The sequence below is a fragment of the Limimaricola litoreus genome (assembly GCF_024159025.1).
In the GTDB taxonomy this organism is placed as follows: Bacteria; Pseudomonadota; Alphaproteobacteria; order Rhodobacterales; family Rhodobacteraceae; genus Limimaricola; species Limimaricola litoreus.
Genome location: NZ_JAMYXC010000197.1, coordinates 1 through 57,671, shown reverse-complemented (window position 1 = coordinate 57,671; position 57,671 = coordinate 1). Strand labels below are relative to the sequence as shown.

General features: G+C 62.8%; 40 protein-coding genes, 1 tRNA gene and 2 pseudogenes (1 of these 43 running past the window's edge). 23 read left to right on the top strand and 20 right to left on the bottom strand.

Annotated elements, in window-relative coordinates; translation table 11 throughout:
- Both ctaA and NHG85_RS12890 read right to left on the bottom strand, forming a co-directional pair.
- Window positions 1-568, bottom strand: partial view of a heme A synthase gene (gene ctaA, locus NHG85_RS12895; RefSeq protein WP_253332980.1) — the 5' end (the start) only. It extends 587 nt beyond the left edge of the window; the window shows 568 of its 1,155 coding nt (coding positions 1-568); it begins with the start codon at window positions 566-568; the stop codon falls past the left edge of the window.
- Between the two features lie 100 nt (window positions 569-668).
- Window positions 669-1,412, bottom strand: a complete 744-nt coding sequence (locus NHG85_RS12890; protein WP_253332978.1) for an RNA methyltransferase — start codon at window positions 1,410-1,412, stop codon at window positions 669-671.
- A gap of 173 nt (window positions 1,413-1,585) precedes the next feature.
- Between NHG85_RS12890 and NHG85_RS12885 the strand changes: the two genes are divergently transcribed.
- On the top strand, window positions 1,586-2,212 hold the full coding sequence (locus NHG85_RS12885) for a thiamine phosphate synthase (RefSeq protein ID WP_253332976.1): 627 nt from the start codon (window positions 1,586-1,588) through the stop codon (window positions 2,210-2,212).
- On the opposite strand, the gene olsA is transcribed toward NHG85_RS12885, so the two are convergent.
- The 3 genes from olsA to NHG85_RS12870 all read right to left on the bottom strand — a co-directional run bounded on the left by olsA (window position 2,188) and on the right by NHG85_RS12870 (window position 4,168).
- Window positions 2,188-3,066 carry a lyso-ornithine lipid O-acyltransferase gene (gene olsA / locus NHG85_RS12880; RefSeq protein ID WP_253332974.1) on the bottom strand — a complete coding sequence of 293 codons (879 nt, stop codon included), beginning with the start codon at window positions 3,064-3,066 and terminating at the stop codon, window positions 2,188-2,190. The two genes, NHG85_RS12885 and olsA, sit on opposite strands and share 25 nt — an antisense overlap.
- A complete protein-coding gene (locus tag NHG85_RS12875; protein WP_253332972.1) occupies window positions 3,063-3,824 on the bottom strand; it encodes a GNAT family N-acetyltransferase in 762 nt (253 codons plus the stop codon). Before NHG85_RS12875 ends, olsA begins: the two co-directional genes overlap by 4 nt.
- Window positions 3,825-3,982: 158 nt before the next feature.
- Entirely contained in the window at window positions 3,983-4,168 is a 186-nt protein-coding gene (locus NHG85_RS12870; protein WP_253332970.1) for a DUF3553 domain-containing protein, read from the bottom strand.
- Between the two features lie 30 nt (window positions 4,169-4,198).
- Between NHG85_RS12870 and NHG85_RS12865 the strand changes: the two genes are divergently transcribed.
- Window positions 4,199-4,789 (top strand): histidine phosphotransferase family protein, encoded by a 591-nt coding sequence (locus NHG85_RS12865; RefSeq protein ID WP_253332968.1) that lies wholly within the window; start codon window positions 4,199-4,201, stop codon window positions 4,787-4,789.
- Here the strand turns inward: NHG85_RS12865 and NHG85_RS12860 are convergent, their stop codons facing one another.
- The 7 genes from NHG85_RS12860 to NHG85_RS12830 form a co-directional block, all read right to left on the bottom strand.
- Window positions 4,790-6,055: a glutamate-5-semialdehyde dehydrogenase gene (locus NHG85_RS12860; protein ID WP_253332989.1), complete on the bottom strand. Its 1,266-nt coding sequence runs from the start codon at window positions 6,053-6,055 to the stop codon at window positions 4,790-4,792.
- A gap of 55 nt (window positions 6,056-6,110) precedes the next feature.
- Window positions 6,111-7,217, bottom strand: coding sequence for a glutamate 5-kinase (gene proB / locus NHG85_RS12855; protein WP_253332966.1), 1,107 nt, complete (start codon window positions 7,215-7,217; stop codon window positions 6,111-6,113).
- On the bottom strand, window positions 7,205-8,245 hold the full coding sequence (obgE, locus tag NHG85_RS12850; protein WP_253332964.1) for a GTPase ObgE: 1,041 nt from the start codon (window positions 8,243-8,245) through the stop codon (window positions 7,205-7,207). The genes proB and obgE overlap by 13 nt, the downstream gene beginning before the upstream one ends.
- A gap of 103 nt (window positions 8,246-8,348) precedes the next feature.
- Window positions 8,349-8,873 (bottom strand): GNAT family N-acetyltransferase, encoded by a 525-nt coding sequence (locus NHG85_RS12845; protein WP_253332962.1) that lies wholly within the window; start codon window positions 8,871-8,873, stop codon window positions 8,349-8,351.
- The gene (locus tag NHG85_RS12840; protein ID WP_253332961.1) at window positions 8,873-9,421 is read right to left on the bottom strand and encodes a GNAT family N-acetyltransferase; all 549 of its coding nucleotides are present in this window, start codon (window positions 9,419-9,421) and stop codon (window positions 8,873-8,875) included. Before NHG85_RS12840 ends, NHG85_RS12845 begins: the two co-directional genes overlap by 1 nt.
- A 155-nt stretch (window positions 9,422-9,576) precedes the next feature.
- On the bottom strand, window positions 9,577-9,846 hold the full coding sequence (gene rpmA / locus NHG85_RS12835; protein ID WP_017928738.1) for a 50S ribosomal protein L27: 270 nt from the start codon (window positions 9,844-9,846) through the stop codon (window positions 9,577-9,579).
- Window positions 9,847-9,858: 12 nt separating this feature from the next.
- Window positions 9,859-10,458, bottom strand: coding sequence for a 50S ribosomal protein L21 (locus NHG85_RS12830; RefSeq protein WP_253332960.1), 600 nt, complete (start codon window positions 10,456-10,458; stop codon window positions 9,859-9,861).
- A 215-nt stretch (window positions 10,459-10,673) separates the two neighbouring features.
- Between NHG85_RS12830 and NHG85_RS12825 the strand changes: the two genes are divergently transcribed.
- On the top strand, window positions 10,674-11,012 hold the full coding sequence (locus NHG85_RS12825; protein WP_253332958.1) for a hypothetical protein: 339 nt from the start codon (window positions 10,674-10,676) through the stop codon (window positions 11,010-11,012).
- Here NHG85_RS12825 and NHG85_RS12820 read toward each other — a convergent pair whose 3' ends face one another.
- Window positions 11,013-11,846: a hypothetical protein gene (locus NHG85_RS12820; RefSeq protein WP_253332956.1), complete on the bottom strand. Its 834-nt coding sequence runs from the start codon at window positions 11,844-11,846 to the stop codon at window positions 11,013-11,015.
- Window positions 11,847-12,007: 161 nt separating this feature from the next.
- Here NHG85_RS12820 and NHG85_RS12815 point away from each other — a divergent pair.
- Window positions 12,008-12,097, top strand: a tRNA-Ser gene (locus NHG85_RS12815).
- 466 nt (window positions 12,098-12,563) lie between these two features.
- Here NHG85_RS12815 and NHG85_RS12810 read toward each other — a convergent pair.
- A pseudogene (locus NHG85_RS12810) lies at window positions 12,564-12,671 on the bottom strand (transposase); the annotation flags it as partial.
- 549 nt (window positions 12,672-13,220) lie between these two features.
- Between NHG85_RS12810 and NHG85_RS12805 the strand changes: the two are divergent.
- The 3 genes from NHG85_RS12805 to NHG85_RS12795 are packed head-to-tail and all read left to right on the top strand — an operon-like array spanning window position 13,221 to window position 27,425.
- Window positions 13,221-16,355: a hypothetical protein gene (locus NHG85_RS12805; protein WP_253332954.1), complete on the top strand. Its 3,135-nt coding sequence runs from the start codon at window positions 13,221-13,223 to the stop codon at window positions 16,353-16,355.
- On the top strand, window positions 16,352-21,295 hold the full coding sequence (locus tag NHG85_RS12800) for a DEAD/DEAH box helicase (protein WP_253332952.1): 4,944 nt from the start codon (window positions 16,352-16,354) through the stop codon (window positions 21,293-21,295). Before NHG85_RS12805 ends, NHG85_RS12800 begins: the two co-directional genes overlap by 4 nt.
- Before the next feature lie 25 nt (window positions 21,296-21,320).
- A complete protein-coding gene (locus tag NHG85_RS12795) occupies window positions 21,321-27,425 on the top strand; it encodes a hypothetical protein (RefSeq protein ID WP_253332950.1) in 6,105 nt (2,034 codons plus the stop codon).
- A 159-nt stretch (window positions 27,426-27,584) separates the two neighbouring features.
- On the opposite strand, the gene NHG85_RS12790 is transcribed toward NHG85_RS12795, so the two are convergent.
- Window positions 27,585-28,259, bottom strand: a complete 675-nt coding sequence (locus NHG85_RS12790; protein ID WP_253332948.1) for a hypothetical protein — start codon at window positions 28,257-28,259, stop codon at window positions 27,585-27,587.
- A gap of 101 nt (window positions 28,260-28,360) precedes the next feature.
- A complete protein-coding gene (locus tag NHG85_RS12785) occupies window positions 28,361-29,461 on the bottom strand; it encodes an AAA family ATPase (RefSeq protein WP_253332946.1) in 1,101 nt (366 codons plus the stop codon).
- A 264-nt stretch (window positions 29,462-29,725) separates the two neighbouring features.
- Here NHG85_RS12785 and NHG85_RS12780 point away from each other — a divergent pair, with 264 nt between their 5' ends.
- From NHG85_RS12780 to NHG85_RS12750, 7 genes are all read left to right on the top strand, one after another.
- Window positions 29,726-30,082 (top strand): helix-turn-helix domain-containing protein, encoded by a 357-nt coding sequence (locus tag NHG85_RS12780; protein ID WP_253332944.1) that lies wholly within the window; start codon window positions 29,726-29,728, stop codon window positions 30,080-30,082.
- Window positions 30,079-30,345, top strand: a complete 267-nt coding sequence (locus NHG85_RS12775) for a hypothetical protein (RefSeq protein ID WP_253332942.1) — start codon at window positions 30,079-30,081, stop codon at window positions 30,343-30,345. Before NHG85_RS12780 ends, NHG85_RS12775 begins: the two co-directional genes overlap by 4 nt.
- Before the next feature lie 202 nt (window positions 30,346-30,547).
- On the top strand, window positions 30,548-32,821 hold the full coding sequence (locus tag NHG85_RS12770; RefSeq protein ID WP_253332940.1) for a site-specific integrase: 2,274 nt from the start codon (window positions 30,548-30,550) through the stop codon (window positions 32,819-32,821).
- A gap of 1 nt (window position 32,822) precedes the next feature.
- Window positions 32,823-34,376, top strand: a complete 1,554-nt coding sequence (locus tag NHG85_RS12765) for a hypothetical protein (RefSeq protein ID WP_253332938.1) — start codon at window positions 32,823-32,825, stop codon at window positions 34,374-34,376.
- Between the two features lie 242 nt (window positions 34,377-34,618).
- Window positions 34,619-35,008: a hypothetical protein gene (locus tag NHG85_RS12760; RefSeq protein WP_253332936.1), complete on the top strand. Its 390-nt coding sequence runs from the start codon at window positions 34,619-34,621 to the stop codon at window positions 35,006-35,008.
- On the top strand, window positions 35,008-35,415 hold the full coding sequence (locus NHG85_RS12755) for a hypothetical protein (protein WP_253332934.1): 408 nt from the start codon (window positions 35,008-35,010) through the stop codon (window positions 35,413-35,415). The genes NHG85_RS12760 and NHG85_RS12755 overlap by 1 nt, the downstream gene beginning before the upstream one ends.
- A 470-nt stretch (window positions 35,416-35,885) precedes the next feature.
- On the top strand, window positions 35,886-37,052 hold the full coding sequence (locus NHG85_RS12750; protein WP_253332932.1) for a hypothetical protein: 1,167 nt from the start codon (window positions 35,886-35,888) through the stop codon (window positions 37,050-37,052).
- Between the two features lie 169 nt (window positions 37,053-37,221).
- Here NHG85_RS12750 and NHG85_RS12745 read toward each other — a convergent pair whose 3' ends face one another.
- Window positions 37,222-37,413 (bottom strand): hypothetical protein, encoded by a 192-nt coding sequence (locus NHG85_RS12745; protein ID WP_253332931.1) that lies wholly within the window; start codon window positions 37,411-37,413, stop codon window positions 37,222-37,224.
- A 1-nt stretch (window position 37,414) separates the two neighbouring features.
- Between NHG85_RS12745 and NHG85_RS12740 the strand changes: the two genes are divergently transcribed.
- The 6 genes and pseudogenes from NHG85_RS12740 (at window position 37,415) to NHG85_RS12715 (ending at window position 49,293) form a co-directional block, all read left to right on the top strand.
- Entirely contained in the window at window positions 37,415-39,046 is a 1,632-nt protein-coding gene (locus tag NHG85_RS12740; protein ID WP_253332929.1) for an AAA family ATPase, read from the top strand.
- 520 nt (window positions 39,047-39,566) lie between these two features.
- Entirely contained in the window at window positions 39,567-40,091 is a 525-nt protein-coding gene (locus tag NHG85_RS12735) for a DUF1643 domain-containing protein (protein WP_253332927.1), read from the top strand.
- A 297-nt stretch (window positions 40,092-40,388) separates the two neighbouring features.
- Window positions 40,389-41,744: a KAP family P-loop NTPase fold protein gene (locus tag NHG85_RS12730; protein ID WP_253332925.1), complete on the top strand. Its 1,356-nt coding sequence runs from the start codon at window positions 40,389-40,391 to the stop codon at window positions 41,742-41,744.
- Window positions 41,745-41,970: 226 nt separating this feature from the next.
- Window positions 41,971-42,792 carry an HNH endonuclease gene (locus NHG85_RS12725; protein WP_253332923.1) on the top strand — a complete coding sequence of 274 codons (822 nt, stop codon included), beginning with the start codon at window positions 41,971-41,973 and terminating at the stop codon, window positions 42,790-42,792.
- Between the two features lie 212 nt (window positions 42,793-43,004).
- A pseudogene (locus NHG85_RS12720) lies at window positions 43,005-43,148 on the top strand (IS5/IS1182 family transposase); the annotation flags it as partial.
- Window positions 43,149-43,761: 613 nt separating this feature from the next.
- Window positions 43,762-49,293 (top strand): RecQ family ATP-dependent DNA helicase, encoded by a 5,532-nt coding sequence (locus NHG85_RS12715; RefSeq protein WP_253332921.1) that lies wholly within the window; start codon window positions 43,762-43,764, stop codon window positions 49,291-49,293.
- Between the two features lie 143 nt (window positions 49,294-49,436).
- Here the strand turns inward: NHG85_RS12715 and NHG85_RS19965 are convergent, their stop codons facing one another.
- The gene (locus NHG85_RS19965) at window positions 49,437-49,928 is read right to left on the bottom strand and encodes a hypothetical protein (protein WP_253332919.1); all 492 of its coding nucleotides are present in this window, start codon (window positions 49,926-49,928) and stop codon (window positions 49,437-49,439) included.
- 245 nt (window positions 49,929-50,173) lie between these two features.
- Window positions 50,174-51,538 (bottom strand): DUF6538 domain-containing protein, encoded by a 1,365-nt coding sequence (locus NHG85_RS12705; protein ID WP_253332917.1) that lies wholly within the window; start codon window positions 51,536-51,538, stop codon window positions 50,174-50,176.
- A 648-nt stretch (window positions 51,539-52,186) separates the two neighbouring features.
- On the opposite strand from NHG85_RS12705, the gene NHG85_RS12700 reads away from it, so the two are divergent.
- The 3 genes from NHG85_RS12700 to NHG85_RS12690 are packed head-to-tail and all read left to right on the top strand — an operon-like array spanning window position 52,187 to window position 54,368.
- Window positions 52,187-52,957 (top strand): amino acid ABC transporter substrate-binding protein, encoded by a 771-nt coding sequence (locus tag NHG85_RS12700; protein ID WP_253332915.1) that lies wholly within the window; start codon window positions 52,187-52,189, stop codon window positions 52,955-52,957.
- Between the two features lie 8 nt (window positions 52,958-52,965).
- Window positions 52,966-53,640, top strand: a complete 675-nt coding sequence (locus tag NHG85_RS12695; protein ID WP_253332913.1) for an amino acid ABC transporter permease — start codon at window positions 52,966-52,968, stop codon at window positions 53,638-53,640.
- Window positions 53,637-54,368, top strand: coding sequence for an amino acid ABC transporter ATP-binding protein (locus NHG85_RS12690; RefSeq protein WP_253332911.1), 732 nt, complete (start codon window positions 53,637-53,639; stop codon window positions 54,366-54,368). Before NHG85_RS12695 ends, NHG85_RS12690 begins: the two co-directional genes overlap by 4 nt.
- A gap of 20 nt (window positions 54,369-54,388) precedes the next feature.
- On the opposite strand, the gene NHG85_RS12685 is transcribed toward NHG85_RS12690, so the two are convergent.
- Window positions 54,389-57,538 (bottom strand): efflux RND transporter permease subunit, encoded by a 3,150-nt coding sequence (locus tag NHG85_RS12685; protein ID WP_253332909.1) that lies wholly within the window; start codon window positions 57,536-57,538, stop codon window positions 54,389-54,391.
- Between the last annotated feature and the right edge of the window lie 133 nt (window positions 57,539-57,671).

The following is a 57,671-nucleotide window of genomic DNA, read 5'->3' as shown; positions in this document are numbered from 1 at the left end:
CGAGGCGGTAGGAGGCGACGGTGCTCATCCCCTCCTGCAGACCGCTATGGACCATCCACCAGCCGACCGCGCCCTGCAGCCCGATCAGCGCGCCGAGGCCGAGGAATCGGCTCGACCAGCCCGGTGGCACGCGGCGCGCCAGTGCAAAGCCCGCAAAGCCCAGCGCCCAGACAAGACCGATGGTTCGCCCGAGCTGCCGATGCCCCCATTCCCACCAGAAGATCGGCTTGAACTCCGCCAGCGTCATGCCCTTGTTCAGCAGCTCGTATTGCGGGCTGGCCTGGTAATTGGCGAATTCGACCTCCCAATCCTGGGCCGAAAGCGGCGGCACCGCGCCCGAGACCGGGTTCCACTCGGTGATCGACAGCCCGCTGTCGGTCAGCCGGGTCATGCCGCCGACGACGACGATGGCCACGACGAGCGCAAAGAGGATGCCGAGCCAGATCCGCAATCCGCGCCGCGCATCGGCGCGGCCCCGGTCGATGCCGCCGGGGGTGGCGAGGGATTTCTGTGTCGCCCCCACCTCCTCGAAGATGGAGCGGGGTTTCTTCTCCGCCTGTTTCGCCATGTCGGGCCTCCGGTCTGATCGGCGCGCAGCCTAGGTGCGCGGCCTGCGGGCGACAACACCCGCCATTGCAACGGCTTGGAACGCGCGAAGGGCTATGCCCTCAGCCGCGCTCCTTCCAGCGGACCATCTGTCGCATCACGCCGTGCAGCGTCTGCACATCCGAGCGCGTCAGCGGCATGCGGCTCCACAGGTTGCGCATGGTCTGCTTCATATGCGCGGCCTTGTGCTCGGGGAAATAGAACCCCGCCTCGTCGAGCCGCTCCTCGTAATGCTCGGCCAGCTTCTCGACCTCATGCGCCTGCGCCCATTCGGCGCCCGCCATCTCGATGCGGCGATCCTCGACCGCGCCGCTGGCGCGGCGCCATTCATAGGCCATGAGCAGCACGCATTGCCCGAGGTTGAGCGAGGCGAAGTCGGGGTTCACGGGCACCGAGACGATAGCATTGGCGCGGGCGATGTCATCGTTTTCCATGCCCGCGCGCTCGGGCCCGAACATCACAGCGACCTTCTGGCCTTGGGAGATCCGTTCGGCGGCGTCGCGCATCGCGGCCTCGGGCGTCATCACCTCCTTGGTCAGGCCGCGCGGCCGGGCCGTGGTGGCGTAGACGAAGGTGCAGTCGGAGACCGCCTCGGCGGTGTCGCCCGCGAGCACCGCCTCGTCCAGGAGCCGCCCCGCGCCCGAGGCCAGCGCCACGGCGCGCTCCTGCGGCCAGCCGTCGCGCGGGGCGACGACGCGCATCCTGTCGAGGCCGAAGTTCCACATCGCGCGCGCGGCCGCGCCGATGTTCTCGCCCATCTGCGGGCGGATCAGGACGAAGGCGGGTTGCGGCGTGTGCTCGGTCATGGGGGTCCCGGGGCTGGTCGGAAGGATGCGCGGCGGTGTAGCCCCCGGGGGCCGCGATAACAAGAAGCGGCGCGCATCTGCGGCGATGGCGCGACCCGCCGAATCCCCGCCTGCGACGTAGCCAAGCGCGAGGAAGCCGGATATAGGGCGGCCTCGAAGTGCAGGAGGCCCTCATGAGCGACCAAGACGACGCGCCGCAGATCTATCTCGTCACCCCGCCCGAATTCGAACTGTCGGAGTTTCCCGACCGGCTTGCCGCCTGCCTCGATGCGACCGAGGTCGCCTGCGTGCGTCTCGGCCTCGCCACGCGCGACGAGGACCGCATCAGCCGCGCCGCCGATGCGCTGCGCGAGGTGACGATCGCGCGCGACGTCGCGCTGGTGATCGACACCCATGCGCGGCTCGTCACCCGGCTCGGGCTCGACGGCGTGCACCTGACCGACGGCGCGCGCTCGGTGCGCGCCACGCGCAAGGATCTGGGCGAGGATGCGATCGTCGGCGCGTTCTGCGGCAACTCGCGCCATGACGGCATGACCGCGGGCGAGGTCGGGGCGGATTACGTCTCCTTCGGCCCGGCCGGCGCCACCGATCTCGGCACCACGCCGCAGGCCGAGGCCGAATTGTTCGAATGGTGGTCGATGATGATCGAGGTGCCGGTGGTGGCCGAGGGCGCGCTCGACCCCGATCTCGTGCGCCGCCTTGCGCCGCATGCCGATTTCTTCGGGATCGGCGAGGAGATCTGGCGCGAAGAGGACGCCGCGGAGTCTCTGCGCCGCTACGCCTCGGCCATGGCGAGCTGAGGCGCGGCCTCGTCCAGCGCGCCGGCACGATCCAGCCCGGCGCGCACCTGCCCCTCCAGCTTGCGTGCCAGCGCCTTGCGATCGGGGTGATCGGCGACCTTGAGCGCCGGGTGATAGCTCACCTCGATATGCCCGTGCCGCCGCACCGACAGCATGCGCAGCATGTGCGGGCCAAAATCCATGTCGCCCCACCAGCCATAGAATCGCGGCTCCATGCCTTCGGGCGCGTGGTAGGCGAGGCTGACCGGCTGGATCTCCAGATCCGGCTGATCGGGGGTCAGGAAGGCCGCGAAGAGCGTCGGCTTGAAGGGCAGCACCCGACGCCCGTCGGTCGACGTGCCCTCGGGAAAGAACACCAGCCTGTGGCCATGCGCCAGCCGTTCGCGCATGAGCCGCACCTGCGCCGCCGCCTCGCGCCGCTCGCGGCGGATGAAGACGGTGCCGGTGGCGCGCGCCAGCCAACCGATGCCGGGCCAGCCCGCCACCTCGGCCTTGGAGACGAAATAGACCGAGGCGCGGGCGTTCAGCGCGTAGATGTCGAGCCATGAGGCATGATTTGCGACCATCGCACCATGCGCCTGCATCGGCTGCCCGGTGACGTGCAGCCGCAGCCCGAGGATCGCCAGCGCCGCGCGGCAGGTCCCTTGGGTGATGCGCGAGGTCACGGGGCGGCTCAGCCCCCAGATCCGCCGTTCCAGCGGCCGCAGCGCCAGCGACAGCGACAGCGCGCCCAGCATGACCGCCACCAGCGGCGCCCCGCGCCGCGCCACGCGCAGCCAGCCGCGTACATCCGGACCGTTCCACTCCGCCGGGGTGGCGCCGTGCCAGGTCTGAGGTGCGGAGGCGTCGCTCATGCGCGCGTGCCGTAGCGGGCGCGCTGCCCGGCATGGGCGGTGGCGATGTCGAGGATCATGCAAACATCCGTGGTGTTGAAGGCGGCGTCGGAGAACACGCCCTGCCCGACCTTTCCGCCGATCCGCAGATAGGCCTTGATCAGCGGGGGGATCACCCGCATCGCCGCCGCCCGATCGAACTCCTGCGGCCCGGACAGCGCGATGTCATGCGCCTGCCGGCTTGCGACGCGCAAAGCGGCGGGGGCGAGATGATCGCGCTGCAGCAGGGCGAGCGGCGCGGCATGGGCCCGTGGGTCGGCCCCGCGGAAGGAGGCGGTGCCGAACAGGATCTCGATGCCGCGCGCCTCGATATGCGCGGCCAGCCCCTGCCACAGCCGGAACATCGCCATGCCGCCGCGGTAGTCGCGGTGCAGGCAGGAGCGCCCCAGCTCCAGAAGCCTTCGCCCCGAAGCCCTGAGCGGCGCGAGATCGAACTCGTCCTCGGTATAGAACTGCCCCATCCGGGCGGCGCCGGCCTCGTCGAGCAGCCTGTAGAGGCCGACGACCTGCGCGCCCTTCGGGCGCGCCTCGTCGATCAGCAGGAGCTGCTCGGTCACCGCGTCGAAGCGGTCGCGTTCGCGCGCTTGCGCGTGATCGACCATCTCCCCGTCGCCGCCGAGCTCGCGTACGAAGACGTCGTAGCGCAGCCGCTCGGCCTCGACGCACTCGGCGGCGTCGCGCGCCAGCCGCACGGACAGGACGGGAGAGGAAGCGATCATCGGCGTCGGATCACTCTCGGCATCGGCGCCATTCGGACGGTCTCCGGATCGGATGTTGCCCCGGGGTTCTAGGCGCGGCGCGCCCGCTTGGCAACAGATCCCGCCCCGCGCCAGCCCTGCGTTGACAGAACGGGGGAACCCGCTACCGTGGGTTGCAGTCAATCGCTGGCGGAAACGAGGACGAGCGCCACCCGCGAACCATCGAGCACCACCTTGCCCTCTTCGCGGAAATTGACCGTGATGCGGCCGGCGATGTTCGACTGGATCTGGCCGTCTCCCCATTCGGGGTGGTCGGGGTGCCGCACGATCATGCCCGGCGTGAGAATGGAGTTCAAATCGGCCATTGCGGCCTCCTGCTGTCTTGGGACCTTGTCATGACCGACGATCCGGATTTCGGCGCGCTGATCGCCTCCCGCATCTGCCACGACCTTATCAGCCCGCTGAGCGCGATCGGCAACGGGGTTGAGCTTCTGGCGATGAGCACGCCGCCCGGCCCGGAGCTGTCGCTCATTTCCGAAAGCGTCGAGAGCGCGCTGGCCCGCATCCGCTTCTTCCGCCTCGCCTTCGGCGCGGCCTCATCCAATCATCCCGTCGGGCGCGGCGAGATCGTCTCACTGCTCGACGCGCTGTCGCGCGGCGGCCGGTTGCGCTTTGATTGGGAGGTGACCGAAGAGCTCACGCGTGACCGGGTGAAGCTCCTGCTTCTGCTGGCCTCCTGCCTCGAAGCGGCGCTGCCTTATGGCGGGCGGATCGTCATCGACGCTGCTTCGGGCGGGCTGCAGCTGCGCGGCCACGGGCCCAGGTTGCGGATCGAGCAGGAGGCCTGGGACCGGCTGCGCGGGACCGCGGGCCCGGCCCTGATGCCGGCCGCCGCGCAATTCGTCGTGGCGGCAGAGATGCTGCGCGCCTCGGCCCGCCCGGTCTCGATCGAGATGGGCGAGCACGAGATCGCGATCCGGCTCTGATCAGCCGCGCACCGCGCCGTCGCCGACGACGAGATACTTGAAGCTGGTCAGCTGCTCGGCGCCCACGGGGCCGCGGGCATGCATCTTACCGGTGGCGATGCCGATCTCGGCACCCATGCCGAATTCGCCACCGTCTGCGAACTGGGTCGAGGCGTTGTGCACGAGGATGGCGCTGTCGACCCGCTCGAAGAAGCGCTCGGCCGTGGCCTTGTTCTCGGTCAGGATGCCGTCGGTGTGGTTCGAGGAATAGGCACGGATATGTTCGATCGCGCCATCCACGTCGCGCACCGTCTTGGCGGCGATGTCCATGTCGAGGTATTCGCGGCCCCAATCCTCGTCGGTCGCGGGCGTGGTGCCCTCGACGCCCTGGAATTCGGACGCGGCGTGGACGTTGACCCCCGCTTTGACCAGCGCCGCGACGATCTCGCGGCCCAAGCCGTCTTTCAGATCCTCATGCACCAGCAAACATTCGGCGGCGCCGCAGATGCCGGTGCGACGGGTCTTGGCGTTGAGCACGACCTCCATCGCCTTCCTGGGGTCGGCATCCTTGTCGACATAGATGTGCACGATGCCTTCGAGATGGGCGAAGACCGGCACGCGGGCCTCGCGCTGTACCAGACCCACGAGCCCCTTGCCGCCGCGCGGCACGATGACGTCGATATGGTCGGTGGCCTTCAGCATTTCCGAGACGGCGGCGCGGTCGCGGGTCGGCACCAGCTGGATCGCGTCGACCGGCAGACCGGCCTTCTCCAGCCCGGTCTTCAGGCACTCGGTCAGGATGGTCGAGGAGTTCAGACCCTCCGAGCCGCCGCGCAGGATGACGGCATTGCCCGACTTCAGGCACAGCGCGCCGGCGTCGGCGGTCACGTTGGGCCGGCTTTCGTAGATCACGCCGACGACGCCCAAGGGCGTGCGCACGCGGCGGATGTTGAGGCCCGAGGGCATGTCCCATTCGGTCAGGGTGGCGCCCACGGGATCGTCCTGTGCGGCGATGGCGCGCAGGCCCTGGACGATCGCGTCGATGCGGTCGTCGTCGAGCTTGAGCCGGTCCATCATCGCCGGGCTGATGCCTTTTTCGGTGGCGAACTCCTGGTCCTTGGCGTTGGCGGCCTTGATCTCCTCGGCCCGCGCCAGAACGGTCTCGGCGGCGGCCTCGAGCGCGGCCTTCTTGGCTTCGGGCTTGGCAAAGGCCAGCTCGGCGGCGGCGGCACGGGCGCGCTCGCCGATGTCCTTCATCAGGGCGGGGATGTCGGTTTGATCGGTCATGGTCATGCGGGGCTCCTTTCGGAAGCGGGTTTCGATTGCGGGGTGCGGGCCGGGGTCAGACGACCATGTCGTCGCGGTGCACCAGCGAGGCACGGCCCTTGTAGCCGAGCACCTTCTCGATCTCGTCGCTCTGGTGGCCGCGCAGCTTGCGGGTTTCCTCGGCGGTGTAGCGGGTCAGGCCGAAGCCGACGCGCGCGCCGTCGGGCCCCGAGATCGCCACCGGATCGCCCCGGCCAAAGCGGCCCGAAACGCCGACGACACCAGCGGGCAGCAGCGAGTTGCCCTCGGCGAGAGCGCGCGCGGCGCCCTCGTCGATGCGGATCTCGCCCTTGGGCTTCATCGCGGAGATCCAGTTCTTACGCGCCGAATGCGGATCGGTCTGCGCCTTAAACCAAGTGGAGTTGCAGCCATCCATGAGCTGTTTCAAGGGGTTGAGAGGCGAACCCAATGTAATCGCCATGTCGCAGCCCGCCTCGGAGGCGACCTTGGCCGCCAAGAGCTTGGTGATCATGCCGCCCTTGGAGAGACCGGAGACGCCGAGCCCGGCCATGGCCTGGATCTCGGGCGTGATCTCTTCGACCACCTCGAACCGCTTGGCCGAAGGGTCGACATGCGGGTTGCCGTTGTAGAAGCCGTCGACATCCGAGAGCAGGATCAGCTGATCGGCCCCCACGGTCACGGCGACCTGGGCGGCGAGCCGGTCGTTGTCGCCATAGCGGATCTCGTCCGTGGCGATGGTGTCGTTCTCGTTCACGATCGGGATCGCACCGAGCGACAGCAGCGTATCGAGCGTCGCGCGGCTGTTCAGGTAACGGCGGCGGCTCGTGGAATCATCAAGCGTGACAAGGACTTGCGCCGTGATCTTGCCATGCGGGGTGAAGACATCCTCGTAAGCGCGCGCCAGACGGATCGCGCCGACGGCGGCGGCGGCCTGGCTCTGCTCGACCGGTAGCTCCCCTTCGGGCAGGTGCAGCACACGGCGGCCAAGCGCGATCGAGCCCGAGGATACCAGCGTCACCTCGGTGCCATTGTCGCGCAGCATCGCCACGTCCTCGGCCAGGCTGCGCAGCCAGTCGGATTTGAGCTGTCCGGTTTCCCGGTCCACCAATAGGGCAGAGCCGATCTTCACGACCAGCCGTTTGGCGTCCGTCAGGGTTGCCATGTCTTGTCTTCCTCTTCCGGTATTTCCTTGTGGCGCAGGCGGTCCGCATCGATGCGCGCACGCAGCGCGCGCAGCACCTCGGTCACGCCCTCGCCGGTGACGCCGGACATCAGCATGACCTCGCCGCCGCTTTCGGCCGCGAGTTCATCGGCCAGAAAGGCCCGTTCTTCATCGTCCAACGCATCGATCTTGTTGAGCACCGTGATCCTCGGCTTGTCAGCCAAACCCCCGCCATAGGCATCGAGTTCACCGATGATGGTGCGATAATCGGCCATCGGGTCGCCGGAGGTTCCATCGACGAGGTGCAAGAGCACCGCGCAGCGCTCGACATGGCCGAGGAACATGTCGCCAAGCCCCCGCCCCTCGGAGGCGCCCTCGATCAGACCGGGAATGTCGGCCACCACGAATTCGACATTGTCGACGCCCACGACGCCGAGGTTCGGCGCCAGCGTGGTGAAGGGGTAATCGGCGATCTTGGGGCGCGCGTTCGAGGTCGCGGCGAGGAAGGTCGACTTGCCGGCGTTCGGCAGGCCCAAAAGCCCCGCATCGGCGATGAGCTTGAGCCGCAGCCAGATCATCCGCTCCACCCCCGGCTGACCGGGGTTGGCCCGGCGGGGCGACTGGTTGGTCGCGGATTTGAAATGCAGGTTGCCCCAACCGCCGTTGCCGCCGCGCGCCAGAACCACGCGCTGGCCGACCTCGGTCAGATCGGCGATCACCGTCTCCTCATCCTCGTCGAGGATCTCGGTGCCCACAGGCAGGCGCAGGATGATGTCATCTCCGTCGGCGCCGGTCTTCTGGCTGCCCTGGCCCGCCCGGCCGTTCTGCGCGAAGAAATGCTGCTGGTAGCGGAAATCGATCAGCGTGTTGAGCCCGTCGACCGCCTCGGCGATGACATCGCCGCCCGCACCGCCGTCGCCGCCATTGGGGCCGCCATACTCGATGAACTTCTCGCGGCGAAACGAGACACAGCCATTGCCGCCCGAACCGGAGCGGATGGTGACCTTTGCGAGATCGAGAAATTTCATGGGTCGACGCCTCTTGCGGATAAGCGCTTGAGGTAGCCGATCAGGCCGCCCTTCTCAAGGGCAGCCATCCGGGGCAGGCCCGTGGCCCGCGCCGGGCGGTGGTTCACGACGCGCAGGCATCCTTGTGGTGCGCCTCCCAGCGCGCCCGGGTGAGCCGCACCTTCTGGCCGGGCACGTCATAGCCCAGCACCGGTGAGGGCAGCATCTGCGAGCCCACCGGTTCGAAGCCGAGCTTTTCGAGCACCCGGCCCGAGCCCGGGTTCTCGTCGTAATAGCCCGCCTCGACCAGCTCCACCGCCGGATCCGCGAAATGCGCGGTCAGCAGCGCTCGGCCAGCTTCGGTGGCATAGCCCCGGCCCCAGCGGTCGCGCGCGAACCAGTAGCCCAGCGTCGGATCGATCGCGATCACGCCCGCAAAGCCCGCCTCGTCGAGCACGGCATAGGCCGGGATGCGGCCTGCCTCCACCTCTCCCGCGAACCATTCGGCATCGCCGGGGCCGTAAGGATGGGGCACGCGGCTCAGCCAGCGCGCGATCTCGATGTCCTGCAGCGTGGCGTGGATCACGGGGGCATCTTCCATGCGCACCGGCCGGAGCCGCAGGCGTTCGGTCTTCAGTTCAGCGGTCATCACTCGATCTTCAACGCATAGGTCCAGGTCGGCGCGGTAGCGCCGCGCGCGACCGAATAGGCCTCGGCATCGCCGAGATACTCGAAGCCGCAGTTGGTCAGAACGCGGGCCGAAACGGCGTTGTCCTGAAACACCTCCGCGAAGACCTGCGCCGCGCCATGCAGGTTGGCCGCGATCAGCGCGCGCAGCGCCTCGGAGGCGAAGCCGGTGTTCCAGAAGGCCGGTGCGACCCAGTAATGCACCTCGGACTGGCCGCGATCCATGCGGGTCAGCGTGACGAGGCCGAGCACCTCGGCGAGCTGGTTCTCGGAGCCATCGATGGCCCAGACATCCTCGGTCCGGTCGGGGCGCTGCGCGCGCTCGATCAGCTGCGTCACCGTGCCCGGCGGCAACGGATGCGGGATGGAGCGGGTGCCGCGCGCGACGCGCGGATCGGCGGCGTAATGCGCGATCAGCCCCTCGTCGGAGCGGCGCAATGGCCGCAGCTGGAACCGCTCCGCCGTGATGACGGGCTGGCCTTCGCTCACCTTGATGTCGTTGCTCTTCATGGGCCGCCTCCTCCGCTTCCCTGCTGCTCGGTCCCCGGTTCTGCGCCGGGGCTCTTCGGTCGCCATAATGGGCGATACTTGTGTCTTTAATGCGAACGGGGGACCGGTGTGTCACCGATCCCCCGCGCTTTGGTCTTCAGCTGAAGGGCCGGCGGTTACTCCGCGGCCTCGGCAACCGGGAGCACCGAGATGAAGGTGCGGCCCTTGAGACCCTTGTGGAAGGTCACGCGGCCCTCTTCGGTCGCGAAGATGGTGTGGTCGCGGCCCATGCCGACGCCGGCCCCCGGCCACATCTTCGTGCCGCGCTGGCGCATGATGATGTTGCCCGGGATCACGGCTTCGCCGCCGAACTTCTTGACGCCGAGACGGCGTCCGGCGCTGTCGCGCCCGTTGCGGGAGGAGCCGCCTGCTTTTTTATGTGCCATGTGTCTCTCTCCTTAGGCCTTGAGGTCCTGGGACTGGGCGACCCAGCCCTCTTTCTCGATCTTGCCCTTGAGGCCAAGCTCTTCGTCGTAGCGGGCGATGTCCGCCTCCGACCAGCCGGCGATCTGGGCAAAGCTGGTGATGCCGGCCTCGTTGAGCTTCTTGGCCAGCGCCGGGCCGACGCCCGACAGCTTCTTGAGGTCGTCGCCCGAAGCGGCCGGGGCAGCGGCTTTCGCAGCCGGGGCGGCCTCGGCCGAACGCGGCGCGGAGGCGGCGCCCACGGCGGCCTTCACGCCGGACTTGTCGGCACCTTCGGCCAGCAGGTCGGTGACGCGGATCAGCGTCAGCTGCTGACGATGGCCCTTGGTGCGCTTGGACGAGTGCTTACGACGGCGGCGCACGAAGTTGATGACCTTCTCGCCCTTGATCTGGTCGATCACCTCGGCCTGCACGCCGGCACCTTCGACGAGGGGCGCGCCGATGGCGTCGCCGATCATCAGGATATCGTTGAACTGGACGGTGTCACCCGCCTCAGCGGCCAGCTTTTCGACCCGGAGCACGTCGCCCGAGGCCACTTTGTACTGCTTGCCGCCGGTCTTGAGAACCGCAAACATCTGTCGTTCCTTCGTATACCGCGTCGCTTGGGTCCCCCTTTCGGGGCGTTGCGGGGCCATGCCCCACCGTCGGACGGCGCGCCCCGGTCGGGGCATTCGTTGAAAATCCGCGGCCGCCTTGCGGATAGCCGCTCATCCCGTGACAAGGGGTCTTGCCGGGATGCGGGCTTATCGGCGAGGCGGTGTCCCAAGTCAACCCCCGCGAAAGGAGCTCCATGCGCCCCCTGATCCTCGGCCTGCTCGCCACCCTGCCCGTCGCCCTGTCCGCCTGTGCACCCGGGGCGCTGCCCGGGCTGGGCTCGACGCTCCTGCCCGTCACCGCGCAGGACAACGCCCGCCGAGGTGCGGTCGAACTGGCCGTGAAAGGCAATTTCGGGCCGGTCATCTCCGACATCACCGCCGGTGGCGGACCGGCGCTCGAGCGGGCCTTCGATGCGGCCGGCGTTCCGATCTCGGACCGCCCGGCCCGGCGGCTGCAGCTTTCGGGCGATCTCGAACTCTACGAGGTCAATCCGGGCGCGCTGGTCACCTCGCTGCTGCTCTGGGGCGGCTGATCAGATGCGCTGCCCCGCCATCAGCCGCGCAGCGCTCAGCCCCAGCTCGCGCGAGATGCGGATCAGCATCTCGTCATAGGCGGCAAACAGGGCCCGGTTGAGCGCGCGCCCAGCCGGCTCCTGCGAAAAGGCGATATATGCCTGCAGATCCTCGACCGGAGCCGGGCTGTAGGCGAGGTTGAGAAAGGCATAGAGCCACTCGGTGGTGTCGCGCCGGATCTGCGACTCCTGCGCCCAGACATCCCCGAGCAGCGCTGCCTCGTCCACCGCACCGCCAAAGGCGCCGCCGTCGAGCAGCCCGCGCGAAAAGGCGAAGCTGGAGTTCAGCGCCCCGGCCACGTTGGCCTCGATCAGGTCGTTGGTCTCGACAAATCCGTCGATGAGCGCGAAACGCGCGGTCTCGTCGTGCATCGCCCGCGCCGCCATCCGCTCGGCATCGGCCTCGATCGACGGGTCGAGCATGGCGCGCCGGGCCGAAGCCTCGAGTCGCGACAGCCGCGCGCCCGGCCCCTCTTCGAAGAATTCCAGCACCGGGCCGATCGGCTGGCCCACCAGCCCCTCGGCAAGCCCCTGCACGAGGGCGTCGCGCATCGCGTCGGCATCGTAGATCCGCGCGACCTGCGCGCCCCAGCCGCCCGGGTCGCCGTCGAAAAGCCCCGCGCCCAGTTCGGTGCCATAGGCCATCCCCTCCTCGCGCATCACTTCGGTGATCTCGTCGAGGGCCAGCGCCTCGGCCAGCCTGTCGAGCTGCTGCGCCGGCAGGGCCGCGGCAGGCAGGGCGGCGATCGAGGTCACGGTGGCAAGAACGGCCAGAAGGCGCGCGCGGTCAGGCATGGCGTTGGTCTCCCGATGACATCACCCGGTGATAGACGCGGGATCGCCTCATTCCAACACATCCCGACGGCTTGACGCGACGACCGCGAAAACTTTGCGAAATTTCCGCCATCCGGGACTTGCGCCCGCCCGCGCCACTGGCTAAACGCCCCACAGACCGCGGAGAGGTGCCGGAGTGGTCGAACGGGGCGGTCTCGAAAACCGTTGAGCCTGCAAGGGTTCCCAGGGTTCGAATCCCTGTCTCTCCGCCAATTTGGCTGCAAGCCGCGACATGCGGCCCAATAAAATAAGTATATTCATAGACGTAGCCAGAAGGTCCAGATTTTTGGGCCATGTTTTGGGTCACACTTTGGGACACATCATTCGAAGAGAAAGCTGCCGGGGGCTCAAACATCTTGCGCAGTTTCTCACTCGTTTGACCCAAGTAGCTCGCCCCCGAGGCTTGCGAAGGTGAGTTCCGCTGCCTGACTGCGGACCGCTTTTCACTTGGCGATGAGATGAACATAGCCAATGTCGCCATGCCCACTTTGACCGCGATGATGTTGCCCGCCCAAGTGCAGGAGCCTATGCCAAGAAAAGCTGGAGAATACGCCAGCGCACGGCTCCAGGCGAAGCTGGTTGCATAGCTACTCATCCATCAAACCGGATGCGGCACGCTTGGTCTTCAATCTCATCATTCGCTGCTACCTGCACCGCCATCCTCGACCGGTCTACTCACTCGGACAGCTCCAGATTCCAGCTTGCTTGGACAACGGCGACACCGCGCTCCGTCACCAGCTTCACAGCCTCAAGCTTGAACTCGCGGCTGAACGTTCGCCTCTTCATCTGAGGTCTTCAATCCCATGGTCACGATCTTATCGTCGTGTCCACGAGATCGGCAGCAGCCCACCTCGAGGAGTGGGGCACCTCAAAGCTGGATCACCTGATGCCAGCCGCCCGAGTTAGTCTTGCGGTCATCACTGGCCGCAAGATGGCCAGAACATCGCCTCTGCCCAATCCGTCGCAAGACGAGACCGCCGCGGACAGGCGGCCTTCGGTGACCGAGGATATGGCTACAAACGGAAATTCGAGCTGTGAAGCTCCACCACCCCTCGTAAGGCGTGCATTTTTTACCACATTGATGTCTGGTGCGATCAACCCACACGCTAAGAGATAAGCGACGGAATCCCGTGGCATCTTTGCAGCACGATAAGGATTTGAGGGCCAACCTTTGCCGCCCGGGTAAACCTACAAATGTTTTCTTGAGTCGATCTCATCTAAGCTCAAGGTTGTGCCTTGATATCGGACAGGAGATCGGAAAATCTGGCCAAGGCAAGAATGCATTGCGCCTTAGACTGATCCATCTCAACCTCATGCCTTGGCCATGTTTAATTTTTGGAAGTTGAAATATTTATTTCCTGTGTAAGAAAAAATGAGATTTTAATGGTAGCCACTCAAAGCGTATCTCCGGAAGCGCTGGCCGAAATCGAAGAAGGGTTCCGCACTGCCTGGACCGGTGCGAGATCCACGCCATTCATCGTGGATGCGCCAATCACGACCGCGCAACGCGAACAAGCCAAAGAAATCGCGCGCCGATTGAGCCTCGCGATCCTGTTCCGGCGGTGCCCCACGCTCGCCGTCTGGGCCGTTCTGACGCCGCTTGCGCAAAATTATGGCGCCACCACGAATGATGTATACCTGCACATCGCCCGCTTCGTGCGCCAAAGCTTCGAGGGTGCCGCTGAGCGCGACAGCTTGAAGCGAGACTATCGCATTGCTGCACGGGGGATCGGCCTCCCGGTCTCAGGCAACGATCCGACCGACTTGTTCTTCACACCGCTTGGTCCGCCGCGATCCCGGCACCGGGATCTTGCCAAGGCCTTCGTGGCCACTGCGCTGCATCTGGGCCCGCCCGCCATCGAGGATACGCCTTCGGCGCGCAGCTGGCAGCGCCGGGCGGTGATCGATCGGTGCCAAGGCATCACCCGTCTGCATGCGACCATCGATTTCGACCGCTCGGCGCATTGCGCGCGCCGCTTCGAGGCTTGGCGCAAAGGTGCAGAACCCCTCAACGACACCGAAGTAGATCTCTTCGACGCCTATGATCGCGCCGCCAGGATGTTCAGGCGCTCGAAGGCCGACCTTACCGGCCCGCCGCAGATCATCTGGATGGGGGATCGCCTCGCGCTCGAAGCTGAGCGCTCCACCCACCCGCAAAAGATCAAGTCCGGCCCCTTCCCGGTCCAGATCCGGAGCGGCACAGCTCATGTCCTAAACGCCCCCTGGCCCTCCACGCTCAGCTGGAGCTGCGGAGCAACCACGCGCGATATCCCTCTTGGTCCCGACGAAGATCATATTCTCGTCTTCGACGCGGACAGCGGTGCACTGCTTGCCCGACCCGAGATTGGCTCCGGGCAAGTCGAAGTTGCCGCGAGCCGGCTCGTGGTGCTTGGACGCCAGGAGTTCTCATCCCCCTCCTTCGGACCCGCCCTCCCCGCGGCCGACCCGGCCTATCGCGTGGCATGGATAGAGGCCGGTGAGTCCGTGTCCTTCGACGTCGGCGGACATCTTCGCATCACAACGCCGCGGGAAACCGCGATCTGGATCGATGGCACACCCATCGCACGCTCGGGAAGCCGGGCGCTGATCGGCGGGGATGGGAGTCTTCGCATCCAGCTCGACTCTGAAATCGGTGGCCGGACCCGCATCGTTCGGGCACGGCTTGGAGCTGCGGTGAAATACTGCCCCCTCGAGTTGCCTCAAAATGGCGCCGCGCGCATTCCCTTCTCCTCCTTTGGTTTCGATCATCGCGCGGCACCCGGCAAAGCTGTCTTCGAGGTTCTCGCCCCCGGTGCCGCGGGCAACTTCGAGGCGCGGGCAGAGCTTTCGGTCGCCACCTGGCTCTGGCCGGGTTTTGCGCGCCCCGAAGGGCCACTGCTCGAGCTTCCTCGCCCTGGAAACTACAATGCCTCTCGCAGCGAGGGGCTTCGCGCGCAGGAAGACAGTCTTTGCGTCGACCTTTCCGCCAAGGTCGAAGCGCCTATCCTCGCGCTCGATATCGACGGCGGTCCACACCAGTTTCAGCTGCGCACTGGGGCCGAGGTTCTCCACCATCATCGCATGACCAGCCAGGACAAGGTCGTCGTGCCGCGCGGTGGACGGATCTTTCTCGGCCATGCCGGACGCCATGATACGCTCATCTTGCAAAGCAGCGATCGGGATGCCGATCTTCTCGTTCTCGGCAAGGAGCTCCGGCGCCCCTTCTTCGCTCGCTCCCGCGTCGAAATCACCGCTGAACTTCTCGAAGGTGGCTCGGGGCGTGACGACCGGATCGCGCTGAGACGCAAGGATGGGCGCCTGGAGATATTTGCCCGGATCATCCGGCGCGATGATCCGCAGGATATCGAGGTCATCGAAGATGCCGCGAACATATCCTTGTCCTTCCTGCCGCAAGAGCGCTGCGATGCTCTCCGTGTCAGCATTGCAGGACTCGGCGAGACTATTGAGGAGGGGGATTATGCCTTCGGCAGGCATCTCGCCCCGCTACCCCCTCTGCGGGGGGTCAGGGCCGAACAGGATATCGAGACCGGCCGCATCTTGGTGAGCGTTGATCGCGCTCTTCATCCTTGGCCGGCGCGCGCCACATTCCGGGTAAGAACCGCCGATCGGCAGGCCTTCACCCCGATCGAGGATGGCGCCGGCATTCCCTTGGCTCTTGGCCTTGGTTCCCCGCTTCTCGATCCGGACCAGCGGGCCCTTGGGGCACTTGCCAGGATGGCAGCCGCTCCCGTTGCAGCTGCCCTTGCCGAGCAAAACGCCCGGACGATCGGGCACGCCTACCGAAAGGCCATGGAGATCAGCGGAGTGCCCCGCCTCGTTGGCGCCGTGCGCCCGGCATTGGCGGCCACGCTGGCGTCCGGGGAAACGCCGCGCCACGATCTCGTCGGCACTGCGCCGTGGATCTTCGAGGCCTCGCCCCATGCCTATGGTGGCCTTCCGGAAGCGTCCGGCCTCGCCGCGCTCGGCCGGATACGCGATATTGGCAGGGCTCGAAACATACCAGACCCAGAGGGCGAGAGCCCGCTCGGCACATGGCTTGCCCGGCTTGGGAGCGATGACGATCTCCCCGATGGCCTCAAGGCACAAACCCTTTCCAGCGCCCTTTCTGCGCTGCGCTTCCGCCTCAAGGAGAGTGAGCTTGGCCTGCTGATCTCCGACGACCCGCAAGGGATGACCTGCGCCTGCATTTGCGACACCTGGATCGAAGACATCGAAGCCCTCCGCGACTATGATGCCGGCGGAGCCGATGCGCGGCCGGCGCGGATCGCCTGCACAATCGAGCGGTTTGCGCGCGCCTGCGCGCTCGGACGGGCCGCTGCCCATCTCGACGATCTGTCTTTCCGCACCGGCCTTCCCAAGACCGAGGTTGGCGCCTGCCTCACGCTCATGCTTCGGGCCGGGGTCGAGATTTTCACATATTTTCGCGCGCTCTGGACCCAGGCCGCCGACATCAAGAGGGAGACAGCATGACCGATCTCGATCCGAACAGCTTCCGCGCCCATCTCAACACCACCCTCGGGCGGTTTGTCTCGACCTCTTCCCCGATCAATGAAATCCGCGCGCCGCGTCTCGCGGAAGAGCTGCGAGATCGGATCGGCGATCTGACCTTCGTGAAGGGGCCTTACGTCGAGATGCTGCCCGACTTCGAGAAGGGACGCGCCATGGCCGAGCTTTGCGGCGATGGCGTCCTCGACCCCGGCTGGAAAGCCTTCGAGAAAAACGCAAGCTCGGTCTGGCGGCGTCCGCTGCACGCGCACCAGGAAGCTGCCCTCTTGCGCGACGAGAACTTCCTCGTGGCGACCGGCACCGGGTCGGGCAAGACCGAAAGCTTCCTCTATCCGCTCATCAACTCCATCCTTGCCCAGGGAGACCTCAAGCGGCCTGGCGTGCGGGCGATCCTCGTCTACCCACTGAACGCGCTGGCGAACGACCAGCTGCACAGGATCGCCTCCCTCCTCTTTCGCGATCTCGGCGACCCGGGCATCACGCTCGGTCGTTATACCGGCCAGGTGAAGTCCCGCGCCACGCGCGAGCAGGAAATCTCGCGGCTGCGGTCCACTCCGAGTTTTGTTGAAGCATTCGGCGAAGATGCGGATGTCTCCGAAAACTGGCTGCTTTCCCGTTCGGAAATGCGCGCTGCTCCCCCGCACATCCTCATCACCAACTACGCCATGCTCGAGCACATTCTGCTCCTGCCGACCAACCGGCCGCTCCTCGCCAATGCCGACCTCCAGGCCATCGTGCTCGACGAGATCCATACATATGCCGGCGCCCAGGCCATCGAGGTGGCCTTTCTTCTGCGGCGCCTGAAGGCCCATCTCGGCATTCCAGATGGCAAGATCCGCTGCATCGGCACATCGGCTTCGCTCGATCCAGGACGGAAGGGCGAACTCGCCGACTTCGCCTCCCATCTGTTCGGTGAGCCGTTCTCCGGTGCCGATGCGGTCATCACATCCCGCAAGAAGGCCCATCCAAGACTGTCTGCTTCGCCGCGCCCGAGCGGTCTCTCTCCGCAAAGATGGAAGGAGGCTGGCGTGCTGGCTGCGCAGGCCCGGGCCGCGGTGCAAAACGGCACCCCGATGGCGGCCGAGGATTGGAACTTCGAGGCCGAGATATCGGGCTTCGAGGAACTCAAAGTTGCCGCCAACAAGCCGCTTGGAGATGGGCTGATCGAGCTGCTTGGCGGGTTCGAGGAGATCGGCGTCATCGCGCATCGCCTCCAAGGCGACGCGGTCCCGATCGAGTCCCTGGCGCGCGATGTGTTTCCCGATGCTGGCTCCGATGCGATCCCGGCCCTCACAGGTCTCATCGCGATCGGCGTGCTTGCCGTCAGCGAGGATGCCACTGTCTTCCCCCTGCTGCCGGCGCGCTATCACCTGATCTCGCGCTCACCCGACCGCGTGGGTATCGCGCTTGGCGCCGGCACCGAGGAAAACGTCCAGGAAGTCGTCATTGGGTCCGAGACAGCATCGGATGACCGGCCGGCATTCGAGCTCTTCGTCTGCCGCAACTGTGGTGAGCCCTATGTCGAGGCTTGGCAGGGTCCTCTGGGCTTCGAACCGACCCAAGTCTTCGCGGAGCGCCACCTCCTTCGCCTCGTTCGGGGTGGAATGGCCGCCGAGCACGAGATCGACCATGACGACGGGCACCCACCTCAGCTTCTCTACTTCGACCCCCTGACCGGGCGGCCCATGGAGGATGAAGCTGCCGGTTCGGTCGAACTCGAAGATGTCCATCTTCACGACGATCCCGATGGCGGCGGCAAGTATCTCAAGCGCTGCGTGGCCTGCAATCACCTCTCGACCCGATATCTCGAGCCGGTCACCACGGTGCGCCCCGGCGATGAGGCCCTGGCCGCCGTCGCAGCCCAAACCCTCCTCGAGTCCCTGCCTCGGAACGAGAGCGGACAGAACCCACCCATGGCGGGGCGCAATCTTCTCGTCTTCTCGGACAACCGTCAGGACGCGGCATTCTTTGCCCCGTTCTTCGAGCGGACCTCGCGCGAACAGGCGGTCCGCGCCGCCATCATGCGCGCCGTCGACACCAGCGGCACCATGGACATCGACAACCTTGTTGGTGCCGTCGAGCGTGAGCTCAGGGCCGATGGCCTGCGCCTCTACAAGCCCGGCGTCGTGCCGGTCCTCGAGACGGGAGCCAACCGACAGCTTCGCCTCAAGGCCCTGATCGCGGCCGAACTGTCGGTGTTCGGACGGGGCCGCCTCAGCCTCGAAGGGTTCGGCCTCGTGGGCGTCGATTACAAGGATATCGATCGCCTGGTCCGTGCCGTGCAGGCAAAAATGCCGGAGCCGATGAAGCCTCACGCCGAGGCCTTCACGCGCTACCTGCTCAAGATGATCCGGGAGCACCGGGCGCTCGGTGAAAAAGGATCGGGTATGATCGATCTCGAGGACGAGTCGATCTGGACCCGCATCGCCTCCCAGCGCAATCGCTGTATCGTGCGCAACAAGAACCCGCATACCGATCTCGGCCTCGCCCTCATCCCGGCCACGGGCTACCAGAACCGCTTTACCTCGCTTCTGCGCAAGATGGCGCAGGCCTGCGGCGTAGAGGAGTTCGACGACCCGCAGTGCCACGACATTCTCGTCAACTTCTGGCGCGGCTTCGAGGCCACCTCGACCATGACCGAAAAGCACGGCGTCGGCCGTGGCCTGATGTTCAACCAGAATCTCCTGGTCGTGCCCGGACGGGAAGTTCATCTCTACCAATGCAGCCGCTGTGGCGGGCGGACCCAGTTCGATACCGCCGGGGTCTGCCCCTCGATGGGGTGCGTCGGCCGCTTGCAGGAGATACCCCGCGAGGAGCGCGACCAGCTTGCCACGCGCAACCACTATGTTGCGCGCTACAATGAGCGACCGCAGTTGGGCATTGCGCGAGAGCATACCGCGGCGATCGCAAGCGAGGTTCGGTCCAGCATCGAGGAAGACTTCAAGGCCGGCGAGGTCAACCTGCTGTCTTGCACGACCACGATGGAGATGGGTGTCGATCTCGGGGACCTGGAGGCGGTCCTGTGCAAGAACGTCCCCCCTTCCATCGCCAACTACCAACAGCGCGCGGGGCGCGCCGGACGCCGCGCCCAGGTTGCCCCGATCGTGCTTACGACCGCGCGCTCCGGGCGCTTCGACCGGGCAGCTTACGAGGAATTCAACGACTACCTCGCCGCCAAGCCCATCGTCCCCTATCTGAGTCTGGACAATGCCGGCTTCTTCCAGCGCCACCAGCTCTCGATGCTGCTCGCACGCTACCTCGATCACCGCCTTGCCGGCTATGATCGCCCCGGCGCCCCGCGGCTGAAGGATATCTTCGACGAGACATTGACGGACGCCGTCCGCCAAGCCTGGGAGCAAGACTTCTCCGACTGGCTTGCCAGCGCGGATCTCGCAGTGGAGGCCGCGGCACGGCTCGGCGAGCGCCTGCCTCCGGCCCTGGCTGGCATCGCCCTCGATGCCGATGGCCTGCGGCGGGAACTTACCAAGCGGATCAAGTCCTTCGCCGACTCCGCCTTCGGACGCTGGGGGCTCATGCAGGAGGCTCTCGAGGATCTCGAGACCCAGCGCGCCCAGCTCGAAGCCACGGACTCCAAGGGCTTCCAGAAGATCGATCGTCGGACCATGGCCCTCAGGACCCAACAACGGCTCTATGTCGGGCAGTTCTTGGTCGACCAGCTCTCAAGGCGCGCCGTCATCCCGACCTACAGCTTCCCGGTGCATTCGGTGTCGCTCGAAGTGATCAACCAGGGAGGGCAGAACGCCGACAGTGCCCTTCTCGAACTCGACCGCGACGGCGCCATCGGTATCTCCGAATATGCACCGGGATCGGAAGTCGTGGCCGGCGGCCGCGTCTGGACCAGCGACGGGATTTCGAAGCGCTCCAAGTTCACCGGCGACGATGCCTTCATCGAGCGCGCGAAGTATCGTGTCTGCGACGCCTGCAAGTCGCCGCAGATCACCCAGGCCCAGCAACAGCCCTCTCCGACCTGTGAGCAGTGCGGCTACCAGTTCCCCAAGAGTGCCGGCACCCGAAACTTCATCCGTCCACACGGCTTCCTCACCTCTGCCGTCGACGGGCAGGGTCGCGATCCCGGCGCGAGCCGCATTCGCCCCACGGTGACCGACGAAGCGCTGCTTCTGACCGAAGCCCCCTTCTCGGCCTACAAGGAAACCGACCTGCCCGGCATACTCACCTTCCACGCTCCGGGATCGAACCGGCCCGATCCCGAGCTCGGGCGGATCATCACCGTCAACCGGGGCAAGCAAGGCGGTGGTTTCGCATGGTGCCGACGCTGCGAACATGCCGTTCCGGCCCGGGGGACCGGCCCGGAACGGGCCTGGCAGCAGGAGACTTTCCTCGAGCCCCATGAAAACCCCCGGACCGGTCAGACCTGTCACTTCGACCCGACCCAATCTGTCTGGCCGATCGACCTTGCCCATGTTTTCGAGACCGATGTGCGCGCGTTCCTCTTCAAGGGCATTCCCCGTGATCCCGATGGCAATGCGATCGAGGACACGATCGGACTGAACCGAACCCTGCAAGAAGCCTTGCGCCTTGGTGCGGCGGATCTGCTTGAAACCGATCCGCGGGATCTGCGCGCCCTGGGGCAGCGACTTTCTGGCTACCCCGTCGTCGTCCTCTACGATTCCGTCTCCGGCGGTGCCGGCTATGCGACGCGCCTCACCCAGGAAGAGGGCTTCAAGGCGGTCGATCTGCTGATGGCTGCGCGGAACATCCTTGCCTGCCAAAACCCGCACTGCATCACCAGCTGCACGCGATGCCTGAACGACTACTCTAACCAGCGCTATTGGCCCGATTTCGAACGGCGCCCGGCGCTCGCCTGGATCGAGACCATGCTTCTCGATGCCGGAGCCAAGATCGATCCGAAATGGGCCGCCTGAGGAAAAGATGAGAGAAGGAACACCAATGCTCGACGAAGAGACCGCCGCCCCCTTCCCCATCATTCGTCATGTGGTTGGGGAAGGGTCCTCCTACAGGAATGCCAGCCTCGATGCTGACGGGCTTCATCCGCTCCAGGTCAAATATGCGAACTGGACAGAAGATTACATCGACCCGGACGAGTTGCGCACTTTTCCCCTGCGCGAGCTCGCTCCCGGCGTTGTCGAGTTCCTTGCTGAGGCGGGCCATCTGTCCCAGCGCGACATCCGCTACATCTCGGAACGCCTGAATCTCGCCGACCGCGACGAGGATTTCGACCCCAAGGACCCGGTGTTCTTCTACGACGCTCTCCTCGATGTGCTCGAAGCCAATCCCTGGGTCATGCCCACCCTCGAGGTGGAGGTCGTCCAGAACCGCTCAGGCATAACCCGCGGCAAGCCCGGCTCCCAGAAATCCTACCGCAAGCGCCTGGGGCGCACCCTGAGCAAACTCATGCTCTCCAAGCTTCGCTTCAAGAATAACGAGGCACTCCAGAAGCGCCTCCCCGAGTTCGTCAGCTCCGAGCCGGTCCCGGTGGATCTCTGGGTCGGCGCCTTCTGCGAATATGCGATCGATCATTACTACCGCTTCATCGAGCACATGCCCGATCGCATCTACACAATGGTCTACGAGATGTCGCTGGGCAACGTGTCCAGTCGCGACCTGCTCGACCATGCCATGGAGGAATCCGAAGAAGATGGCGATTGGTCTCTGGCCCAGCGCCTCATCACCATCCAGGCCGAGAGCGCGAAGACGCACAACACCCCGCTCGACGAGGATGATTTCGCCGCGCTGCGCCGGGTTCTCACAGCCTTGGTCTCAGGACTCGACCAAGAGACCGGACCAGACCGCTATCACGCGATAGCGAACCTCTCCTCGCTTGCGGCCGAGATGGCCGAACTGCGCGACCGGGCCGATATCGACATGATCGCCGCCGTTCTGACCAAGATCGGCATGGAAATGTCGCGCGAGGATCTCGACGAGGAGACCGTGCAGCTGTTCTGCCAGCCGCGCATCCTCAACCTCCTCGATGATCTCGTTCACGCCATCGATGAACTTGCCGAGGATGAGACGCGCAGCGCGGAACTCGACGCCAAGATCGCGGAGGCCACAAAGGCCCGGCGCTACGACCAGGTCCGCAGCCTGGCCGATGAAGCAGAGATCGTGAACTCCCGGATCGCCCGGGTCGCAGAGATGCACACCCAGGCAGAATCCATCCGCGATGCGATCACTGCGCGCGACCTGGCCACGCTCGATATCTTGCTGGCCGAGTTGCCCTCGGTCGAGGAGGACGAAGTCGACGCGGACCCGGCGCCAGGCGACGCCTCGCCGTCGGATGACGAGGCTTCACAAGCAGACGCCCCCGCGGACCAAGCCGCGCAAGCAGATGCCTCGACGGATCGGGACCGGGATGAAGAACCCCTCCAGGAGTCGGAGCCGGCTCAGCCCCAGGAGATTGAGCAATCCCCTCGCGACATCTCGGCGGGTGAGCAGGAGGACCAAGTCGCCATCGATGACCCGGCGGAGGAAGTCCAAGACGCAGAACCGGTCGATTCTCCGGCCCAGGAAAGCCCGTCCGAGGCAAGCCAGACATCTGAAGAACAGGAAATCGATCTCGAGGATGACCTCGAGATGGCCGCTCTTGAAGCGGCGACGGCCCCCGATCCCGAAGAAGACCCCTATATCGAGCCGCCGCTGCCCACCAAGGTTCTTCCCGAGCTTGTCGAGCGGGGCCTGATCGGCCTCGCGGCAGATGCCGCCGACGCCCTCGAAGCGCACCGGCACCGGTGGCCGATTGAAGGGGCTGCTCTGCGCGCTGCGGCGGCCTCCCGCGCGCCTCACGGAGATTACGGCCCGGACACGCAGAGGTTCCTGACCATCGCCAATCGCGCGGCAACCGCCGTAAAAAGCGACAACGGCGCCAACATGCTGTTCGGCGCTCTTCTCAGGCCGGCCATCCTTCAGCAGAGCTTCAGCCTGCGGGCTCTCCTGCCCGATCTTGCCCGTGGCTCGCTTGGTCCACACCTCAAGGAAGTCGGCGCTGCGATCGCGGATCTCGACTTTGATTTCCCGCCCAGCCCCGACACGCTCGCCCGGCTCTCCGGGGCGCCGCTCGCCCCGCAGCGGCAGCGTATTGCCGAGCGCCTCGAAAACTGGATCTCCACCACTGCTCGGAAAAGCTCTCGCTGGGGTTTCGCCACTGCCTTCATGCATCATACGGTTTCTGATGCCGGGCTGATCGGCAAGGCAATGGCGGCCATCCGAGGCGACAGCAGCGATGCCCGCCACCTCGCCCAGGCAGCGATCGACGGGCTGGGCACGGGCGCCGATATCGAAGCCTTGGCGATCGAGTATGCCGCCACCACCAGCCGGCCGTCTGCGCGTCTGCATTCGAAAGGCGTCGAATACCTCCAGCGGCACTTCGACGAGGCGCTGGGCATGCTGTCCGCTTGGCTCGTGGCTGTTCAGAGGGATGATGCCGGCTCGCAGCGGTCTGAAGACCGCCTGCGCTCGACCGTCGCCAGCCTGCACTCCCGTCTCGAAAAAGCCCGCGACAACCTCGTCTCCCTGACCGGCCTTTCCCCCTTGCAAAAAGCGATGGCGACATGGCTCTCGGAGCAAATCGCCGAAGCCATTGAGGCCTTGAACGGGGCAGACACGGGTGCCTACGCCACGATTGAAGATGCACTCATGGGCGAGCGCGATCTTCTTCCCGATGAGGCGCGCCGGATCGCAAACGATCCCGAGGCGCTACTCGCGCCCCTGATCGGCATCTTCGAGACCACCGGGATTCCAACGCCGGCGGAAGCCTTCGACCAGGCTGTCTCGCAAGGCGCCTTCGAGGTCGCGCACAGGCTGGCCACGCGGCACGACATCACCACCGCCGAGGAAAGCCTCGCCGAGCAGATCAAGGAGTTCACCAAGGGCTGGATCGATGGGCTCGAGACCCGTCAGCGGCGCATGAAGCTTCTGGCCAAGGTCGACTACGACCACCAGGAGGAAATCGCACGGCGCCTGAGCTGGTGTGAAAGCGCGCTCGAGCGCCTGTCGGTCGTCGCTGCCGGCACGGGCCTCGACGACCTCGACGACATCCCGATCTATGCGGCCGAACTCGATGCCGTTGCCAAGGAGATCGAGGCGAATATTCGGCGCGACCAGAAGTCGAGGATCGCGAAATACCGCAACGAACAGAATGGCGAAGAGGCAGATGCCCTTCTGGACGCCGTTGAAGACCTGACCCTCGAGGCCGCCGAGGATCGCATCGCGCAGCTGCGCGACGGGCGGTCCGCCGCCACCTTCGAGGCCGAGCTCGAAGGGGTGATCGCGGACTTCACCCCCGGTTTCGTCACCGCTGCAAGCGGGCCCGACTGGCCGCGCAACATGGCCGGCTTCGAGAAGGCCCTCGCCGAAGACGGGCTGCTTTTCACCGACGAAAGCCGGCGCCCCGCCGCGATCGAGTTCCTCGGCCTTTACCGCGAGCTTTGCGCAGCCATCCCCAAGGGGAAGCCCTCGGCCGCGAGGATCAGGGCTTTCTTCGAAGAGATCGGCTTCGAGAATGTGCGCATCAATGGCATCACCGGCCTCGGCCGCACGAAGTCCTGGCGCATGAACATGTTAGGCGACCTCCAGAGCGGTGATCTCAGCTCCTCGGGCTGGTTTCTTCCGCCGATCTTCGGCTCCAAAGCCGTCAGCGGCTATGCGGTGTTCCTCATCGGTCCCGACACGCTTCCCGAGACGGTGCACAAGGCTCTCGATGCGGAGATCCCCACAATCCTCGTTCTCTCCGGCGTGGCCGACATGACCAAGCGGCGCGACTTTGCCGAGCGTCTGCGCGCCACCGCGGTTCCGGCTGTCCTGATCGACGAAGCTCTGGTTGCCTTTGCCGCCACGCGCCGCGAGACGCGGGCCCGGACCATTTTCGAATGTGGCCTGCCTTACGGGCGTGTAGAGCCCTACATCACCGATGCAGGCCAGCTTCCTCCCGAGATGTTCTTCGGTCGCGAGGCCGAGATCCGCTCGATCATGGAGAAGAGCTCGCAAGGCTGTCTTGTCTATGGAGGCAGGCAGCTGGGCAAGTCGGCGCTGCTCAACCACATCGCCCATACGCGCCACTCTCCGGAAGAAAACAGGATCGTCGTGCGTCACGATGTGAAAATGCTCGGCAAGGCGGACGATACCTCCAAGATCTGGGATTACCTCAAGCAGATGCTTTCGCCCGAGGGCGTGGTGCGCGAGGCAAGCCGCGATCCCGATGCCATCACCCAGGATATCCGTGCCTGGCTTCACGCGCGCCCCGGCAGCCAGATCGTCTGCCTCTTCGATGAAACCGACAACTTCATGGATGCCGAAACCAAGGCCGACTACCCGCAGCTGAGCCGGCTCAAGGCACTGATGGAAGACACCGGACGGTCGTTCAAGGTCGTCTTCGCAGGCCTGCACAATGTGCGGCGCATGCATCGCCAGCCGAACTCGCCCCTGGCGCATCTCGGCCAGGGCAACTGCATCGGCCCACTCAACCAGAGTGAGGACGACAAGCGCGCGGCACATGACCTCATCATCGCCCCGATGCGCGCCGCAGGCTTCAAGTTCGAATCCATCGAGGCGGTCGAGGAAATCCTGGCCTGGGCCAATTATTACCCCAGCCTCGTCCAGGAATATGCCCGCGGGCTTCTGAGCACGCTTCACGGCGCCGGCAGCGGAAAAACCTACCGGTTGCCGGATGACGGGCCTCTGTGGACAATCCCCACCTCGAAGCTCTTCGCCCATCGCGGCTTCTCCAAGATCGAAAGCCGCATTCGGGAGAAGTTTCATTACACGCTGGACCTCGACTCGCGCTATGCCCTCGTGGCCTACACGCTGGGTTGGCTTAACGCGGAAGGGTTCGAACACCAGGCACTGGTTTCGGGCTTCCGGGCTGCGGAGTTGCTCGAGCACGCCTCGGCCTTCTGGCCCAAGAACGCCGAACGCCCCTCCCAGGCGGCCTTCGATGCCCTGCTCGACGAGCTTTTCGACTTGGGTGTTCTTGGGCGCGTCCCCATCCCGGGCACGAACCTCTTCACCTACTGTCTGCGCACCCGGCAGGTCGCCGCGATGCTGGGCAGCCGGGAGGACATCGAAACCGCGCTGCTTCAGATCCAGGAAAAGGACCCCACAGTCTCCTACGACCGAACGATCCACCGGCGCCGCTACGCCGCGCCCGGAAAGTCGATCTCGGCGGCCGACTTGGAACTGCCCTATGCGCCCATCACCGACTTCCAGATCGAGCGCCTTCTCGATCCGGATGGCGCCCCCGCGCAGATCGTCTGCGGGCTCGATGTCCTCGGACTGAAGAAGGTTGGCATGGCCCTCAAACGGATCGCGGCGGTCAGCCAGCTCCCGGGTCTTGGCAGGAACGACGCCGAGATCCTCGTCACCGAGGATCGCCGCGACATTCGTCCGATCCTCGACAAAGTGCGCAAGAGCGACAACCGCCCCCGCATCATCGTGCACACGCCGACCTCCGCGGCACAGGCCAACGAAGAACTCGGATGGCTCGAGCGCCAGCCGGCCGTTCTCGATGGCCAGGTGCGGCCCATCCTCCTTCTCGACGCATCCGATCCCGAAATGCGGGCCCTGGCCAATCGCCGGGAGCAGCAAACAGAGTTCCTTGCGCCCTGGGGCGCAGAGATGCTGCGCGTCCATCTCAGCAATATCGACCATACCGAGCTCGATACACCTGATCTGCGCACGAAGATCCTTTCGGCGACCGGGGGCATCCCCGGAGATACGGTGAAGCTCGTAGCGGAGCTTGCCCGGCCGCGCGGCACGATCGCCGATACGTTTGAGAGCTGGTCGGCCAACATCCGGGTTCCCGATGCGATCGCACGCGGCGCCATCGGAAAGGCCCTCGCGCTCATTGAGGATACCAAGGACCCCGGAGATTACGAGGCTCTCAACGACATAATCCGCGAAGAGACGGGGGCCGACTTGGTCACACATGGTCCCGATCTGCTCGCGACCGGGCTGATTACGACCTGGAACCCGAAAACCAAACGCATACGCCGTTCGGATTTCGGTGAGTTGATTGCCTCCCGCCTCGGGGGAAAGGTTTGAGGTTCTAACCTCCTCTCCGAGTTCATGCAGTTCCGATCAATGTGCATGTAGAAACCAACGGCTACCGAGAGTGCCTCAGTAGCCGTTTCGTTTACATGCCGGGAGTGAGAACGAGCCACCTCAGGAGAGCAAGCGTTTTCTCATGCATTAGTGAGGCAGTTAGCTACCAGTCGAAGGCGTTTGTTGAATGATTATTTCGGACAGGGTTGCACGGATGTCATCGCGAATTTTCGGATTGCGCAATTCTGCGAGGAGGCGATCGACACCGGCGGGCTCGGAGCTGATGCGTTCCATGTCCGTGCGTGCAATCCGGAGGCCTTCCCGCACTTTCGCCAATTCTTCGATCAGCAATTCCCGTTCTTCCGCGATCTCCTTGCGCGCGGCCTTTTCCTCGGCGAGTTCGCTCTCAAGCTCAATCACGCGATACTGCGCATTCCGCTTGTCAGTGCGGAGCTCCTCGCATTTCCGATCGGCCATGGCTTGCGACGTCGAGTGCTGCCGAGCCACCACCAACATGATCTCACGCTCGGTGGCCGCCATCGCAGTCGAAACGGCGGCAGAGATCTCGTTGGGCAGGGTCGCCAAAAGCGCCTGATTTTTTGCCTCGGTGATCTCCGCATGAGCGGCTTTGACCAGAGCCTCCAGTGCTTCTTTCCGAATTGTGTCCGTGACGCCGTGTTCCTCCCGCAGCTTCTCCTTCACGTAGCCCAGGCTGAGATCGGTGAGGGACATGCCCTCAGCGAGACCCTTCGTAATGATATTGTGGACGAGGTCTGGGTCGTAGCTGAGTGGACGACCACCACTGCTGCTTTTGGTATGCTTTGACTTTTCCATGGCGATTTTGCCTTTCGAATTGTCAAACCGGGTTTGTCAAACCCGGCCTGAGCGTTGCTTGTGTGAAGAAGGTTGGTTGATCGCTTCCAAGACGAAAGAAATTAGGACCGACGGGGCTCGTCGTGGCCGTCCTTGCTCGTCAGCTGCCAGTCCTTGCCGGCCTTCTGGACAGCAGGCGATTCCTGTTCGGAAAGGCGGAAAAGCACGCGACGGATGGTGGCCATGCGGTTTTCGTCCGTCATCGACCCGAAGATCTCTGGCGGAACGCTTTCAAGGATGTAACGCGCATTGAATGGGACAGCCCCGCGGGCGCCCATGAGGCGGCGGATGTGGAGCGCGGTCAGAACCGCGGTGTCATACTTCGACGCAGCGTTGCGGTTGTCCGCGCTATCTTTCTCCGACGGCTTGCTGCTCTCGACCGCCATGACGGTGGTGCGGTCGTCGCCATCCTCATCCTGGCCCAGGATGAAAGCCTTAGTCTCGAAGTAGTGCGCTTCGCCTTTTTGCATGGACCTTTGCTTTTCGTGGGTCACTCGCACGATCGCCCCCTTGTGCGGGCAGAGCGAAATCTCGGTATCAACGGCCCCCCGCAACGCGGAGCTTCCGCGGCCGCCCCGTTCGGCGTCCTTCCCCGTATGATGAACAAGCATCACATGGGCATCGATCTGGCGTGCAATGTGACCAGCGCTATCGGCGATACCCGTCATCGCGCCGGCGCAATTCTCGTCCGTGGTTCCGATGGAACGCGCCAACGTGTCGAACACGATCAGGACGATCGGCTGGCTGCGATCGCGGCGCAGCTGCTCAAGCTCGGCGACGAAGTTGTCGACTTGGTTCCGCATGGATAGGTCAACAGGCTTCATGCGCACGACATACGGAAGTGCCCCGGTAGCACCGCGCAAATCGAAAGCATGCATGCGATCCAGCACCGATTCCGGAGCTTCGGCTCCGACATGGAGAACGATGCCTTGGCGCACCCTGGCCCCGAAGAAGGGTTGGTGGGTGACGATGCAGTTCCCAAGGTGACACACCAACGCCGACTTCCCCGAGTTGGACGGGCCGAAGAGCACCGAAGTCTCACCGCGGCGCAGCCACCCCTTCGCGGCGTAATTCCAGTTGAGGTTCGGGGTGTGGACCCTGGCGTCCCGGTAGAGGTCATCGAAATCGAGAGGGGCTGCGGGGATAGGATGGATGTTCTGCATTTTTGCCGTCCTTCATGGCTGATTGTGAGATTGTCCGTCTCGCGGACAGTCCGGAAATAGGTCCGGCCGGTGGACGTCGAAAAACCGAAACAAGAAAAAGTTTAGTCGGTCATGCATCGCGCCCGGCGGACATACAGACACCCCCTGAAGGGGGAGTGTCTGTATGTCCGCCGGGCTGAAAGCTGCACCTTTTCGCCACGTATTTTGGGGGCGATCTGTTTTTCCCTAAGTCTGACATGAAGCAACCAAAACACGGGAAAAACTATGAAAAACAATTACATATGCCCGCTTGCGCTCGGCGAGGTCGCGCGCCTGTTGGCGGTCTCGACGAGAACTATCAATCGGCTGATCGACAAGGGCGACCTCAGTGCGGTCCGCATCGGTTCTGCGCTGGCGGTGCCGTTCGATGGGATGCCCGTCGACCTGCAACGGTGTTTCGATTTCGCGAAACCACAGGCTCTTCTGACCCTGCACGAGGTTGCCGCAGAGCTCGGCTGTTCGCCCGATGACGTCCGAGCAAAGACGGCAACAGGGAAGCTGGCATCTGTCCGTATTGGGCGCTCGCTTCGCTGGTCGCCGATCGAGATCAAGCGAAATGCCGAAGGCGGGAAGCCGGCATGATCACTGCACCCGATGAAACCTTCACCGTAGCCGAAGCCGGAGTGGTTCTGGAGCGCTCTGAACGGCAAGTGCTCCGCTATCTCGAAGCCGGGCGACTTCGGGGGTCCAAGGCCTCCGGACGGTGGATGCTGACCGCTTTCCATATCTGGGAGTTCCAAGGCATCGCCGATGCGATGATGGAGAACTGGCGCACTTACTGCCGCCTTGCCCAAGCAAAAATAAAAGAAGAAGAAAATCAATGTATTAGCGAGGTCGGGGAGTAAGGGTGGTCTGCACGGCGTGGGCGTGCAGACCACCCCATCTCCCCCTTAGGCGGCGGATGTCGGCCTGTGTCGCACGATGTCCAACCAAGGCGCGCGGTGACCGCCCCTGTCATCCGGTTTCGAGATCCCGCCGGCGTGTTTCGGAACGCGCCGGGATCTCGAAACCGGATCACAGGATCAAGCAAGAAGAACGGATCAATTTATGAAACATGAAACTTTCGAACGCGCCGACCTCGCGACCGAGGCCGGCGATACCGCGGATCTTCGCCGTTGCCTCTGGCTGACCAACATGAAGGGGTCCACGCGCCGGGCGACCTTGGGCAGCCTTGCGACTCTTTGCGGAGCCTCGGGCAAAAACGGTGAACTGCCTGTGGAGTATCTCCGGCAGCTGGTCGCAGTGCCTGGCGCCGAATTGAAGGCCACCATTGGCCAGCGCTGGATGCAGGTGGGAAGCGACATGCGACGTGCACTCCGTTGCTGGGACCATGTGCCGACGCGGTGGCTCGCTCTCCGCCTCCGCACCCGTATCCCAACTCTGTCGGATGCGGCGACCGCCGCCAGTCTCCGCCTCGGTGCCGACGAGGCAAGGCGGGCCGGTGCAGCGCTCGAGGCACTGGCGGCGTCGGAATACGGCAGCCTTGACGACTTTCCGGCAACCGTCACCGCGATTGAACCGCTGCTGCGGGCCGCCATACCGGAGACATTCGGCGTCGAAAGCATGAAGTCTCTGGAGAACAAGCGGACGCTCATCCGCAAGGTGGTGAGGTTCGTCGATCCTCTGACGACTGGAATGCGCGAGACATGCTCCTCGACCCTGCCGTCGCAGTGGCAGCAGGCCCTCGCCATTCTCGATCACCAGCTGAAGGACCATGAAAGGAGCGCCGCCGCGATCCTGCGACGCCTCGCAAGGTTCTGCGCGGGGCAGGAAATCACCCCAGTCGAGATCAATAAAACACTTGTCGAAGCCTTCGTCGCCATGGAACTGGCGACACATGCGCCCGCCTATGTCGAGAAGCTGCGCGCCGCTTTTCGGCGATGGAACAACGCGGTCGAGACTGGTCTCGATGGGCCGCATCTTCCGCTGCCGGGAGCGCCCGTGCACCGGCAGCAGAACGTGACATGGAAGACGGTCCCCACAGGAATTCGGGCGCCCTTGGACGCTTTCCTCGAGACGGCCATTTCTGCGCGCAACCCCGGCGACTGGGGTGCCCTCGTCCCGGACGACGATCCGGAATACGCTGAACTCGGTATCGCCTTTGCAGACGCCAGCTCAGATGCCGAGATGGGAGCCACACAGGTCTTGGAGCCGGGCACTCGCAAGAACTGGCGTGATGCGGTCAAGCGCGCCTGGCACGCAGCGGAAAAGGACCCGCGGGTTCAGCCGAAGCCGAAGAACCTCGATGATCTGTTTTGCAAACCGGTCGTGTCGGCCTTGGTGGCGGCCGCCCGGAGCGCACGTCGAAAGCGGGACGAGGCGCAAGGGCTCGTCTACGACCCCAAGGTGAAAGGTCGCTACGAGCACACGCTGGTAGAGGCGCTCTGTGCGGTCGGGCGCGCCATATCCATCGCTCCCGACCGGCTGGAGGCGGTCGAGGAAATGAAACGGCAACTCGACCCGAGCGTAATCGGGATGAAGCGGGTCGCTGATGGCAGCTTCAAACGGGTCTACGCCGATCGTCGCATCGGCACTCGGCATGCAACCATGCTCGCGAAATTTGCAGATACGACCCGATTGAAGCGCTGGTTCGAGGCTCCGTCCACGCTGTGGACTCTTGCATGCGCTCCGATCCGGAAGGGGCGTAAGCCGCAAGCCTCGCACGTTGCTCTCGCTCGCAACGCGCTCATTGCGCGCATTGGGCAATACGTGGCGCCAGTGCGGCGCAGCAACCATTCGCGCTACCGTCACGAAGGCGACGATCGCCATCTGATCCTGCCCGAAGGCGAGGGCGAAGGCACGCTGATCATTCCAGCGCACGAGGGAAAGACCCTGAAGGAAATCCATGTCCGGATCGACCCGGAGACCGTCCGGATGCTGCAATATTACATCAAGCACTTCCTGCCGGTTGCCCGGAAGCAGGCGAAAGCTTCCGCCGACAATCCACATCTTTTCCCCGGCGCCGACGGGCGCAAGGTCGAGGATGGCGGCTACGTTCCCGGCCGAGGCTACATCACCAAGTCAAAGCTCAACACCAGCTTCAAGAAGCACATGAAGAAGCATTGCGGGCTGGACCTCTGCCTGCATGTGATGCGCCACCTCGCGGGAAAGATCATTCTCGACCAGGACCCTGCCGCGATGGCGCTCGTCAAGGAAATCCTCGGCCATATGCGCTTGAGGACGACGCAGTCCTACTACGCCGAGGTTTCGAAGATCATCGCTCAACGTCGCTACATTCACCTGCTCGAGCGGCAGGCGCGACAGGTGCTCGCAACCGTGACGTTCAAATTCGTCGATCCTCAGACCGGAAAGGAAATTTGAAATGGCGAGGCACAAGCTCACGCTGCCCCCGGCAGCCTGGCCGGGGGATCTGCTGGACAGCTTCGAGCGCCATCCGTTGACCGAGGCCCAGCGAACGCGCATCGGGCGCGCCCTCGGGCGCTGGCTGAAGATCTCGGACAATCTCGGAGCTGACCCTCGGGACGTTTCTCGACTGACATGGTTGGAACGCACGGAAGGGCTATCACAGCAAGTCCGCAATGACGTGCGGATGGCGCTGGCCATCGTTTTCCCGACCATCGCCGCTGCGCTTTATGAAGGAGACAACCGTCAAGTGGAGCGAGCGGACGTCCGCGATCAGCTGCGTGAGACGATCGCACGCAATCTGGCAAGATTTCCAGATGACTGGTGCGCTGCCGCTGCGCCGCTCCTCCTCGTCGACGACTTCGGCCTCGGTGATGGCGTTCTGGTGCAGGCGTGGGCGCCGAGCACGATCCAAAGGCGCCTCCAAGCCGGTGCACTGCATTTCGACTTCTGCCGCGCCCACGACCTCGCAGTCGACGTCACGCCAGTGAGCCTGCGGCTCAAACTACGGGAGGACCAAGGACGCGTGCAGAGCGGGACCCGGCGCATGGGCGGAGTTGCCGTCGACATTGCAGCTCTATCGGGCCTGGCGTCGGCCATCTGGCCAGAAAGATCCTGGACCTGGCTCAAGACCACGCGAGATCGGTTCAAGAAGCTCTCCCACCATCATGGGTCGCGGAACGCTTCGCGCTCCGTCGACGCCGCCGAACTGCGAGCCGCCGGCCAGCAGCTGCTCGACAAGGCCGACGCCTTGCATTCAGCAGCTCGCAATCGAAGAAAGCTGGTCGCGGCACATACGAAAGCACGCACTGCGTTGACCATGATCCTGCTCGCCGAGGCGCCGGTTCGGATCACGAGCTGTGCAGGAATCGAATTGCGAAGCAGCTTGTTAGAAGATCTCGCCGGGCTCTACCTCGATGCTCAAGCCACGAAGGAAGGCGATGTTGATCGACGTGCTTTCAGCGCGACGTTGGTCGACGCGATCGGTCGCTACGTCCGGCTGCATCGCGCAGTCGTCGCGGCTCCCGGAGAAACCCGACTCTTCGTCGGCGAACGCGGTGGCCCGATCAAGGGGGCCCAGCTTTCGAAATGCCTCGGGGACCTCACCGACCCGGTTTTCAACGTTCGGGTCACACCGCATGCGATCCGGCATTCCGTAGGGAATTTCATCGTCGCTACGGCACCGGAGGAGGCGGCCTTGGCCGGCACCATTCTCAACCATCGTGGCGATGCAGTCACAGCCGTTTATACGCAGAAGGCGTCTCAAGTCGTCGCCTCACGCCGGCTGGGTGCAGCGACCTCGAGCAGGGCGTCAGAGCTCAGCGCGAATACGACGCCAATGGGGTCCACAAAGCGGGGCAGAGGCCAGCCACCAAGATCTCGGCGGTCTGTTAAGAATTCCGCGGAAAGCGCATGCGGACGGTCCCAAGACCTTCAAAAAGGGAGTGATGGGAGGATCTCGACTGGCGTTCCGGAGCTATCACATGAGGCGACATTGCCAGCCGGGTCATGATGGCACGGCTGCGGTTGGCTTTCGACCGGTCGTCACAGCTGTTGGGCACAGGGCGCTGCTGACGAGGCCAGAAGATCCAGCGAGAGGCCTTGGACCGTCTTGGTCGGCGCCCCTCGTGGAGGGCGCGATCAAGGCGGTCAAGCCTACTCAAGAACAACAGGAGGACAGAAAGAACGACACCGGACCGGGAGTGCGGTCCGGACTTGACCGGGGACAATCCCGGGTTCTCGAAGGAGACCACCATGAACTACGACACCACTATGCGGGCCGCGCTCCAGGCCGCCAAACTCCGGCAGGAGTTCCTCGACTGGCTTCGCGCCGATGCGGACAAGCTTGTCTCCGCGGTCCAGCTGCTCGGCGGAGACCGCTGGGAAGAGCGCGCCGCCTCTTTCATCGACGCAATCACTTTCGGCGCCGAACCCGAAGATCTGGAGGCCGATCTGAGCGATCTGCACTGTCTTCTGACGCTCGAATACGTCGATGATCTCTGTGCGCCTGAAGCGCAGTTCTTCCTGGTTGTGCATCCCGATGATCCTTGTGCCGATGATGCGCGCCTCTGCGCCGAGGCCCTCGGGCGGGGTCTCGAGGCGATGCGGGCTCATGCCGCAACGTTGATCAAGGAGGTGGCGTGATGGACAAGGTCAGCAATCTCGTTGCCGAGGCGCTCGGTTATGCCCGTGTCGTGCGCAAATGCCTCGACGGCAAGATCATCCCGTTGCTCGAGCCGCGCCATCGCAGCTTTGCCTCCGAGATCAGTCGGCGCATCGGCACGCGTTCTCTCATGACAGAGGGGTTCTTGCGGGACCTCGAAGCATTCATTGCTCTTCTCAACGAGCAGGCCGACGGTGAGACCTCCTACGTATGGCGCGGCCATGAGCATGACCCGGACTGCGGCTATACAGTCCCGGTTCGCTCGGAGCGTGCCGCGGTGTTCATCACTGTGCTCGACGCTGTCGGCGATCTCGCAACCGCCATCGAGGCCGCTCTCGATGCGGCGGAAGCATACCGCATTGCAAACACCCTTTTCGAACAAACGTAGGGAAGACAATGCATCGGGTCCGCCCCGGTCGCCCGAAGCCCGGTTCTGGGGCGGTTCAGGATCAATCGTAGGACACTTGCAGGGCCTTCAAATAAGGCGGACCCGGATCATCCACCGGCCCTGCCGAGAGGTGTGCATCGTAATTCTGCAATGCACATCGACACCGCCGGTCTCTCCTGCCGGCGGTGCTTGACGATCACTTATCGCCAGCACGACGCGGGCGGGTGCCGGCTCAACGATCGCCGAGAACTGGCGCGCAAGCTTCGCCAGGACACTATGGTTTCAGGGGGCCAAACGATCGGCACCCCCGGGCGACGGCGACGGTTTCGCCCGATGCGATCATTGGAAGCTCCAATTCGCATCAGCAATCCTCCGGAGCGGGATGGTGAGGCGAGCAGCAAATGAAGGCGGGACATGGTCCGCGACAACGGTCGCAGGGCTCGGTGCAGGCTCAGAAAAGGATGATGAAAATGGTGCGTGCAATTATTGATCGAATGACGCGTGATGATTTGGTCGAGGAGGTGAACCAGCTGCGTGCGGAGGTGGACCGCCTGCAAGGGAATAAGGCCCCTGTGTCATTCGGACAGCGCTCCACAGGCATCTTAGAGAAAAGGCGCACTGACACCGAGCGCTTCAGAGAGCGCCTGCGGGCAGCGCGGCCAGACCTTCAGATATTCCGCGCGAGGCCCTGGTGGCAACGGACCCTTATCCGGGCGATTTGGCGGACCCAGGCGCTGTTCGGTTTCGAGGGGTGGGTGCCTCGCCGTGAGCGTGCTGCGGTATCAAGCCTATCGCCCGAAAAGACACAGGACCCAATTAGTTCGGACCGCCTGCGCCGCTTTCTGGATGAGCTCAGCCTCGTTTCCGCCCGGCATGGGCTCTGGGTGGAGAACACCCCGCGCGGCGCTCGGCTCGTCTCAGCGGAGAAGGGTATGGGCGGCTATTTCGCTACCCCATGGCCGAGCCACGAAGGCCAGTTCGAGTTCGACGCTTACAGATCAGGGTCGCCGCCCAAAGGAGGTGAAGTTGTCTTCGGCGTCACTCGAATACAAAATGCGCGAGTGGACAATGATCATGGTCAGCCCGAAAGGGTGCGGATTCACCCGGCCGCAGAGCACGATTTGGAGACGTCAACGCGGGCTGCCCGGGAAACCGAGTTAGAGTTCGAATTGATCTTTTCTTTCGGGGATGATGGGGCCGACACGGACACCGTTCTCGAAGCGTTGGTTGCGGCGGAGTGTGACGACGCAATCGTCGGTCTCGGAAAAGCGGGTCTGTTGGGCCTCGGTTTCACGCGCAGTGGGACCGACGCCGAAACGGTGATCTCGAGCACAGCGCGCAAGGTCACCGAGGTCCTTCCTGGCTGCGTGAGACTGCGTGAGGTGAGGCCAAATCTTGTCACCCTCGAGGAGGTCGCCGTTCGGTTGGGAATGCCGATAGCCGTCCTGGAAGAAGGCCCGCTTCCCCCGCCATCGCTGGGCGGCCTCTACCAACTCACTGAACTCGCCATGGCATTACACAAAAGGGACGGGAAGCTCGGACCGGCTCTCGCTGAGGCTACTCCGTGGCTCGCAGCGGCTCCAGGCGCGCAACGGATCAATGCTCGTCTGTTATTGGCCACAAATATCTATGGGTAAACTCAGACACCGAGGGCGGAGAGCCGACCTTCGCCGCAGGAGTGAGCCCTCCAAGCTGTCAGGTAGGAACCAGACATTCAGACCGCGCCGAACTCGGGCTTGGCGCTGCACCGCCGCAACGCGGCTTCGAGCTGTATGCGGACCCTGAGACGCGCACGGCAGAAGTGAATCACCGCACGATCTGCATGTTCGCGGACGACCAGCAAAAGACAATCGCTTGCTGCCGGTTGTCGCTAAATTGGCTCGTCGCGGCACTGGCATCGTCAAACAGCGGTGCGCCGGTATAAAAAGGCAACAGCGCCAGTTGTGAAGGCTCCAATCCCTCGGTAGCATCGCCAGAAAATAGCAAATCGCAGAGCACTATGACCTTCAATTTTACTATTCCCACCCCGGGTGAAGCTCTCGCAGTAGAGTTCGACCCAGGCGAGACTGTCATATTCGTCGGCGCGAACGGTGGCGGAAAAACGCGTCTCACAGTTCATATCGAAAATAGCCTGGGCGAATCGGCTCACCGTGTATCTGCCCATCGTGCGCTTAGCATGAATCCCGAGGTTCAAAAAATTAGCGAGAGGCAAGCGCTTTCCGGGTTGCGATACGGATACCCTGGGGACGCGTCCCGAAATGCTGGCCTGAACCACAGAAATGGCAATAGATGGGGCAATAAACATGCGACCCATCTCCTAAATGATTTCGATTATCTCATTCAAGCGCTTTTTGCCGATCAATCCAACACCTCGTTGAAAGCCTATCATCGGCATAAGCCGGGCGCAGATCACAGCGAAGACAACTTTGAGATCACCAAGTTCGACAAGCTTCTTGAAATCTGGAACCGGCTTCTTCCTCATCGTCAACTTCACATCTCCGGGGATAACATCAGAGTTTCAGCCGGTGGCGTTGGCGAAACCTACCCTGCATCAGAGATGAGTGATGGGGAGAGGGCGATTTTCTACATGATAGGGCAAGCACTGGTTGCAGCGGAGGGAACGGTCTTGATCGTCGATGAACCAGAGCTTCACGTTCATCGCTCAATAATGGCCAAGCTGTGGGACGAAATAGAAGCCACTCGAAGGGATTGCGGATTTATTTATATTACTCACGACCTTGATTTTGCGGCAGCACGATCCGCAAAAAAATATGTGATTCGAGATTTTTCACCCCAGCCCCATTGGGTAATTGAAGAGATTCCAGAGAACACCGGGTTTCCAGAGGAACTGGTCACGCTCATTCTGGGCAGCAGACGCCCCATCCTCTTCGTTGAGGGCACGCATGATAGCCTTGACTACGCAATATACCGCGCATGCTATCCAGAATGGACAGTTGTTCCGAAGTCTTCTTGCTCCGAAGTAATCCATTCAGTGGTTTCAATGCGGGCCAATGCGAGTCTGACCCGGGTGACATGTTCCGGTATCGTGGACGGGGATGACTACAGCGATGAGGATGTAGCTTATTTCGAAGGCTTGGGTATCAAGATCATTCCTGTATCGGAGATCGAGAATCTTATCGCACTTCCAGTTGTTTGCTCCGCGATTGCCGGATCTGATGGCTTCACTGGGGCTGACTTACAGAAAAAGCTCAATGATGTCGCCAACGGAATATTCGGCTTACTCGATAGCGATGAAAAGATTGATAAGGTGGTCGCCCGTCATTGCCAAAGGCGTATCGATCGAATGCTGAAGCAGATCGATCTCTCAGGCTCAACATCGAGCGAAGAACTGATTCGAGATTACAATACTCGCACTGCAAATCTGGATATTTCTGGAATCGTAGAAACTCGAACACGAGAGATTAAGGCTGCTTTAGAGCAGAAAGATTTGGCGGCACTTCTGCGCTATTACGACAATAAAAGAGGAATCGCTGCAACCTTGGCGTCAGCTTTGAAAGGGACCAGAAGGGAAAACTTTGAATCGTGGGTTATCAGAGTTCTTGCGGCAAATAGCTCAAGCGGCATAGCAAACGCTGTGAAGAGCGTTCTTCCAGTTATCGAGCCTCGGTAGCTCGAGTCCGTTCTTCCCGCACACCTGACCTCCGACGGCACCCGCAGGACGCATGCGCAGCGAAAGTCCGGTTCGACTTCGACGGGCCGCGCCGCCGCATACCCGGTATCGCTTCAACGGCAGCTCTGGGCCGGGAGGCAACGCGTAGCGCATTATCCCAATTGCAGCTTCGACGTAGCAAACCTCGGTCCGTTTGGGCCCTGAGCAGCCATGCTGCGTTGGCGCGTCAACGGCCGTCAGGTCAGGTGCTGACCAAGGTCATGCTGGCCTCAATAGCGCAATCGATGCACATGATCGGCAAGAACGTGAGGTTGCCCCCCTGCCACGATACAGAGATATAGAAGGTGTCGGCAGCCGTGAAGCACGTTTGGTTCGAGCTGCACCGCAAGGACCTTAGGCTGGAAGATTTTCTGGCCAGCTAATTGAACGGCAGGCGTCTTTCGCATTCTATTGTCACAGAAGGAGACAAATACGCATGCTGCGACCAGCTCTAAACCAGCACGATCCCGGCGGGCGACGAATGATCCGCCTTCCCGACGGGGTGGTGAGTGACGCGGAGTTTTCAGAGGATCAAAGGTTTAGGCAGAAGTTGATGCGGGATTGGACCGCCGAAGGCCAGGAGAGCCGGACGATCCTATGGATCGGCATGAACCCTTCCACGGCGAACATTGACTTCAATGACCCTTCCTGCCACCGAGAGTTCTTGTTTTCGCGGCAATGGGGATACACGCGTTACCTCAAGGGCAACATACTCGACTACCGCGCCACTCGTCCACGAGACATCCCCGGCAACCTGGGGGCCGCGAGAACCCCGCGTAATCTCGAAGCGATAACGGAGATGGCGGACGATGCTGAATGCGTGGTCATTGCTCACGGCAATATGCTGAAACGGTATCAGCCTGCCATTGACGACGTTCTGCGTGCGGTTGCGCAGAACGGGGTTCCGATGTTTTGCCTGGGGCAGACAGGTAAAGGTTTCCCAAGACACGTCCTACCCGTGCCCGCAGACGTCCATCTACAGCGATTGGCTATACTCGAAGCGTGACATTGGCGGTGTCCGCTATGTCTGCGCTGCGGACCTCGGAATAAGAGACGTCGCGGCGCGTGTCCACCAGGGACAGGTTCGCAGGAACTGCGACGCAGCGATGATGCGCTTGGCGAATGTCCGGAGAGGGCCGATCGTTACGCCTGGCCTACAGGGCGGAAAGCCGTCTTTCGCTGCGATCCGCACCAAAGTCAGCTATGCTCAGGAGATTGCCGTTGCAGATAGCCGCACACGGGTCGACGCAGTTCATTTTCTCCGGTATTGCTCGAAGAAACAGATGCTTAGAGAAGACTGCGAATGAAACTATTTCCCCAGGATAATGACGTTGTTTTGTATGAAACAGGATTCGACGATGATGTCCTCGAGCGAAGGGCCACTTCAAAGCAGCTTTCCGAACTTGTTGAGAGGATAGAAGACCCGATTGTCTTGGCACTCGACGATAAGTGGGGATCTGGGAAGACCTTTTTTCTCAAGAGGTGGGTTGCAGCTCACATTGCAGAAAACAACGGCAGAGCCACAACTGTATATTTCGATGCATTTGAAAACGATTATCTAACCGACCCCCTCGTTTCCATCATTACTGCGGTAAGTGACCGCTTACCAGATGCGCAAGCTGCGACAGTAAAAAAATGGAAATCAGCCACTGCAAAACTTGCAAAACCAGCATTGGGGATCGCTCTTTCGGTGGCCACGTTTGGTGCCAAACAATATTTAGATGAAATAGGAGATGTGATCGCGGATGCGGCCAGTGGCGAAGCCAAAGATGCGGCACAAGTCCTTTGGGATATTGAAAAAGATCGAAAAGAAGCAATGGGCGATTTTCGAAGCCTGCTGTCAGATTTAACCCGAAAATCGGAAGCACCGATCGTCATTGTCGTTGACGAATTAGACCGGTGCCGACCAGACTATGCACTGACTGTGCTGGAAGTCATCAAGCACTTTTTTTCAGTCCCAAAAGTCCATTTCATACTCAGTATTAACGGAAAAGCATTAGAGAACAGCGTAAAAGCAAGATATGGCGCTGAGATTGATGCCGAAAGGTATCTCCGGAAATTCATAAACGTCTCGTTTTCGCTTCCTCGCATGGTCGGTGAGCGCGGTGAAGTTGATGTTGTAGCCAAATACGCGTCAAATCTTATATCCGATATGAAGCTTCCACAGCGCGTTTCAGACCGTTGTGTAAGTATCTTAAAATGCGTGGCCAAAAGTCGGGATGTATCCCTTAGGGATGTTGGAAAGGTCCTCTCCAAGGTCGCTTTATTGCCCAATGCCGTTCATGAGAAAAATTATATGGACGGATATATTGATATACTCTGCGCGCTTCTTGTCACCTCCGTCGTCGACCCTGGGCTCCATATGAAGTTGGTTTCTGGTGATACTCAGACGTCGGAGCTTCGAACGTATCTCTCTGCACCAAGAGAAAAAACGGTAGAGCGTATCGAGGGTGACTACAATTCTGAATACGATCATGAGGTTACTGTTTGGCTTGCTACAATAGTTTTTTGTTGCGGAATCGAAGCGTTGAAAGATGTTGAAGACTTGCCTGACTGGTCTGAACAGATGGCTGGTCGATTTGATCGTTTTGGAGTGCGGGATCGAAAATCTATAGCGAAGAGAATTCAAAAAGACTGGATCGAATTATTCAGAGTTTAGCTTTTAATACGGCGTTGCCTTGCCTGCACCGACTTCCACTTTTGCAGGCGCTACGGGCTTTTGATTTTTTACATTGTTATGTTATCTGGCATATTAGTTTTGCAGCTGAAAGCGGCCATTGAACGAGAGCTTCATGAGCAACAGCTATGGGTCGAACTAAAAGGCTTGAAACAGCGCCACGTGAAGTTGCTTCATATATTGCCAAGGGGAAGAAACAGGAGGAAAGATGAGTTATTTGTTAGCCCGCGTTGAGAGTTTCGGCCGATTTGAAGGGGAAGCCCTGTCTGCGGAACCGGTCATGGGGTATGGGAAAAGTGGTGAAGTCCCGCATGAAATGCATAATTTTTCGGTTGCTTCGGATGGCTTCATTTACGGTTACCTTCCTAAGGAGGGTGGCGGTGACCTGAGTCGATTGGGTGGCTCTAAAGGCGATGAAGAAATCTCAAATGTGACTGTGATTTTTATCAGTAGCGGATTTGTGTGCGGTTACTATAGAAACGCGACTGTTTTCTCCATACCCGTCAGACATCCAGATAAGCTCAAAGCCGGAAATTCGGACATCTATTGCAGGATCAGGGTCGATCCGAGAGACGCATTTTTGGTCCCCGTTGAGAAAAGGGTTGATGAGATACAACCCAGACCCAAGGGTCAGTTTCCGGTGTTATACGGGGATGAGAGTAGTAACTGGGTTGCTTGGTTCGAAAAATGGCTACGAGGTTTCGAAGATGTTATCGAAAGCGAGAAGAAACGTCGAAAATGGGCTAAAGCGGTCGAGCGAGGCTCGAAGGCTCGAAAACTCGCCCTCAATCAATACGGCGCCAAGTGCGAATGTTGCCAAATATCGCATCAAGATAGCGTTCGTTCGGCGGTTTTTGAAGTTCATCATAAAGTGCCATACGCCGAGAACTTCGAGATGCGCCACTTAGATGTATCTGATCTGGCGGTCTTGTGCGCCAATTGCCACCGAATGATTCACAAGATGCCAGATCTCGCAGATATCCGAGCGCTTCAGCGCTATTTGGAATTGCCTGTAATGAAAAGCTTATGACCAAAAATTGTGCGGCTCTTACTTAGTTGACGCGCGGAATCGTTCGAGCGTTAGGCCACGGGCGCGCCTGAAATCAAGCCGGTGCAGCGAACGGCAGCAATGGGCGCTGCAAACGCAGCATCCAACCCCAACGCTCAAGGTCCGCTTCGGGTCGCACGCTGACCGACCATGTTGCACATCTTGTTGAGGGTCCTGAGGATTAGATCGAGGGCATGCCGAAGCCTTCCCCGACCCGCTATCGCACGACGAACTGGTCCGACTACAACGCGGCGCTGCGCATGCGCGACTCGCTGCTGGCCTGGTTCGACCCCGAGATGGTCTGGCACGCCGGGAGGACCGGCAAGGGTGGGTGGCCCGTCCACCGGTTGTTCTGGACGACTTCCTTGACCCATTCGGTATTATAGATCGTCCCCTCGGGCTCGGTCGGCGCCGGATCGCTCCCGCCCGCCTCATCGCCGCCTGACGGGTTCCCACCCGTATCGCCAGAAGGCTCAGAGCCTCCACCTGGAGCCTCACCAGTAGAGGCGCTTCCTTCTCCGGCATCAGCCTCTGCCGCAGCAAGCGCGACCGTCGAGCTTTCGAAGGTCGTCGAGACCTTTCCCCCATCTGCGTGACGCTGGCGATAGACACGATCGCAACCAAGCCTGCCAGCAGGCAGTATTCAACGAGGCTCGCACCTCGTGTGTCGCACCCCTTAGAGAAACGCCAATGCTTCATGTAAAAATAGCTCCTATATGACCGGCGGTTCTTCTTGGTCCGTTGGGACTTAGGTCCGGGCGGTGACCACCCGAAGTCCTGCTTGCCTTGCCGTATTTGGCGATACTCTTCTAAGAATATCGCGCCGCATTCATTGTCAGTTGGGGCAAAGGGGGAACATCGCATCGCATAGGGCGCCGATCCGCATTTTTTCACTATTTTTCAATTGAACCCGGCTCGGTATTTCTGTCTGCTCCCGGGCGGAGGTCTCATTTGCTCAAGCGTTTTTTCGGTGAAGGATTTCGAGATGCCAATGGCTTGGGCAGCGCCAGCACTTTGGCGCCGCCAATTCGAACCGTTGACGATCTGCTTTCCGCCGCGGTCGGGTTTGACCTCGAAATCATCGATGACGCCAGGGGCCTCGCGCGCCTTCGTGATGCCGCCGCATTTCCTGCCACCGCAGCGGCAGAGGATGCAGCGAGCAAGCGCGGGCTCTCAGCCACAAAAATTGAGGCCGAACTGCGCCGTCATCGCTTCGCGATCGGGCACAATGCAGCCATCCATGATCTCCCTGAGCTTGAAGCTCTGACAGGCAGGTCATTCGACGACCTTCAGCTCGTCGATACGATCTGGCTTAGCCCCCTCGCCTTCCCCAGCCTCAAGTCGCATGCGCTGAACAAGCCCTATCTGGCCCAAACAGGCTTGGCAGATCCCGTTCAGGACACGCTCGAAACCATTGCCCTCCTCCGCTCCGAGGCCTTGGCTTTCGAGACGATGGAGCGCGAATGGGTAGAGGTCCTGCGCTGGCTGTGCGGTCTCGGCGCAAACCACAAAGGCTACGCGGCCTTCTTCGATGCCGCCTTAGGGCGCGTCTCTACCCCTTCAGGTAATGATCTGGAGGAAGCCAAGCCGATCATCGACACGATCCACCGGATGTTCCAGGGCGAGGTCTGCATGCGCGGGCTGCACGGCCAGCTCCTCCATGCCTTCGACTCGAAGAACGGTTGGCCGTTGGCTTGGGTCCTGAGCTGGGTTCGGCACCGCGACCAGCGGCCGGCACCGGCCGAGTGGCTTTTGAAGGGAGGGCTCGGCTTCCAGGAGGCCCTGGATGAGCTGGGCAGGCGGCGATGCAGCCAATCGGGCTGCCGCCGCTGCCGGGACTACGAGACATCGCTTCACAGCATGAACCGGTGGTTTCCGCCTGCCGAAGGCGAGACTCCGCGCTTTCAGCCGCCCTTCGACAAGAAGGGCATCGCCTACCAGCAGCGCGTGATGGACGCAGCCCTGGTCCGGCGCTCGGCTCTGGGTATTCTTCCCACCGGCACCGGCAAGTCACGCTGCTTCCAGGTGCCCGCCCTCGAGCACCACGAGCGCACCGGCGATCTCACCGTGGTGGTCTCACCCCTCAAGGCGCTGATGGAGGACCAAGCCGCCAAGGCAGAAGAGGAAGGTCTGCCCGGCGTCGCACGGCTGCATAGCGATCTCGATGTCGTAACCCGCAACGAAATCCTCTCGGATATCCGCGAGGGGCGGATCGCCCTGCTCTACCTCGCACCGGAAAGCCTTGGCTCCAAATCGACACGCTCTGTGCTCGAGAGCCGGCGCATCGGCATGTGGGTCTTCGACGAGGCACATTGCATTTCAGCATGGGGCAATGGCTTTCGCGGCGACTATCGGCGTGCGCCCAAGTGGATCGCCGAGTGCGGCGCGCGCGGTAGCGAGAAGGCCGCCATTCTGTGCCTGACCGCCACCGCTCGGTCAGAGACCCAGAAAGACATACAGAAAGCCCTCAAGACCGGCATGGACCGGTCGCTCGCGGTGATCGACGGCGGGGCCGAGCGCCCGAACCTCACCTACCGCGTGCTGCCCCGTGATGGCGAGACGCATGAGCAGCTGAGCGACATGCTCCGCGACCCGGAGCTTTTACCCGAAGGCGGCCAGGCAATCATCTATGCCTACAGCCGCAAAGACACTCAGCAGATCGCGTCCAGCCTCGACGCTCTCGGCCACAGCGTGGAGTTCTACCACGCCGATCGCACCCCGGAGGACAAGGCGCGCGTCGAGCGCGACTTCGCTGAGGGACGCTTACGGGTCATTGTCTCGACCATCGCCTTTGGCATGGGGGTCGACTGCCCGCGGGTGCGTCTGGTGCTCCATACCGGACCCTCTGCCTCTCTCGAAGCCTATGCCCAGGAAGCAGGGCGCGCAGGGCGCGACAAAAAGCCAGCCACCTGCATTCTCCTGCACGACCCGGATGAGCATGACCGCCGCATTGGTCTTTGCGCCCAGGGGCATCTCCACAAGGAGGACATCGATGCTGTCCTGGCCTATGTGCTCGACATCCAGCGCCGCGTGCAGCGCAAGACCAACCGCTTCCCTCCGATCTCACTGCCCTACCAAGTGGTCGCTGAAGATGTGTTGGGGTTTCTGAAGGACTCGACCTACGAGCGCGCCGAGGAGTTACAGAGATCACGGGTCGACCGCATCGTCGATGAACTCGAGGCCCATGGCCTCATTCGCAAGGTGGGGGTGCAATCCGGATTTTCCCGTCTCCGGGTCAAAAGGCAGGTTCTCGACGCGCTCCAGCGCGATCCCAAGGGTCTCACCCGTATCCAGACCCGGATCGTCCAGTATCTCTTCTCGCAGGCCGCCAGAGGCGACGAGCCCCAGCTCCCCGACGATCTCGAAGAGCTTGCGGATATATGTGGCCTACGAAAGACCGGCCGACTGAAGATCGTGCGCAAAGCCGTAACCGCCCTGCGAAAGCATCGCGATCTTCTGCATGCCGATACGACCATCGACATCAAGCTCGGCGGTGCGCGGATTGCGCCGCGCCTCGTCTCGACCTGGGCGGAGAAGAGCAACGCAGTGGTCGAAGTCATCATCGCCCTGTTCGAGGCCCGGGCCACGGCGGAGGAGGACACCTTCGACGACACCCAGGAGGTCGAGGAAGGCGAGCAACCCGACAAGCCCGCGCCGCGGCCATTCCAAATCACGCTCGCGGCGCTTCTTCAGAAAGTTCAGAACGAGCTTGAAGAAGGCGTGCGCCTTACTGCCAAGGAGGCTCTTCAGCTTCTCGAGGAGCTGCGCTGGCTCAAACTCATCAACCTCAAGGTGGCACCAGCCAATCTGACGAAGCAGCTCACGATCTACGCGCCCGAGCTCGAGCCGGACGACCTCCGGGCCCGGCTCGAACAACACCGTGCGCAGACATCCCGCGTGCTTGGGGTGCTCGAAAAGCTTGCGGACGACGAGCGCCACCTGCGTATCGAAACGGATCACCTCGCTGAAGAGGTCGAAAGTTTCGACATGGATGTCGAAGGGACCTGGCGCGCTCCGGACGGCTCCAGACTCGCAGCGGGCGCATCAGAGCGTCTCGTGCGGCGTCATCTGCGCCTGCTGACACGGATCAAGGCGCTCGACATCTCGGCCGGGCTCTACACCAAGAGTGAGGCCGTCCGCGTCGAGATCGCACGGCGCGATACCAACCTGACCGTCCGCTCCTACACTCAGGAGATGTTCCGCACCGGGGTTGAGGCCTTCCAGGAGGAGGAGATCCGCCAGCTGCACCTCATGGACGGTTTTGCCCGGCGGGTGCTCGATGTGCCGGATGAGGCGCCTGAGCTTCTCAAGTCCTACTTCGCGACGCCGTCCAAGGAGAGCCTCGCAACATTCTTCGAGGGCGAAGAGTTGAAGGTGGTTCGTGAAAACCGCCCTGCCCCGGTCCAGCGGCAGATCGAGCTGCGCAGCAGGCTCGACCCCGAGCAGTCGAAGATCGTGCATGACGACACAAGCCTGAAAGATCTGCTGGTCTTGGCCGGCCCGGGCGCCGGCAAGACACGGGTGCTGGTGGAGCGCATCGTCTGGCTCGTCGGCGTCGAGCGCGTGCCGCCAGACCAGATCCTGGCTTTGTGCTACAACCGGCGTGCCGCGGAAGAAATCCGCTCGCGCCTGCGTGCGAAATCTGCACTTGGCCGACGCGGCGCGGTCGTCTCGGTCTACACCTATCACTCCTTTGCCTTGCAGGTGCTCGGCCAGTCCTTCGCCGAGCTCTCGGATGAGGCGGTGGGCGAGGAAGTCGGGCTTACCGACACCGAGGCCGACAGCGGGCGCAAGGCCAGCGCCTTCGATCGCATTCTGTCGCACGCCAGCGCGCGGCTGACCCAGCAACGCGATGACGGCGGCAATCTCTCGGACCTCATCCTGCGGCGCTTCCGGTGGGTCTTCGTCGACGAGTTCCAAGACGTGACCGAGGACTCCTTCGCGTTAATCAAGGAGATCTCGCAGCAGAGCCAGAAGAAGGCCGCGAGTGAAGCACGCAGTGCGGCCGATCTTGTCGATGTCCGCTTCATTGCAGTCGGAGACGATGACCAGAACATCTATGACTTCGGCGGCGCCAGCGGGCAGCATATCCGCGCCTTCGATCGGCTGTTCAACACGCCCAAGAAGATGCCCGAGCTGACATGGAACTACCGCTCGAGCGGAGCCATCTTGCGCTGTGCCGCTGAGATCATCTCCCATTGCTCCGATCGCCTGAAGACCCGGGAAATCGAAATCGATCCAGACCGGGTCCATGATCCACTGCAAGGCCGCTATCACCGACCGCGCGATCCCGACCTTGGTCGAGTAACGATCCTCAAGAATGCCGATCGAACCATCGAAAGCCACGCGGCCCTCGCGACGGCCGAGCTGCTCCGTCTGCGCGCAACGGTAGGCAAGGAGAAATGGCGCTGGGCATCTACCGCCGTGCTGGTGCGCCGACGCTCGCACATCCCGGTGGTCGAGCGCGCGCTGGTGGGCGCCGGGATCGAGGTCTCACGCGACCTCCAGGGGCTCGTGCCCATGGCGCGCGTGAAAGAAGCTGTCCGGGTCAGGGAGTGGCTGGAGAAGAAGGAGCGCGTCGGCCGAGTGCTGCTGCCGGAGGACATCGAGCGGGTCGCCGGGTGGCTGGAGGGGCATTACGGAAGCCTCTGGGCGCGTGCTGTGGCACAATGGCTGAGGGACTACCTGCGTGACCAGTTGGATGCGGCCGAAGAAGACCCCGAGAGAAGCGAGGCCGCCGAAGATCAGCCGGTGGAGGTCTCGCCGCGCCTGGCGCTCGAGGAGTTCATAGAATGGGCGCATGGCTGGCGGCCCGAGCAGAACGGCGTGATGGTGCTCACCGCGCACAGCTCCAAGGGCCTCGAATTCGACAATGTCGTCGTCTGCGATTGCGACTGGCTTCACGGCCTGTCGATCACCGGCGCAGATCGACGCCTTTTCTATGTCGCCGCCACCCGGGCCCGATACAGCCTGAGCCTGACAACAGGGGGCTTCATGGCGCCGACAAGGCGGTTGATCTCGACGGAGAGGTCGGAGCATCTCGCGCCGCTCGAACTCGAGCCGCACCATCCTTCACTGGAAGCTCGAGCCAAGGCACCACTGATCCCCTGCTCTGTCCGGGAAGTCTTTCTGTCTTTCCCAGCCTGGGATGGGCCGGGATGCTATTCCGACGAGAGGGATCGGCAAAAAACTAAGGCCGTTATCACGGGGCTGAAGCCTGGCGATCGCATCTGGATCAAGAGAACGCAGAGCCAGCGGGATAGAAACCCTTGGCATGTCTTTGCGCCTATCGAGAATGGGCTGCATCGGATCGGCAAGATGCAACGAGGCTTCTCGCCGGGTGTGGTTGGAGAGAAGTTCTACGCCGAGGTTTTTGCCCTCGTTTCCTGGCGCAAGACCGATAGCGACGAGGATCAGCATGGCAGGATCTACCTGGATCAATGGTTTACCGTCATCCCCGAATGGCGGTCCATCAGCAGCTAAAGCATTATGAATGTTACCACCTGCGAATTTCAAAGGGTGCTGTGGCAGAATCTCTGCCTGCTGGTTTACTTAACAAATCAATAACTTATACGAACTGCATGAAGGTGACTTCGCCCGCCACCTCCAGCCACCATACGAGTTGCTCAGTCCAAAGCACCACGCTTCCGAAGCACGGCTCCCAGCAGATCTGACCGGGCTGCGACATGATTTGGCTCCCATGGACGCTCGACCATCGAGACGCCCCATAATCTTTTCCGAGGACGCCGTTCCGCTTTTCCATCAGAGGCCAGGTCGCCGCTGAAACAAAAGGTCAGGATACTGGCCAGCCTCACAACGTTGCAGAGCCCGGCTTGCCTCTCGAGGTGCTGCACGGCCAAGGTATGCCGGTTGCCGATGCGGTGCACTAAGTCGGGATCACGCAGCAGAGCTACTACAGATGGCGGCGACAATACGCTGGCATGAGCCGGAGCCAGCTGAAGCGGCTGGAGCAGCTCAAGAAGTAAAACCAGTGCCTGCGCCCATTGGTCTCTGACCTGACGCTGGACAAGATAATCTTGGCTGGAGCGGCGCAGGGAAACTTCTGAACCGCTCGCGCCACCGTCAGTGCCACTCCCCTTGCCGAATTTTTTTCCCAACAGGAGCCTGTGGATAACTTTTCCGATCCGAACTCCTGACCTCGCAACGAGAGGTTAGAAGAGTCGATGACTTACACGCCAGAGCAGATCAGGTCAGCTCGAGACTACGCAGCGCTCGTGGTAGCGCTACACGGGGAGCACTACCTGCCAATCTTTGCGGCAATTGAACGAGAAGCGGAAAAACTCTTGACCCGGGAGAGCATTTTAGCCCGCGCTCGCCTCATTGCAGAGCGTCAACTTGCTGCTTAGGCCACGGCTTCAAGAAGGATTTGCTTTGCCCGTTGTCTTTCTTCCAGGGTAGCGTCGAGGCGGATGACGTTCATAAGTGCGAGCTTCTGTTCAAGCGTCAGATCGTCACCATAGATTTCACGCTTGAGTATGTTCTTCGGGCTATGCCCCATCATCCTGGCTTGGAAAAATTGGTCGATCCCTCCTGCGCGTCGCATACGCCCCTGAAAAGCGTGCCGGAGGGAATAGACCGTATGGTCTTCCGTCGGTAGCAAGCCATTTTCTCGGAGATAGGAATTCGCAGCATCCGAAAAACCAGGTTTATTTCGATACCTAATGAAACCTTCTGGATGCCTTCTGGCTGCCTCCAGTGCGGGACCTACCAGCACAAGATCCCGTTCGCGGAAGGGATTTTTCAGCTTCCGACCCTTTTCCCTAAGTTGGATATGCGGAATTTCTTCGTATAGTCGTAGGTGGTGAGGCAGAACTCCTGTTATCTCAGAGGGACCCGCCCCTGTTTCAGCCATAACGATCAAAACATCTCTAATTTCCTCATTTGTTCCGGGCAGAGGATTGGCACACAGGAGATTCCTGCGTATCCAATCTTCTGAGAATTCGCGCTTCTTCTTTGACTCTCGCCCCCCATGGATAGTCAACTCCGCGAAAGCCAAGTTATCTTTCAATTGATGTCTTTTGCAGTGAGCCCTCAGCAAAGTCCTCAGGAAACCAAGGGTCTTATTGGCCGTATCCGCCAGAATTTCGCCCTTGGCGACCCGATCCAGATAAACTGCTTCAAGCGCGAGCGCGTCTTGCCTCGTAATATCGTAAGCTGGCTTATCTGTAATTACTGAAAGAAGCTCCTTAACGGCCAGAATGTAGGGATTACGCCAGCGCCGCTTCTGATCTTCATCTTTACCAGAAAGGCGGGCGCGACTCGCTTCCTCATATTCCTCCACGAGATTAGAAATCATCACCTGCGGTCTATCGACGCCTCCCAGTTCAGCAGAAATCACTTCGGACTGAGTTGCGTTTGGATCTTCTTGCATTAGGTGACTGATGCGCGCCATCAGGTCAGCAAATGGCCCCTCCGCCAATTCAGAGGCAGTTCGGTAGGTGGTGCCACGCGCCTTCGCCAGCGCAGCGACATTTTTGAAAGAGGGATTGATCCTCACCTCTTCGCCGCCCAAGCGCCGGTCAAGATCTGCAAGGATCTCAGCTCGAAGCACCCGTGCCGATGTTTCCGCCTCACTTTCGCTGTCGGTGTGAAGGCTCTGCTTGATGACCTTTCTCTTCTCAACCGAGCGATATCTGGCTGGCACCCGCATACGAAGGTGCCAAGTGTTTCCGCGCTGTTGAATCCCTCGGCCTTTAGCTGCCGCCATGACTATTTCACCCCGAAACCTACGTTCTCGTAGCACCCCAAACTCCGGGACACAATATGGGACACATCTTGGAACACAGCCGAACGCCATACTAAATTTTTTTATTATATAGCAGAGTGTTACATGGATATTCTCTGCATTCTTCGAATCCCTGTCTCTCCGCCACTAACCCCCTTACAGGAACGGCGTCGTTAAAGATCCCGCGGACATGTTTTAGCGCGGCTGAAGGAAAGCCCGCGGTACTGCCTTGCGTGGATCAACATTCGCCCCGGATCATCGCCCCCCCCTTCCTCACTCATCAGGCGAGGACGAAGCTGCGCGCTCGTCGTCGGCTGTCTTCTCTCAGCGCGGTAATGCGGTTGCCGATCCGTGGTGCCGAGTTCGACCCAGGTCCTCTCATTACTCTATCCATTCCTGGCCAGGCAGGCCGCCGATGTCTTGCCGGGATTCGCGTACATGCGCGGGCGGCGCCGTGGAAAGCTACGCGACTGCGACGGGGCGGAATGCTGGTCCTTGCAATCCGCGCCGCGGCAGACGATTTTCCGCTCCTGTCCTCGCCCGCCGAACATTCGCTCTTATCTGCATTGGCACGTTGAACCCGGGCCGTTCAGACGGCACGTCGGGTGTCCAGGACCAAGGAGCTGCATCATGCTGAAAACAATCATCACCGCCGCGATCGCGACGGCCGGGCTGTCGACCGCCGCCGTGGCGCAGGAAAACGACACGCTGGTCGTCGGCATGTCGGGCGGGTATTTTCCCTTCACCTTCGTGCGCCAGGACGAGCTGCAGGGCTTCGAGGTCGATGTGATGAATGCCGTGGGCGAAGAGGCCGGGCTCGACATCGAGTTCCAGACCATGAGCTTTTCGGGCCTGATCGGCGCGCTCGAGGCCGGGCGGATCGACACGATCGCCAACCAGATCACCATCACCCCCGAACGCGAGGCGGCCTTCGTCTTCACCCAGCCCTACGTCATCGACGGCGCGCAGGTGGTGACGCAGGAGGGCAATAACGAGATCGAGGGCGTCGAATCCCTGCGCGGACGGACCGTCGCAGTCAATCTCGGCTCGAACTTCGAGCAGCTTTTGCGCGAGCTGCCCTTTGCCGAGGAGATCGACATCCGCACCTACGAGACGAACATCGAGCAGGACACCGCGCTGGGGCGCGTCGATGCCTTCGTGATGGACCGCGTTTCCTCGGCGCAGGTGATCAAGGAAAGCCCGCTGCCGCTGCAGCTTGCCGGGCAGCCCTTCTCCGAGATCCGCAACGCCCTGCCCTTCCGCGATACCGATGAGGACCGGGCTAAGCGCGACCGCGTCGATGCGGCGTTGAGCGCGCTGAAGGAGGACGGCACGCTGACCGAGATCTCGCAGAAGTGGTTCGACAGCGACATCACCTCCGTCGCTGCCGAAACCGAGTGAGCTGAACCATGCGGGCGCTCGACCTCGACTACATGCTGGGGCTGGTGCCCGTCATCTTGGGCTACGTGCCGCTGACGCTCTTCATGGCGGCGGTGGCGATGCTCTGCGCGCTGGTGCTGGCCTCGCTCCTTGCGGTGGAGCGGGTGATCCGCGTGCCGGGGCTCGACTGGCTCGTGGTGCTCTTCATCAGCTTCTTTCGCGGCACGCCGCTGCTCGTGCAGCTGTTCCTGTTCTACTACGGCCTGCCGCAGGTGCTGTCGTTCCTGACGCAGATCAACGGCGTCACGGCCGCGATCATGGGGCTGACGCTGCATTTCTCGGCCTATATGGCCGAGGCGATCCGCGCCGCGATCACCGGCGTCGACCGCAGCCAATGGGAGGCGGCGCAGTCGATCGGCATGACGCAGGGCCAGATGATGCGGCGGATCGTGCTGCCGCAGGCGGGCCGGATCGCGGCGCCGACGCTGGTCAATTACTTCATCGACATGATCAAGGGCACCTCGCTGGCCTTCACCCTCGGTGTGACCGAGATGATGGGCGCGACGCAAAAAGAGGCCTCGGGCAGCTTTCTCTACTTCGAGGCCTTCCTCGTGGTGGCGGTGCTCTACTGGATCATCGTGGAGGTGCTGAGCCAGGGGCAGAAGCAGCTCGAAACCCATCTCAACAGGGCGTATGCGCGATGATTTCGGTGCGTGGACTGACCAAGCGTTTCGGCAGCACGGCGGTGCTCGACGGCATCGATCTCGACATCGCGGAGGGCGAGCGGGTCGTGGTGATCGGCCCCTCGGGCACCGGCAAATCGACGCTGCTGCGCTGCCTCAACTTCCTCGATCGGCCCGAGGCCGGGACGATCGAGGTGGGCGAGACTTCGGTCGATGTCGCCCGGGCGACGAAGCGCGAGATCCTGTCGCTGCGCCGGGCCACGGCCTTCGTCTTTCAGAACTATGCGCTCTTCGCCAACAAGACGGCGAAGGAGAACATCATGGAGGCGCTGGTCACGGTGCAGGGCCGCCCGCGCGACGAGGCGGAGCGCCGCGCACTCGAGGTGCTGGCCGAGACCGGCCTCGCCGAAAAGGCCGACAGCTATCCCGCGGCTCTGTCTGGCGGCCAGCAGCAGCGCGTCGGGATCGGCCGGGCGATGGCCATCGGAGCCGAGTTGATGCTCTTCGACGAGCCGACCTCGGCGCTCGACCCCGAATGGGTCGGCGAGGTGCTCGACCTCATGCGCCGTGTCGCCGAGCAGCGCCAGACGATGCTGATCGTCACCCACGAGATGCAGTTCGCCCGCGAGATCGCCGATCGCGTGATCTTCATGGAAGGCGGCCGCATCGTCGAGCAGGGCCCGCCGGGCCAACTGCTCGAAGCGCCGCGTGACGAACGGCTGCGCCGCTTTTTGCGCCGCGTCACCTGATCGGGTGGGCGCGGAGGCGCTCAGCTTGCCTCCGACTGCGCGTCTGCGCCCGCCGGTGCCAGCCCGCGCCCAGCGCCCCGAAGGCGGCCAATGGCGGAGCCGATGTCGCCTTGCACAGCGATCAGGGAGGGCACGACGAACAGCACGATGAAGAAGCCGAAGATCAGCCCGAAGCACAGGGTGACCACCATCGGTTTCAGGAAGGCCGCCTGCGTGCTGGCTTCGAACAACAGCGGCGCGAGGCCGAGCACCGTCGTCAGCGTCGTCAGCAGCACCGGGCGCAGCCGCTCGGACACCGCGTCGACGATCGCCTCCCTGTGCGGCATGGTCTTCATCCTGTCCGAGATCGCGGTGACCAGAACGATGGAGTCGTTCACGATGATGCCGCTCATGCCGACGAAGCCCACGATCGAGAAGATCGACATCGGCAGATCCCACCAGTAGTGGCCCCAGATCACGCCGGTGAGCCCTACCGGGATCACCCCCATGATCGACAGCGGCCAGAACCAGTTGCCCAAGACCAGCGCCAGCGTCATGTAGATCAGCAACAGGCAGATCCCGTAGCCGACCAGCGCATCGCCCAGGAACTCGCTTTCCTGTTCGGCCAACCCGCCCATCTCGAAGCTCACCCCGTGGCTCGCGGCGATGGCCGGCAGCTCGACCTCCCGGATCTGCGTCATCACCGCCTCGGCCCGCAGCGGGTCCGTGGCCGAGATCTCGCCCGTCACATGCACCACCGACTGCCCGGCCTCGCTGCGGATCGAGGTGATCGAAGGGTCGGCCACGACCTCGACGATCTCGCCCAGCTCGGCCCATTGCCCTTCGGACGACTGGATCAGGATCTCTTCGAGATAGGCCGCGCTCAGCGCGTCCTCGGGCAGCTCGACGCGGATCACCGCCTCCTGGCTGCCCTCCTGGAACGAGACCGCTTCGACCCCGTTCAGCCGGTTGCGCAGCTCGGTCGCGACATCCGTCTCGTCAAAGCCCATGGCGCGGCCCAGCCCCGTCAGGCGCAGGGATTGGCCCGTCGCCGCGAGGGTCAGGTCGTCCTCCAGCCCGGTGATGTCCGGGATCAGGGCAAGCTGCTCCTTGAGCGCCTCCGCCGCCTGATCGAGCGCCATGGGATCGTAGCCGTAAAGCGCCACATCGAGGCTGTCGCCGCCCGGCCCGAAACGCCCGGCGCGGAAGCTGAAGGTCTCGAGCGTCTCGGGCTTGCGCAGTGCCTGCTCGAAGGCCTGCACGAAGGCATCCGCATCATAGGGGCGGTCGTCGGCCCCGATCAGCTCGATGGTCAGGGCGCCGAGCAGGTCGGCATCCTTGTCTTCGGCGGTGGCAAGGCCGCGCCCGGCGCTGCCGCCGATCTCGGTCAGCACCGCCGTCACCGGATCGGCGCCGTGCTCGGCCTCGAAATCGGCGCGCACCTCGTTTGCGGCGCGCAGCATCTCGTCGAGCATCTCCATGGTGTCGCCGCGCGTGGCCTCATCCGTCATGGCGATGTTGGCCGAGATGGTGGTGCTTTGCGGCGCCACGAAAAAGCGCCAGCTCACGTCGCGATCGACCACCATCATGATGCCCTGCAGCGTCGCGCCGACGGCAAGCAGTAGCACGGCGTAGCGCGCCGCGATCAGCGCCCGCACCACCGGCGCGAAGACGGCGACCCGCATCCGGTCGAAGGCACGGTTCACCACCCGCGAGGGCCAGCTCAGAAAGCTCGTGTCGAGCTTGGCCAACCCATGGCCAAGGTGATGCGGCAGGATCAGAAAGCACTCGGCCAAGGATGCGGCGAGAACGGCCGCCACCACGAGCGGGATCGTCGCGATGAACTCCCCGAAGCGGCCATCGATCGACTGCAGCGACATGAAGGCCACCACTGTCGTCACCGTGGAGGCGAGAACCGGGACGAGCATGCCGCGCGCGGCGCGCTCGGCGGCCCGGTCGCGGCGCTCTCCCTTGGTGCGGTGCCGATACTCGGCATGTTCCGCCACGACGATCGCGTCATCCACGATGATGCCAAGGCAGATCAACAGCGCGAACATGGAGATCATGTTCAGCGACTGGCCGGTGACCCACATCAGCCCGAGGCCCGCGGCCATGGCCACCGGGATACCGGCGGAGACCCAGACGGCGGCGGAAGGCGACAGAAAGACGAAGAGAAGGACAAGGACGAGGCCGAGACCGAAGAACGCATTGTCGATCAGGATCGAAAGCTGGTCGCCGATGCCCTCGGCCATGTTGCGCATGAGGTCGATTTGCAGCTCTTCCGGCGCCTTGGCGACGAAGGCCTCGCCGATCTCGATTACCTCGCGCTGGATGGCGAGCGCATCCCCCGTGGGCCCGCGCTCGACGCTGATCGACACCGCCGGACGGCCTTCGAGGAAATAGGCCCGGCCCGAACCCGCTTTGCTCGTCTGCACCTGCGCGATTTCGTCGAGCGAGATCACCCCGCGGTCCGTGCGCAGCTCCATGCCGGCAAGCCCCTCCGCGGAAAGCTTGTCCTGACCGATGCGCACCGGCGTGCCCGAGGCCCCGGCCTCTCCGACGGCGCTCTCGCGCGCATTGGCCTCGATCACCGCCCCCACATCCGACAGGCTCATCCCGTATTCGGCCAGATGTGCTGCATCGATCTCGAGGGTGATCTCGGGGGACGTCACGCCGCGCAGGCTGACCCGGGTGATCCCTGCCCTGAGGAACTCCTGCTTGAGCTCCTCGCCCAGCGCCTCGATGCGGTCGGCCTCGACATCGCCCGAAAGCACCACGTCGAACACGCGTTCGCGCCAGACGCCCCGCGCGATCTCGGCGTCTTCGGCGGCCTCCGGCAGGGCGGAGGCCGAGGGCATGGCGGCGTCCACGTCCTCCATGGCGCGCGAGATGTCCCAGCCCGGTTCGAATTCGAGCGTGAAGCGCGCCTGCCCGGACCGTGCGATGGCCGAAAGGCTGGAGACCCCCTCGACGCCGAGCAGGTTCGGGCTGACCACGTTGACGATGTCGTCGGCGACATCCTCGGCAGAGGCGTCCTCCCACGCGATGGAGACGGAGACCTCCTCGGAGATGACATCGGGCATGAACTGCGCGCGCAGCTGCGTGGTCGCATAGACCCCGAAGGCCAGGATCAGGCTCATCAGCAGGTTGGCGGCCGTTGCGTGCCGGGTGAAAAGCGAAACGATGCGCATGGCTCAGCCCTCGCCCCGATCGGCGGCGGGCGCATCCGCCGGGCGCGTTTCCGGCCTGCCGATATTGGTGTGGCCGACCTCGGAATTGCCCATCTGGCCCGAGGGCAGGCCGACATCCGGCCCATGCGTGGTC

Coding starts and splice junctions, on each gene's coding strand:
- NHG85_RS12890 (WP_253332978.1), bottom strand. CDS start 1,412: ATGACCGAGCACACGCCGCAACCCGCCTTCGTCCTGATCCGCCCGCAG.
- NHG85_RS12885 (WP_253332976.1), top strand. CDS start 1,586: ATGAGCGACCAAGACGACGCGCCGCAGATCTATCTCGTCACCCCGCCC.
- olsA (WP_253332974.1), bottom strand. CDS start 3,066: ATGAGCGACGCCTCCGCACCTCAGACCTGGCACGGCGCCACCCCGGCG.
- NHG85_RS12875 (WP_253332972.1), bottom strand. CDS start 3,824: ATGATCGCTTCCTCTCCCGTCCTGTCCGTGCGGCTGGCGCGCGACGCC.
- NHG85_RS12870 (WP_253332970.1), bottom strand. CDS start 4,168: ATGGCCGATTTGAACTCCATTCTCACGCCGGGCATGATCGTGCGGCAC.
- NHG85_RS12865 (WP_253332968.1), top strand. CDS start 4,199: ATGACCGACGATCCGGATTTCGGCGCGCTGATCGCCTCCCGCATCTGC.
- NHG85_RS12860 (WP_253332989.1), bottom strand. CDS start 6,055: ATGACCGATCAAACCGACATCCCCGCCCTGATGAAGGACATCGGCGAG.
- proB (WP_253332966.1), bottom strand. CDS start 7,217: ATGGCAACCCTGACGGACGCCAAACGGCTGGTCGTGAAGATCGGCTCT.
- obgE (WP_253332964.1), bottom strand. CDS start 8,245: ATGAAATTTCTCGATCTCGCAAAGGTCACCATCCGCTCCGGTTCGGGC.
- NHG85_RS12845 (WP_253332962.1), bottom strand. CDS start 8,873: ATGACCGCTGAACTGAAGACCGAACGCCTGCGGCTCCGGCCGGTGCGC.
- NHG85_RS12840 (WP_253332961.1), bottom strand. CDS start 9,421: ATGAAGAGCAACGACATCAAGGTGAGCGAAGGCCAGCCCGTCATCACG.
- rpmA (WP_017928738.1), bottom strand. CDS start 9,846: ATGGCACATAAAAAAGCAGGCGGCTCCTCCCGCAACGGGCGCGACAGC.
- NHG85_RS12830 (WP_253332960.1), bottom strand. CDS start 10,458: ATGTTTGCGGTTCTCAAGACCGGCGGCAAGCAGTACAAAGTGGCCTCG.
- NHG85_RS12825 (WP_253332958.1), top strand. CDS start 10,674: ATGCGCCCCCTGATCCTCGGCCTGCTCGCCACCCTGCCCGTCGCCCTG.
- NHG85_RS12820 (WP_253332956.1), bottom strand. CDS start 11,846: ATGCCTGACCGCGCGCGCCTTCTGGCCGTTCTTGCCACCGTGACCTCG.
- NHG85_RS12800 (WP_253332952.1), top strand. CDS start 16,352: ATGACCGATCTCGATCCGAACAGCTTCCGCGCCCATCTCAACACCACC.
- NHG85_RS12795 (WP_253332950.1), top strand. CDS start 21,321: ATGCTCGACGAAGAGACCGCCGCCCCCTTCCCCATCATTCGTCATGTG.
- NHG85_RS12790 (WP_253332948.1), bottom strand. CDS start 28,259: ATGGAAAAGTCAAAGCATACCAAAAGCAGCAGTGGTGGTCGTCCACTC.
- NHG85_RS12785 (WP_253332946.1), bottom strand. CDS start 29,461: ATGCAGAACATCCATCCTATCCCCGCAGCCCCTCTCGATTTCGATGAC.
- NHG85_RS12780 (WP_253332944.1), top strand. CDS start 29,726: ATGAAAAACAATTACATATGCCCGCTTGCGCTCGGCGAGGTCGCGCGC.
- NHG85_RS12775 (WP_253332942.1), top strand. CDS start 30,079: ATGATCACTGCACCCGATGAAACCTTCACCGTAGCCGAAGCCGGAGTG.
- NHG85_RS12770 (WP_253332940.1), top strand. CDS start 30,548: ATGAAACATGAAACTTTCGAACGCGCCGACCTCGCGACCGAGGCCGGC.
- NHG85_RS12765 (WP_253332938.1), top strand. CDS start 32,823: ATGGCGAGGCACAAGCTCACGCTGCCCCCGGCAGCCTGGCCGGGGGAT.
- NHG85_RS12760 (WP_253332936.1), top strand. CDS start 34,619: ATGAACTACGACACCACTATGCGGGCCGCGCTCCAGGCCGCCAAACTC.
- NHG85_RS12755 (WP_253332934.1), top strand. CDS start 35,008: ATGGACAAGGTCAGCAATCTCGTTGCCGAGGCGCTCGGTTATGCCCGT.
- NHG85_RS12750 (WP_253332932.1), top strand. CDS start 35,886: ATGGTGCGTGCAATTATTGATCGAATGACGCGTGATGATTTGGTCGAG.
- NHG85_RS12740 (WP_253332929.1), top strand. CDS start 37,415: ATGACCTTCAATTTTACTATTCCCACCCCGGGTGAAGCTCTCGCAGTA.
- NHG85_RS12735 (WP_253332927.1), top strand. CDS start 39,567: ATGATCCGCCTTCCCGACGGGGTGGTGAGTGACGCGGAGTTTTCAGAG.
- NHG85_RS12730 (WP_253332925.1), top strand. CDS start 40,389: ATGAAACTATTTCCCCAGGATAATGACGTTGTTTTGTATGAAACAGGA.
- NHG85_RS12725 (WP_253332923.1), top strand. CDS start 41,971: ATGAGTTATTTGTTAGCCCGCGTTGAGAGTTTCGGCCGATTTGAAGGG.
- NHG85_RS12705 (WP_253332917.1), bottom strand. CDS start 51,538: ATGGCGGCAGCTAAAGGCCGAGGGATTCAACAGCGCGGAAACACTTGG.
- NHG85_RS12700 (WP_253332915.1), top strand. CDS start 52,187: ATGCTGAAAACAATCATCACCGCCGCGATCGCGACGGCCGGGCTGTCG.
- NHG85_RS12695 (WP_253332913.1), top strand. CDS start 52,966: ATGCGGGCGCTCGACCTCGACTACATGCTGGGGCTGGTGCCCGTCATC.
- NHG85_RS12690 (WP_253332911.1), top strand. CDS start 53,637: ATGATTTCGGTGCGTGGACTGACCAAGCGTTTCGGCAGCACGGCGGTG.
- NHG85_RS12685 (WP_253332909.1), bottom strand. CDS start 57,538: ATGCGCATCGTTTCGCTTTTCACCCGGCACGCAACGGCCGCCAACCTG.